This is a genomic window from Streptomyces sp. NPDC013455, from assembly GCF_040632975.1.
Lineage (GTDB): Bacteria > Actinomycetota > Actinomycetes > Streptomycetales > Streptomycetaceae > Streptomyces.
Genome location: NZ_JBEYCX010000020.1, coordinates 1 through 55,365, shown reverse-complemented (window position 1 = coordinate 55,365; position 55,365 = coordinate 1). Strand labels below are relative to the sequence as shown.

53 protein-coding genes, 1 rRNA gene, 3 pseudogenes and 1 riboswitch (1 of these 58 only partly in view) are annotated in these 55,365 nt (G+C 72.1%); of the genes and pseudogenes, 25 read left to right on the top strand and 32 right to left on the bottom strand.

The annotated features are described in order from the left end of the window. Positions 1-1,207, top strand: the 3' portion of a protein-coding gene (locus tag ABZ576_RS27400) for an MFS transporter (RefSeq protein WP_360746233.1). 95 nt of this gene lie to the left of the window's left edge; 1,207 of the gene's 1,302 nt are visible here — the last part of the coding sequence; the start codon falls outside the window, past its left edge; its stop codon occupies positions 1,205-1,207. Here the strand turns inward: ABZ576_RS27400 and ABZ576_RS27395 are convergent. Beyond that, positions 1,169-2,014, bottom strand: a complete 846-nt coding sequence (locus ABZ576_RS27395; protein WP_360746230.1) for a fused MFS/spermidine synthase — start codon at positions 2,012-2,014, stop codon at positions 1,169-1,171. The two genes, ABZ576_RS27400 and ABZ576_RS27395, sit on opposite strands and share 39 nt — an antisense overlap. A 100-nt stretch (positions 2,015-2,114) precedes the next feature. Next, complete coding sequence (tuf, locus tag ABZ576_RS27390; RefSeq protein WP_360746227.1) at positions 2,115-3,284, bottom strand: elongation factor Tu; 1,170 nt, start codon at positions 3,282-3,284, stop codon at positions 2,115-2,117. A gap of 361 nt (positions 3,285-3,645) precedes the next feature. On the opposite strand from tuf, the gene ABZ576_RS27385 reads away from it, so the two are divergent. Together ABZ576_RS27385 and ABZ576_RS27380 are read left to right on the top strand one after the other, a co-directional pair. Next, the gene (locus ABZ576_RS27385; RefSeq protein WP_360746224.1) at positions 3,646-4,425 is read left to right on the top strand and encodes a VTT domain-containing protein; all 780 of its coding nucleotides are present in this window, start codon (positions 3,646-3,648) and stop codon (positions 4,423-4,425) included. Positions 4,426-4,587: 162 nt separating this feature from the next. Next, positions 4,588-5,028: a protein kilB gene (locus ABZ576_RS27380; RefSeq protein ID WP_360746221.1), complete on the top strand. Its 441-nt coding sequence runs from the start codon at positions 4,588-4,590 to the stop codon at positions 5,026-5,028. A gap of 25 nt (positions 5,029-5,053) precedes the next feature. On the opposite strand, the gene ABZ576_RS27375 is transcribed toward ABZ576_RS27380, so the two are convergent. After that, positions 5,054-6,223, bottom strand: coding sequence for a thiolase family protein (locus tag ABZ576_RS27375; RefSeq protein ID WP_360746218.1), 1,170 nt, complete (start codon positions 6,221-6,223; stop codon positions 5,054-5,056). 108 nt (positions 6,224-6,331) lie between these two features. On the opposite strand from ABZ576_RS27375, the gene ABZ576_RS27370 reads away from it, so the two are divergent. The 3 genes from ABZ576_RS27370 to ABZ576_RS27360 all read left to right on the top strand — a co-directional run bounded on the left by ABZ576_RS27370 (position 6,332) and on the right by ABZ576_RS27360 (position 8,229). Continuing rightward, entirely contained in the window at positions 6,332-6,802 is a 471-nt protein-coding gene (locus ABZ576_RS27370) for a helix-turn-helix domain-containing protein (RefSeq protein ID WP_360746215.1), read from the top strand. A 175-nt stretch (positions 6,803-6,977) separates the two neighbouring features. Then, positions 6,978-7,853 carry an undecaprenyl-diphosphate phosphatase gene (locus ABZ576_RS27365; RefSeq protein WP_360746212.1) on the top strand — a complete coding sequence of 292 codons (876 nt, stop codon included), beginning with the start codon at positions 6,978-6,980 and terminating at the stop codon, positions 7,851-7,853. Positions 7,854-8,049: 196 nt separating this feature from the next. After that, positions 8,050-8,229 (top strand): hypothetical protein, encoded by a 180-nt coding sequence (locus ABZ576_RS27360; protein WP_360746209.1) that lies wholly within the window; start codon positions 8,050-8,052, stop codon positions 8,227-8,229. Here the strand turns inward: ABZ576_RS27360 and ABZ576_RS27355 are convergent. Further along, positions 8,213-8,737, bottom strand: a pseudogene (locus ABZ576_RS27355) (DUF4291 domain-containing protein); the annotation flags it as partial. The gene ABZ576_RS27360 and the pseudogene ABZ576_RS27355 sit on opposite strands and share 17 nt — an antisense overlap. Before the next feature lie 93 nt (positions 8,738-8,830). Here ABZ576_RS27355 and ABZ576_RS27350 point away from each other — a divergent pair. Both ABZ576_RS27350 and ABZ576_RS27345 read left to right on the top strand, forming a co-directional pair. Continuing rightward, entirely contained in the window at positions 8,831-9,064 is a 234-nt protein-coding gene (locus ABZ576_RS27350) for a hypothetical protein (protein WP_360746206.1), read from the top strand. Positions 9,065-10,046: 982 nt separating this feature from the next. After that, a complete protein-coding gene (locus tag ABZ576_RS27345) occupies positions 10,047-12,107 on the top strand; it encodes a restriction endonuclease (protein WP_360746203.1) in 2,061 nt (686 codons plus the stop codon). Positions 12,108-12,151: 44 nt separating this feature from the next. On the opposite strand, the pseudogene ABZ576_RS27340 reads toward ABZ576_RS27345, so the two are convergent. Beyond that, positions 12,152-12,346: pseudogene (locus ABZ576_RS27340) on the bottom strand (DUF4291 family protein); the annotation flags it as partial. A 95-nt stretch (positions 12,347-12,441) separates the two neighbouring features. On the opposite strand from ABZ576_RS27340, the gene ABZ576_RS27335 reads away from it, so the two are divergent. Further along, positions 12,442-12,924, top strand: a complete 483-nt coding sequence (locus ABZ576_RS27335) for a nuclear transport factor 2 family protein (protein WP_360746200.1) — start codon at positions 12,442-12,444, stop codon at positions 12,922-12,924. 72 nt (positions 12,925-12,996) lie between these two features. Beyond that, positions 12,997-14,571 (top strand): apolipoprotein N-acyltransferase, encoded by a 1,575-nt coding sequence (gene lnt, locus ABZ576_RS27330; protein WP_360746197.1) that lies wholly within the window; start codon positions 12,997-12,999, stop codon positions 14,569-14,571. On the opposite strand, the gene ABZ576_RS27325 is transcribed toward lnt, so the two are convergent. Beyond that, positions 14,489-15,400 (bottom strand): Gfo/Idh/MocA family oxidoreductase, encoded by a 912-nt coding sequence (locus ABZ576_RS27325; RefSeq protein ID WP_360746194.1) that lies wholly within the window; start codon positions 15,398-15,400, stop codon positions 14,489-14,491. The genes lnt and ABZ576_RS27325 overlap by 83 nt on opposite strands. 237 nt (positions 15,401-15,637) lie before the next feature. Between ABZ576_RS27325 and ABZ576_RS27320 the strand changes: the two genes are divergently transcribed. Beyond that, on the top strand, positions 15,638-16,105 hold the full coding sequence (locus ABZ576_RS27320; protein WP_360746191.1) for a hypothetical protein: 468 nt from the start codon (positions 15,638-15,640) through the stop codon (positions 16,103-16,105). A gap of 183 nt (positions 16,106-16,288) precedes the next feature. On the opposite strand, the gene ABZ576_RS27315 is transcribed toward ABZ576_RS27320, so the two are convergent. The 7 genes from ABZ576_RS27315 to ABZ576_RS27285 form a co-directional block, all read right to left on the bottom strand. Then, positions 16,289-16,801, bottom strand: coding sequence for a hypothetical protein (locus ABZ576_RS27315; RefSeq protein ID WP_360746188.1), 513 nt, complete (start codon positions 16,799-16,801; stop codon positions 16,289-16,291). Between the two features lie 198 nt (positions 16,802-16,999). Next, positions 17,000-17,683, bottom strand: coding sequence for a uracil-DNA glycosylase (locus tag ABZ576_RS27310; protein ID WP_360746185.1), 684 nt, complete (start codon positions 17,681-17,683; stop codon positions 17,000-17,002). Positions 17,684-17,781: 98 nt separating this feature from the next. Continuing rightward, complete coding sequence (locus tag ABZ576_RS27305; protein WP_360746183.1) at positions 17,782-19,359, bottom strand: ABC transporter substrate-binding protein; 1,578 nt, start codon at positions 19,357-19,359, stop codon at positions 17,782-17,784. 188 nt (positions 19,360-19,547) lie between these two features. Continuing rightward, a complete protein-coding gene (locus ABZ576_RS27300; protein ID WP_360746180.1) occupies positions 19,548-20,309 on the bottom strand; it encodes an SDR family oxidoreductase in 762 nt (253 codons plus the stop codon). Positions 20,310-20,339: 30 nt separating this feature from the next. Then, positions 20,340-21,101 carry a 3-oxoacyl-ACP reductase FabG gene (gene fabG, locus ABZ576_RS27295; protein ID WP_360746177.1) on the bottom strand — a complete coding sequence of 254 codons (762 nt, stop codon included), beginning with the start codon at positions 21,099-21,101 and terminating at the stop codon, positions 20,340-20,342. A gap of 145 nt (positions 21,102-21,246) precedes the next feature. Beyond that, the gene (locus ABZ576_RS27290; protein ID WP_360746174.1) at positions 21,247-21,696 is read right to left on the bottom strand and encodes a DUF3037 domain-containing protein; all 450 of its coding nucleotides are present in this window, start codon (positions 21,694-21,696) and stop codon (positions 21,247-21,249) included. Beyond that, positions 21,693-22,469, bottom strand: coding sequence for a HipA family kinase (locus ABZ576_RS27285; protein ID WP_360746171.1), 777 nt, complete (start codon positions 22,467-22,469; stop codon positions 21,693-21,695). Before ABZ576_RS27285 ends, ABZ576_RS27290 begins: the two co-directional genes overlap by 4 nt. A gap of 196 nt (positions 22,470-22,665) precedes the next feature. Here ABZ576_RS27285 and ABZ576_RS27280 point away from each other — a divergent pair. Then, positions 22,666-23,041: pseudogene (locus ABZ576_RS27280) on the top strand (Rieske (2Fe-2S) protein). Positions 23,042-23,285: 244 nt separating this feature from the next. Further along, positions 23,286-23,756, top strand: a complete 471-nt coding sequence (locus ABZ576_RS27275; protein WP_360746168.1) for a pyridoxamine 5'-phosphate oxidase family protein — start codon at positions 23,286-23,288, stop codon at positions 23,754-23,756. Between the two features lie 69 nt (positions 23,757-23,825). Here ABZ576_RS27275 and ABZ576_RS27270 read toward each other — a convergent pair whose 3' ends face one another. After that, complete coding sequence (locus ABZ576_RS27270) at positions 23,826-24,728, bottom strand: LysR family transcriptional regulator (RefSeq protein ID WP_360746165.1); 903 nt, start codon at positions 24,726-24,728, stop codon at positions 23,826-23,828. Positions 24,729-24,802: 74 nt separating this feature from the next. Between ABZ576_RS27270 and ABZ576_RS27265 the strand changes: the two genes are divergently transcribed. Then, complete coding sequence (locus ABZ576_RS27265; RefSeq protein WP_360746162.1) at positions 24,803-25,741, top strand: DMT family transporter; 939 nt, start codon at positions 24,803-24,805, stop codon at positions 25,739-25,741. 222 nt (positions 25,742-25,963) lie between these two features. Here the strand turns inward: ABZ576_RS27265 and ABZ576_RS27260 are convergent, their stop codons facing one another. After that, positions 25,964-27,295 (bottom strand): aminotransferase class I/II-fold pyridoxal phosphate-dependent enzyme, encoded by a 1,332-nt coding sequence (locus tag ABZ576_RS27260; RefSeq protein ID WP_360746159.1) that lies wholly within the window; start codon positions 27,293-27,295, stop codon positions 25,964-25,966. Positions 27,296-27,360: 65 nt separating this feature from the next. Between ABZ576_RS27260 and ABZ576_RS27255 the strand changes: the two genes are divergently transcribed. Further along, positions 27,361-28,041: a pyridoxamine 5'-phosphate oxidase family protein gene (locus ABZ576_RS27255; RefSeq protein WP_360746156.1), complete on the top strand. Its 681-nt coding sequence runs from the start codon at positions 27,361-27,363 to the stop codon at positions 28,039-28,041. 44 nt (positions 28,042-28,085) lie between these two features. Here the strand turns inward: ABZ576_RS27255 and ABZ576_RS27250 are convergent, their stop codons facing one another. The 3 genes from ABZ576_RS27250 to ABZ576_RS27240 all read right to left on the bottom strand — a co-directional run bounded on the left by ABZ576_RS27250 (position 28,086) and on the right by ABZ576_RS27240 (position 30,926). After that, positions 28,086-29,093: an EamA family transporter gene (locus ABZ576_RS27250; protein ID WP_360746153.1), complete on the bottom strand. Its 1,008-nt coding sequence runs from the start codon at positions 29,091-29,093 to the stop codon at positions 28,086-28,088. An 87-nt stretch (positions 29,094-29,180) separates the two neighbouring features. Beyond that, positions 29,181-29,954: a Clp protease N-terminal domain-containing protein gene (locus tag ABZ576_RS27245; RefSeq protein ID WP_360746150.1), complete on the bottom strand. Its 774-nt coding sequence runs from the start codon at positions 29,952-29,954 to the stop codon at positions 29,181-29,183. Between the two features lie 345 nt (positions 29,955-30,299). Next, positions 30,300-30,926 (bottom strand): PadR family transcriptional regulator, encoded by a 627-nt coding sequence (locus ABZ576_RS27240; RefSeq protein WP_360746147.1) that lies wholly within the window; start codon positions 30,924-30,926, stop codon positions 30,300-30,302. Between the two features lie 208 nt (positions 30,927-31,134). Between ABZ576_RS27240 and ABZ576_RS27235 the strand changes: the two genes are divergently transcribed. Next, positions 31,135-31,947, top strand: coding sequence for a PhzF family phenazine biosynthesis protein (locus ABZ576_RS27235; protein ID WP_360746144.1), 813 nt, complete (start codon positions 31,135-31,137; stop codon positions 31,945-31,947). A 7-nt stretch (positions 31,948-31,954) separates the two neighbouring features. Here the strand turns inward: ABZ576_RS27235 and ABZ576_RS27230 are convergent, their stop codons facing one another. Both ABZ576_RS27230 and ABZ576_RS27225 read right to left on the bottom strand, forming a co-directional pair. After that, complete coding sequence (locus tag ABZ576_RS27230; protein WP_360746141.1) at positions 31,955-32,755, bottom strand: type II CAAX endopeptidase family protein; 801 nt, start codon at positions 32,753-32,755, stop codon at positions 31,955-31,957. A gap of 225 nt (positions 32,756-32,980) precedes the next feature. Beyond that, on the bottom strand, positions 32,981-34,498 hold the full coding sequence (locus tag ABZ576_RS27225; RefSeq protein ID WP_360746138.1) for a glutamate--cysteine ligase: 1,518 nt from the start codon (positions 34,496-34,498) through the stop codon (positions 32,981-32,983). Between the two features lie 572 nt (positions 34,499-35,070). Here ABZ576_RS27225 and ABZ576_RS27220 point away from each other — a divergent pair. The 8 genes from ABZ576_RS27220 to ABZ576_RS27185 all read left to right on the top strand — a co-directional run bounded on the left by ABZ576_RS27220 (position 35,071) and on the right by ABZ576_RS27185 (position 41,109). Next, positions 35,071-35,655 carry a hypothetical protein gene (locus tag ABZ576_RS27220; protein ID WP_360746135.1) on the top strand — a complete coding sequence of 195 codons (585 nt, stop codon included), beginning with the start codon at positions 35,071-35,073 and terminating at the stop codon, positions 35,653-35,655. A 254-nt stretch (positions 35,656-35,909) separates the two neighbouring features. Further along, positions 35,910-36,116, top strand: a complete 207-nt coding sequence (locus ABZ576_RS27215) for a DUF5999 family protein (protein WP_360746132.1) — start codon at positions 35,910-35,912, stop codon at positions 36,114-36,116. Between the two features lie 211 nt (positions 36,117-36,327). Continuing rightward, positions 36,328-36,858 carry a universal stress protein gene (locus ABZ576_RS27210; RefSeq protein WP_360746130.1) on the top strand — a complete coding sequence of 177 codons (531 nt, stop codon included), beginning with the start codon at positions 36,328-36,330 and terminating at the stop codon, positions 36,856-36,858. 215 nt (positions 36,859-37,073) lie between these two features. Continuing rightward, positions 37,074-37,472 (top strand): helix-turn-helix transcriptional regulator, encoded by a 399-nt coding sequence (locus tag ABZ576_RS27205; protein ID WP_360746127.1) that lies wholly within the window; start codon positions 37,074-37,076, stop codon positions 37,470-37,472. Between the two features lie 401 nt (positions 37,473-37,873). After that, complete coding sequence (modA, locus tag ABZ576_RS27200; RefSeq protein ID WP_360746124.1) at positions 37,874-38,695, top strand: molybdate ABC transporter substrate-binding protein; 822 nt, start codon at positions 37,874-37,876, stop codon at positions 38,693-38,695. Beyond that, positions 38,692-39,549, top strand: coding sequence for a molybdate ABC transporter permease subunit (modB, locus tag ABZ576_RS27195; RefSeq protein WP_360746121.1), 858 nt, complete (start codon positions 38,692-38,694; stop codon positions 39,547-39,549). Before modA ends, modB begins: the two co-directional genes overlap by 4 nt. 2 nt (positions 39,550-39,551) lie before the next feature. Beyond that, positions 39,552-40,661 carry an ABC transporter ATP-binding protein gene (locus tag ABZ576_RS27190; RefSeq protein ID WP_360746119.1) on the top strand — a complete coding sequence of 370 codons (1,110 nt, stop codon included), beginning with the start codon at positions 39,552-39,554 and terminating at the stop codon, positions 40,659-40,661. Positions 40,662-40,689: 28 nt separating this feature from the next. Then, on the top strand, positions 40,690-41,109 hold the full coding sequence (locus ABZ576_RS27185) for a TOBE domain-containing protein (protein WP_360746116.1): 420 nt from the start codon (positions 40,690-40,692) through the stop codon (positions 41,107-41,109). 54 nt (positions 41,110-41,163) lie between these two features. On the opposite strand, the gene gcvP is transcribed toward ABZ576_RS27185, so the two are convergent. Beyond that, positions 41,164-44,049, bottom strand: a complete 2,886-nt coding sequence (gcvP, locus tag ABZ576_RS27180) for an aminomethyl-transferring glycine dehydrogenase (RefSeq protein ID WP_360746113.1) — start codon at positions 44,047-44,049, stop codon at positions 41,164-41,166. Between the two features lie 174 nt (positions 44,050-44,223). Further along, positions 44,224-44,318: riboswitch (glycine riboswitch) on the bottom strand. A gap of 119 nt (positions 44,319-44,437) precedes the next feature. Between gcvP and ABZ576_RS27175 the strand changes: the two genes are divergently transcribed. Beyond that, a complete protein-coding gene (locus ABZ576_RS27175) occupies positions 44,438-44,809 on the top strand; it encodes a PRC-barrel domain-containing protein (protein WP_360746110.1) in 372 nt (123 codons plus the stop codon). Here the strand turns inward: ABZ576_RS27175 and ABZ576_RS27170 are convergent. The 11 genes from ABZ576_RS27170 to rrf form a co-directional block, all read right to left on the bottom strand. Beyond that, on the bottom strand, positions 44,731-46,260 hold the full coding sequence (locus tag ABZ576_RS27170; protein ID WP_360746107.1) for a DNA polymerase IV: 1,530 nt from the start codon (positions 46,258-46,260) through the stop codon (positions 44,731-44,733). The two genes, ABZ576_RS27175 and ABZ576_RS27170, sit on opposite strands and share 79 nt — an antisense overlap. Before the next feature lie 68 nt (positions 46,261-46,328). Further along, the gene (locus ABZ576_RS27165; protein WP_360746104.1) at positions 46,329-47,012 is read right to left on the bottom strand and encodes a MerR family transcriptional regulator; all 684 of its coding nucleotides are present in this window, start codon (positions 47,010-47,012) and stop codon (positions 46,329-46,331) included. 260 nt (positions 47,013-47,272) lie between these two features. Further along, positions 47,273-47,746, bottom strand: coding sequence for a bifunctional nuclease family protein (locus ABZ576_RS27160; RefSeq protein WP_037684412.1), 474 nt, complete (start codon positions 47,744-47,746; stop codon positions 47,273-47,275). Between the two features lie 85 nt (positions 47,747-47,831). Then, on the bottom strand, positions 47,832-48,569 hold the full coding sequence (locus ABZ576_RS27155; RefSeq protein WP_360746101.1) for a MerR family transcriptional regulator: 738 nt from the start codon (positions 48,567-48,569) through the stop codon (positions 47,832-47,834). A gap of 45 nt (positions 48,570-48,614) precedes the next feature. Further along, positions 48,615-49,445: an FHA domain-containing protein gene (locus ABZ576_RS27150; protein WP_360746098.1), complete on the bottom strand. Its 831-nt coding sequence runs from the start codon at positions 49,443-49,445 to the stop codon at positions 48,615-48,617. Positions 49,446-49,635: 190 nt separating this feature from the next. Beyond that, positions 49,636-50,481: a DUF881 domain-containing protein gene (locus ABZ576_RS27145; RefSeq protein WP_360746095.1), complete on the bottom strand. Its 846-nt coding sequence runs from the start codon at positions 50,479-50,481 to the stop codon at positions 49,636-49,638. 5 nt (positions 50,482-50,486) lie between these two features. Then, positions 50,487-50,819: a small basic family protein gene (locus ABZ576_RS27140; protein WP_003988855.1), complete on the bottom strand. Its 333-nt coding sequence runs from the start codon at positions 50,817-50,819 to the stop codon at positions 50,487-50,489. Continuing rightward, positions 50,816-51,721 carry a DUF881 domain-containing protein gene (locus ABZ576_RS27135; RefSeq protein ID WP_360746092.1) on the bottom strand — a complete coding sequence of 302 codons (906 nt, stop codon included), beginning with the start codon at positions 51,719-51,721 and terminating at the stop codon, positions 50,816-50,818. Before ABZ576_RS27135 ends, ABZ576_RS27140 begins: the two co-directional genes overlap by 4 nt. 225 nt (positions 51,722-51,946) lie before the next feature. Further along, the gene (locus ABZ576_RS27130) at positions 51,947-54,442 is read right to left on the bottom strand and encodes a mannose-1-phosphate guanyltransferase (RefSeq protein WP_360746089.1); all 2,496 of its coding nucleotides are present in this window, start codon (positions 54,440-54,442) and stop codon (positions 51,947-51,949) included. 113 nt (positions 54,443-54,555) lie between these two features. Beyond that, on the bottom strand, positions 54,556-55,164 hold the full coding sequence (locus ABZ576_RS27125; protein WP_360746086.1) for a CDP-alcohol phosphatidyltransferase family protein: 609 nt from the start codon (positions 55,162-55,164) through the stop codon (positions 54,556-54,558). Between the two features lie 107 nt (positions 55,165-55,271). After that, a 5S ribosomal RNA gene (gene rrf, locus ABZ576_RS27120) occupies positions 55,272-55,365 on the bottom strand; the annotation flags it as partial.

The window sequence follows — 55,365 nt, the reverse complement described above, 5'->3', positions numbered from 1 at the left end:
CCTCGGCGCCAACGGCTCGCTGATCGCCGCCGCCTTCGCCGTCCTCCAGGCGGGCGGCGACGGCGGGGACGTGGGACTGGTGGCCGCCGCGCGGACCCTGCCGCTGGTGGTGTTCCTGCTCATCGGCGGCGCGGTGGCGGACCGGTTCCCCCGGCACCGGGTGATGGTCGCGGCCAACGCCCTCAACTGCCTCTCCCAGGCCGCCTTCGCGGCGCTGGTCCTCACCGGGGAGGCGCGGCTGTGGCAGATGATGGTGCTCACCGCGCTCGGCGGCACCGGCCAGGCGTTCTTCAGCCCGGCGGCCGAGGGCATGCTGCTGTCGTCGGTCCGGGGCGAGCACGCGAGCCGGGCGTTCGCCGTGTTCCGGATGGCGATGCAGGGAGCGGCGGTGGGCGGTGCCGCGTTCGGCGGTGCCATGGTGGCCGCGATCGGACCGGGCTGGGTGCTGGCGGCGGACGCGGCGGCCTTCGCGGTCGCCGGGGCCATGCGGGCGTTTCTGGACGTGAGCGACATCCCGCGACGCGCGCCGAGCGGCGGCATGCTCGCCGACCTGCGGGAGGGCTGGCGGGAGTTCGCCGGGCGGCCGTGGCTGTGGGGCATCGTCGTGCAGTTCTCCGTCGCGAACGCGGTCGTCGGTGCCGCCGACGCGGTCTACGGCCCCCTCGTCGCCCGGGACCACCTGGGCGGGGCGGGCCCGTGGGGCCTGGCGCTGGGCTTCTTCGGCGCCGGCACGGTCGCCGGCGCCCTGCTCATGACCCGCTGGAAGCCGCGCCGCCTCCTCCTCGCCGGCACCCTGTGCGTCTTCCCGCTCGCGCTCCCCTCCGCCGCGCTCGCCGTACCCGTGCCGGTCACCGTGCTCTGCGCGGTGATGTTCCTGACCGGTGTGACGCTGGAGGTGTTCGGCGTCTCCTGGATGACCGCGCTGCACCAGGAGATACCGGAGGACAAGCTGTCCCGGGTCTCGGCGTACGACTGGTTCGGCTCGGTCGCCCTGGTCCCGCTGGCGACGGCCCTGGCCGGACCCGCGGAGGCGGCCTTCGGGCGCACCCCCGCGCTGTGGGGCTGTGCCACGCTGGTGGTGGTCGTCACGGCGGCGGTCCTGTGCGTACCGGACGTGCGGAACCTCCGCCGCCGAACCAGGCAGGTGACGGCGGGCGGCAGGACCGATTCAGCCGATGCCGAAAGCCCCGTCGGGGGGCTCGGGTGACGGCACGGCGTCCTCGTCCCGCACCGGCCGCGCGCCCCCGATGAACTTCCGCAGGCCCGGGCCGTGCTCGACCCGGGCCGGGAAGGCGTCGGAGGCGGTGAGCCGGGTTAGGGCGGCCGTGTCGACGGGGTGGTGCGCGGCGACGAGCACCGCGTTGCCGAAGCGCCGCCCGCGCAGCACGCCCGGCTCGGCGATCAGCACGAGCTCCTCGAACAGCGTGGCGCAGGTGGCCAGTTGGGAGCGCAGGAAGGCGAACGGCGCCGCGTCGGCGAGGTTGGCCAGATAGACGCCGCCGCGCCGCAGCACCCGCTCGGCCTGACGCAGGTACCCGAGCGACGTCAGGTGCGCCGGCACCCGCGACCCGCCGAAGACGTCGGCGACGAGCACGTCGGCCGAGTCGTCGGGGGCCTCCTCAAGCCAGGCCCGGGCATCCCCGGCGTGCAGCCGGATGCCGTCCCCGTCGGGTATCGGCAGATGCTCGACGACCAGCTCCAGCAGCCCCCGGTCGGCCTCCACGACGTCCTGCCGGGAGCCGGGCCGGGTCGCCGCCAGGTACCGCGGCAGCGTGAGCGCCCCGCCGCCGAGATGCAGCACGTCCAGGGGCCGCCCCGCCGCCGCGACGGTGTCCAGCACATGGCCGAGCCGCCGTGCGTACTCGAACTCCAGATGCGTGGGTTCGTCCAGGTCGACGTACGACTGCGGGGCCCCGTCGACCGTGAGCAGCCAGGCGCGCTCGCGATCGACGTCGGGCAGCAGCTTGGCGGTGCCGTGGTCGACGGCACGGGTGACGGGTACGAGGTCGTTCACCTTCTCATTGTGCCTGGCGCAGGCGCCCCCGAAGGGGCCCCGGGGGACCGCGCGACCATGCACGCGATGGACCCGCGGTCCTCCCCGGACCCCACAGACCTCAGTCGATGGCCGTGACGGTTCCCGCCCCGACGGTCCGCCCACCCTCACGGACGGCGAACCCGAGCCCCGGCTCCAGCGGAACGTCCCGCCCCAGCTCGACGCTCATCGTGACCGTCTCCCCGGGCCGCGCGACACCCACCTCCCCGAGGTCGACGTCCCCCACCACGTCCGCCGTACGGATGTAGAACTGCGGCCGGTACCCGCTGGTGACCGCCGTCGTACGGCCGCCCTCACGCGCGGACAGCACGTACACCCGCGCGGTGAAGCGGCGGCTGGGCACCACGCTGCCCGGGGCGGCGACCACATGCCCGCGCCGGACGGCGTTCCGCGGCACCCCGCGCAGCAGCAGCGCCACGTTGTCCCCGGCCTGCGCCTCGTCCATCGGCTTGCCGAAGGTTTCGAGGCCGGTGACCACGGTCTCCAGTCCGGCCCCGAGCACGTCGACCCGGTCACCCACGCGGACGGTGCCCCGCTCGACCGCACCGGTCACCACGGTCCCCCGGCCGGTGATGGTGAGCACGTTCTCGACCGGCAGCAGGAACGGCGCGTCCACGTACCGCTCCGGCATCGGGACGTACGTGTCCACGGCGTCGAGCAGCGCCTCGATGGACGCCGTCCACTTCGGGTCCCCCTCCAGGGCCTTGAGGCCCGAGACACGTACGACGGGTACGGCGTCGCCCGGGTACCCCTGGGCGGTGAGCAGGTCGCGGACCTCCAGCTCGACCAGGTCCGTGAGCTCTTCGTCGCCCGCGTCGGCCTTGTTGAGCGCGACCACGATGTGGTCGACGCCCACTTGCCGGGCGAGCAGCACGTGTTCGGCGGTCTGCGGCATGATCCCGTCGAGCGCGGAGACGACGAGGATCGCCCCGTCCAGCTGCGCGGCCCCGGTGACCATGTTCTTGACGTAGTCGGCGTGGCCCGGCATGTCGACGTGGGCGTAGTGCCGGGTGTCGGTCTCGTACTCGACGTGCGCGATGTTGATGGTGATGCCGCGGGCGGCCTCCTCCGGGGCGCGGTCGATGCGGTCGAACGGCACGAAGGTGCCGGTGCCGCGCTCGGCGAGGACCTTGGTGATGGCGGCGGTCAGGGTCGTCTTGCCGTGGTCGACGTGACCCATCGTGCCGATGTTCAGATGCGGCTTGGTGCGCCGGTAGGCGGTTTTGGACATGGCTGTACCTCGAAGCCTCTCAGCCGTGCGGAAGGACGCGGGACCCCGGGGACCGGCCGACCCTCCCCCTGCGGGGTCCGCCGGACGATCCGGGGAGGGTCAGCTTCGGGCGCCGTCGACAGCGGCCACGAGGAGCGGGACGGCAGCCTTCGGCGCATCCGCGACGGCGGATGCTGCGAGGAGGAAGGCGTACCGGAACATGCCGTCGATCATGTCCGACGCCTCGTCCGGCGTCGAATGGTTTTCGGCGGTGGGCGCGTTGCGGCCCGGCGACTCGGGCGGCGCGGACCGGTGTCCTCCCCTTCGGGCCGTGGGGCGGACCATACGGCGATCACACACACTTGTCGGTTAGTGTCACCGGATGCTCGATGCCAACCGCTCTGGCACCGCCACGGCCCCGCCCCGGGCCGCCGCCACGGAGCCGGCCGTCCCCGCGGCCGTACCCGTCCCGCCGTCGTCCCGCGCAGGGTTCGCCGCGCGCTGCACGCGCACGCTGCTGTCGCCCTACGCGCGGCTGTCCGTACTGCTCGTGCTGCTCGCGGGTGCGGCGAGCTGTGTGCTGCTGTTCGAGCCGCAGCGGCTCCTGACCCACGGCTGGCCGCCCCAACTGGGCGGGGCCACCGCGGCCGTCGTGTTCGCGGCGGCGTACGGGCTGTGCACGGTGGCGTTCCTGCCGCGCCCCTTGCTGAACCTGGCCGCGGGCGCGCTGTTCGGCTCGCAGCTGGGGCTGGCCACGGCGCTCGCGGGCACGGTGCTCGGGGCCGGGGTGGCCTTCGGGCTGGGCCGGCTGCTCGGGCAGGACGCGCTGCGGCCCCTGCTGCGGGGCCGCTGGCTGAAGGCGGCCGACGGGCAGCTCAGCCGGCACGGGTTCCGTTCGATGCTGGCCGCCCGGCTCTTCCCGGGGGTGCCGTTCTGGGCGGCGAACTACTGCGCGGCCGTCTCCCGCATGGGCTGGCTGCCGTTCCTGCTGGCCACGGCTCTCGGCTCGATCCCGAACACGGCCGCCTACGCGGTCGCCGGCGCCCGCGCCTCCGCGCCGACGTCCCCCGCCTTCCTGATCGCGATGGCCTGCATCGCCGTACCGGCGCTCGTCGGGGCGACCGTGGCCTGGCGCAAGCGTCACCAGCTGCGCGGCCGGTGAGCCGCCGGGCCCGTCCGGCCGCCGCACGCTCCGTTCGTCGCCCGCTCCGGCCGCCGCACCGTCCAGCCGCCGCGCCGTCCAGCCGTGGCACCGTCCAGCCGTCGCATCGTCCAGCCGTCGCCCGGTCCAGCCGTGGCACCGTCCGCCGAGGAGGACGCACCGATGTGGGCCAGCGTCATCGCCGTGGCCGGCACCCTGCTCGGTGGGGCGCTCACCGGGCTGCTCCAGTTCGTGAACCGGCGGGCCGACCGCGCCGAACGGCGCGCGGAGGCCCTGCGCCTGGCGCTCGCCGATCTGGTCGCCGCCCTGGGTGACCACCGGCGGGCCATGTGGCACCGCGAGGACCTGGCGCTGAACGGCGCGGGCCGGGAGGCCGTCGAGGCGGCCCGGGCGGCGTCCCACGCGACCCGCTCCGCCGTGACCGCTCCGCTGGTCGCGGTCTCCGTTCTGGAACCGGCCCTCGCCGAGGTGGCCCGCGCGGCCGCCATGGCCGCGTTCGGCCTGCGCGGCGCCACCGACCACGCCGTCCTGGCCGCCCGTCGGGAGGCGGCCATCGCGGCGACCGACGAACTGGTCGCCGCGGCGGGCCGGGTCATGGCCTGACGGTCCCGCGGACGGGCTGCCGGCTCTAGAGCCCTTCCAGGATCATCGCGTTGGCGAGTCCGCCCGCCTCGCACATCGTCTGGAGGGCGTAGCGGGCGCCGCGTGCGCGCATCGCGTGGACCAGGGTCGTGGTCAGCCGGGTGCCGCTCGCGCCGAGCGGGTGGCCCAGGGCGATCGCGCCACCGTGCACGTTGACCTTGGCGAGGTCGGCGCCGGTCTCCTGCTGCCAGGCGAGCACCACGCTGGAAAACGCCTCGTTGACCTCGAACAGGTCGATGTCGGCCAGGTCCAGGCCCGCCCGGCGCAGCACCTTCTCGGTGGCCGGGATGACCCCGGTGAGCATCAGCACCGGGTCGGAGCCGGTGACGGCGAAGCTGTGCAGCCGGGCCAGGGGGCGCAGGCCGAGCCGGGCCGCGGTCTCGCTCGAGGTGATCAGGACGGCGGAGGCACCGTCGTTGACCGGGCTGGCGTTGCCCGCCGTGATGTTCCACTCGATCTGCGGGAACCGCTCGGCGAAAGCGGGGTCGTGGTAGGCGGACCTGAGGCCGGCGAGGACCTCCGGAGTGCTGTCGGGGCGGACGCACTCGTCCCGCGCGACCCCCTCCAGCGGGGCGACCTCGGCGTCGAACAGCCCGCTCCGCCACGCGGCGGCCGCCTTGCGGTGGGAGGAGACGGCGAACTCGTCCATCCGCGCGCGCGTGAGGGACCACTTGGCGGCGATGAGTTCGGCGCTGATGCCCTGCGGGATCAGGCCCTCGGGGTAGCGCTCGGCGATACCGGGCCCGAACGGGTCCTGGCCGTCGGAGACGTTGGACCACATCGGCACCCGGCTCATCGACTCCACACCGCAGGCGACGACGAGGTCGTAGGCGCCCGACATCACGCCCTGCGCGGCGAAGTGCACGGCCTGCTGGGAGGAGCCGCACTGGCGGTCCACGGTGGTCGCCGGGACGGACTCGGGGAAGCCGGCGGAGAGCACGGCGAACCGGGTGGTGTTCATGGCCTGCTCGCCGACCTGGTCGACGGTGCCGCCGATCACGTCGTCGATGAGCGCCGGGTCGACGCCGGTGCGCTCGACCAGGGTCCGCAGGGTGTGCGCGAGGAGCTGCACGGGGTGGACGTGCGCGAGGGAGCCGTTGGGCTTGCCCTTGCCGATGGGGGTGCGTACGGCTTCGACGATGACTGCGTCTCGCATGGGGCGGGCCTCCAGCGGTGGACGGAAGGGGCTACCAGTGAGTAGGAAATCTGGACTCACCATAGCCGAGTGAGTTGGAATTTCAAACCCTCCTTTAGACTGTGCCGCATGGCCGCCACGAAGGATCCGCGCCCCTGCTCCATCGCCGACGCGCTCACGCTGGTCGGCGAGAAGTACTCGCTGCTCGTGCTGCGGGAGGTGTGCCTGGGCAACGGACGGTTCGACCAGCTGGTGCGCAACATCGGCGCCCCGCGCGACATCCTGGCCGCACGGCTGCGCCGGCTCGTGGAGGCCGGCATCCTCACCAAGCGCGCCTACAGCGAGCGCCCCCAGCGCTTCGAGTACCGGCCCACGCCGGCGGGACTGGAGCTGGAGCCGGTGCTGATGACCCTCAAGGAGTGGGGCGACCGCCATCTACGCAAGGGCGTCGACCTGCCGATGGCCGTCGAGCACGTCTGCGGCAGCGAACTGGTGCCGGTGGTCACCTGCCGGGCCTGCGGCGAACCCGTGCGCCACGAGGACCTGACGGCCCACCCGCAGACCCCCGGCTGGACCGTCACCGGACCGACGGCGGCCTGAGCGGGCCGGCGGTCCTCCCCGGCCGGCAGCGGGCCGGCAGCGGGCCGGCAGCGGGCCGGCGGCCGGAGCGTGAGCGGACCGTACGGCCCCTGTTGCCCCGCTGTCACCCGGGCCCGCTACGCTGCCCTCGTCACATGATCACCATTTCTTCCCAGCGCTTGGACGCCCTACCTTCATGTCTTGGTTTGAATCCCTCGTCCTCGGACTCGTCCAGGGGCTGACCGAGTTCCTGCCCGTCTCCTCCAGCGCGCACCTGCGGCTGACGGCCGCGTTCTCCGGCTGGAAGGACCCGGGCGCGGCCTTCACGGCGATCACTCAGATCGGCACGGAGACGGCGGTCCTCATCTACTTCCGCAAGGACATCGGCCGCATCATCTCGTCCTGGTTCCGCTCGCTGTTCGACAAGACGATGCGCCGGAACCACGACGCCCAGATGGGCTGGCTGGTGATCGTCGGATCCATACCGATCGGCGTGCTGGGCGTGACGCTCAAGGACCAGATCGAGGGCCCGTTCCGCGATCTGCGGATCACCGCCACCATGCTCATCGTCGTCGGCCTGGTCATCGGCATCGCCGACCGGATGGCGGCCCTGGACGAGACCGGCCGCCGGCACCGGGCACCCAAGCAGCGCAAGACGCTGGAGAACCTCGGCGTCAAGGACGGCCTGATCTTCGGCCTGTGCCAGGCATGCGCCCTCATCCCCGGCGTCTCCCGGTCCGGCGCGACCATCAGCGGCGGCCTGTTCATGGGCTACAAGCGCGAGGCCGCCGCCCGCTACTCCTTCCTGCTCGCCATCCCGGCCGTGCTCGCCTCCGGCGCCTTCGAGGTGAAGGACTCGCTGAGCGAGGGCCATGTCGCCTGGGGGCCGACCCTGTTCGCGACGGTGATCGCCTTCGCTTCGGGATACGCGGTCATCGCGTGGTTCATGAAGTGGATCTCCAACAAGAGCTTCATGCCGTTCGTCTGGTACCGCGTCGCCCTCGGCATCGTGATCATCGCCCTGGTCGGTGCGGGTGTGCTGAGCCCGCACGCGGCGGAGTCGGCGGGCTGACCGCCCGCTCGCACCGCCCCCGTTTCGGACAACTTCCGCACGGCGGCGACGCGCCCCGACCTGGGCGGGCCCCCGGGAACGGCCAGGCACGTCGCCGCCACGATCGCCTTACCGTGCCGGGCCGGTGACCAACCGCATACCTTCTGCGTAGCGATGCGGTAGCGCACGGTCAGCTCCTGCCCCTAGGCTGTCGCGCATGTCCCCCGATTCCCCGCCCCCTGGTTCCGCGCGCTCCGCTGCCGAGGTGAACGAGCAGATAAGGGCGCTGTGGCTGCGTGCGGGCGGCATCCTGTCGGCCCAGGAACGCATGGAGTACGAGCTGTTGGTGATCGAATGGGCCGCGGCGATGCGCGGACAGGTCATCGAGGCGGCCTGACCCCACCGCCCGCGCCGGAAACCCGGCCGGCGGCGCCGAAGTGCCCCGCCTGGGCCCGCAGATGTGCCAGCACCCCGTCGGCCACCGGATACGGCCTCTCCACGGGCAGCAGTGCGGCGGCCCGCTCCTCCTCGCCCGCCCGCACCAGCGCGCGGATCCGCGTGGCGAGCGGCGTGACGTCCTCGATACCGACGATCCACTCGTCGGCGTACCGGGCGGCCGCCTCCCCGGCGAGACCGAGCTGCAAGGACCGGTGCGGCAGCGGGTTCAGGTGCAGGTCCCGCTCCGGGTCCCACTGGACGCGGGCCGGGCTGCGCGCCAGCTCCCGTTTCCAGGCGGCCTGGTCGGCGTGGAGGGCGGGCACGTAATGGGACAGGCAGGCGTGGCGGAGCGCCCACTCGAAGCCCTCACGGCTGATCTCGACGGCGAGGACGGTCTCCTGCCCCTCCTTGGTGCCCCAGCCGCAGCGGTACATCATCCACAGGAAGGACGGCTTGATCCAGGTCAAGCCTCGTTCACAGACCTTTGCTGGACGGAGCGGCGGCGTTCTGATCTCTCCGCGGACTCCCGCGTGGTTGTCCTGGCTGGCAGGATGGTCAACGTGGAGATCGTTCCAGGACAAGGCGTGGCCCTCGTCAGAATCGGCGATCCGCGCTCACAGGTCGAGGAGCGCGTCGGGTCTCCGTATCACGGCCCGGGCGGACAGCGCGCCGTCTACTCCGCCTCCCCCATGCTGGTGATCACCTACGCGGCTGACGAGACGGTCGAACTCGTGGAGATCGGCTACAGCGGCGAAGGCGGCGATACCGAAGGCACTACGAAGGGGTTCAGCTGACCTATCGCTTTCCGGATGACGTCGTCGCAGACCTCCACGCCCTGGGGCACTCGAGCACGCCCTCAGACATCGGCCACGACTTCCACGCCGGCTTCTCCGTGTGGTCCATGCACTCGTTGTGGGCGCGTGACCTCGAACTGGAGGCGGGCGAGGACGACGAACGTGCGGTCTCCGAAGGAGTATCGGTGGCGCCGTATACCTACTTCACCGAAGGATAGGGCGAGGCAGGGAAGTGGCGGGTATGCCCGGGGAGCGAACGCACTCCGATGCCACCCCTCCGCGGCTCAGCCGGTGTGCCGGTCCGTGGAGAGTAGCCACTGCCAACGTTGACGTTCCGTAACGAGGGGTGGCGGCCACGAGGAGAGACACGAGGATTGCCGCATAGATGGGCCATGCCAACCATGCGGCGATCGCGGCAGCAGCGAGCTGGAGCAGCACAAGCAGGATCGTGACCATACCCGAGACAGGGATGATCACCTGCGCCTTGTCTCCCGGAGTGGAGAAGACAGTCGGGAGGCCGATCAGCACCACCACCGCCAAGACGGCAAGCAGCCATGAATACCTGGACAGGACCTAGGGAGTGGCCACCCAGGCGACGAGTTCCGCAGCGAAGCGCAGGACGGATGCGATGCGGTCGTCCGGTCTCTCCAACTTCGCCCCCACAAGCCGTGTCGACCACCAGAAGAGGATCTTACGGCCACGGATGGAACTGTGAACGCGCCTTGGTGATCCCTGTCAAGCCGCGTTCACAGTCCTTTCTGCAACCGCCGCACACAGGGCGTCCAGCGATGGGTAAGCGACCGTTTAAGTCCTGCGGCCTGGCATCGTCCTGGTTACCCTCCAGTCACCTTGACCTGCGGAGATGGACCGACGGTGCTTCCTTTGGCAAGTGGATATGCGAGACGGTGATTGCTGGCTACAGTCGTCTAGTTACAACTGGTTGTGGGGACAACCAAAGCGCCTTGGGGAGGGCCTGCAGCACATGAGTCGTCGCTCTACTGGTTTTGTCGGTGTCTGGGCTGAAATGCAACGGCAGCAGCAGCGTCAACTGGAGGCCGAAGCCAGACGGCGGAGACAGCAAGAACAGCAAGCGCGGGCGTACCAGCGGCGAGCTGCCCAGAGCCACCGCGAGTACCGACAGGCAGAAGCTCTACGACGCACGGAGGAGCTGGACGCGCAGGTTGCGTCGTTGCAGGGTCTTCTTGCCTCGGGTTGCCAGGCTCCGCCCTTCAGGGCTGCCTCTCTCCTCCGACCCGAAGAGGTACAGCCCTTCGCTCCAGGACCGTTGGCGCAGCCGGTGCCCATGCCGGATTTCAGTCACTACCAAACGCAGAGCGGCTGGACTGCGAGTCGCCGAGCACAGGCGCAGGCGGAAGCACGAGCACGCTTCGAGCGGGACTGGCAGGCTGCCCAAGCCGCAGAGGCACACCGACAACAACAGCTGGCGGCCTATCAACGGGAGTACCAGCAGTGGGCCGATACTCAGCTGGCTGATGTACGGCGACACAACGCCGGCGTTGCGTCGATAACCGACGGCGTAAGGCGTCAAGATCCCGATTCCGTGGTCGAGTACTTCACAGCTGCTCTCTACGCCTCGACGGCATGGCCGGAGGGTTTCCCGCGCCAGGTGGCAGCAGCCTACGACCCGGCGGCCCGACAGTTGGTGCTGGATTGGGAACTGCCCCCTTACAGCATCGTGCCGGAGGTCAAGGCCGTTCGATACATGTCCGGGGTCGACCAGGATAAGGAGACCCCTCGCCCAGTAGGCCAGCGCCGTGCGCTGTACAGGGAGGTTCTCGCGCAGTGCATGCTCCTCGTTCTGCACGAACTGTTCGCCGCAGATGAGCTGGGTGCGCTTGAGTCAGTGACCCTGAACGGGTTCGTCGATGGGCATGACCCTACGACGGGCCGACCGGGCCATATCTTCCTTGCGACCGTCATGGCCTCGCGCTCTTCGTTCCGTGACTTACACCTGGCGCAGGTGGACGCAGGCAGTTGCCTGGCTGACGCACTGCGTGGTCAGCTCTCGGCTCGACCGGACCAACTCACACCAGTACGGCCGAGCAGGCGGCCGCAGGATGTCGGGAACCGCATCGTCGCCCATGGAAGCGACGAGGAACCGGACCTGTTCGCCATGGACCCGGTAGCCTTCGAGAATCTCGTTGCCGATCTCTTCCGGGCCATGGGGATGCAGGCGGTGACCACCCAGCGTTCCAACGATGGTGGTGTGGACGTCGACGCACTGGATCCCACGCCCATCCGAGGCGGCAAGATCGTCGTGCAGGTGAAGCGCTACCGCAGCACGGTGCCGCCCACCGCTGTGCGCGACTTGTACGGAACCGTGCAGGACGTCGGCGCCAACAAGGGCGTCCTCGTGACGACGTCAGGGTTCGGCCCCGGCTCACACACCTTCGCCAACGGCAAGCCGCTGGAACTCATCTCGGGCCCCGAACTCGTCGACCTGCTGCATCGTCACGGGCTGCGTGGGCGGCTTGGTGACGGCGGTCGGCAAATCCCGGCACAGCCGACGCCCTCGGTGCCGGGCACTCGGCTACCAGAGGATTACAACGTTCTGGGCATGTCGTGGACCGGAGGCGTCGCCTTGGACGTGTGCGCTCTCGTCTGCCGTGGCAACCGGGTCCTCAGTGACGATCACTTCGTCTTCTTCAACAACCCGCAGACGCCGGACGGCTCAGTGCGGGCTCTCCCCGCCACTGCACCTGACAAGGCCGCGATCTGCGTCTCCTTCGACGGGTTGCCCGATGAGGCCGACCGGTTCGTGCTCGTGGCGGCCATCGACCCAGAGGTCAACCCGGACGCCGACCTCTCCGGCTTCACAAACGCCTCCATCCGCCTGCTCGACCCGGGGCTGGCTGAGCTCGGACAGCTTGAAGTCTCCGACGGCCGGCCGCGCGAAACCGCCTTGGTACTCGGATCTTTCCGCCGAAGGTCGAACGGAGACTGGGACTTCGTCCTGGGCGGCAAGGGCTACACGGGCGGCCTGGAGGAGCTAGTTCAGGATTTCGGCATCGAGGTGGAGTAGCCCCCTTGGGGTCCCGCTGCTGCACTGGTTGAGGGCTGTGAACGCGGCTTGATGATCCAGGTCATCCGGTCCCGCTTCCGGGCGGCCGGGAAGCGTCCGGCCCGGGCGGCCGGGCGGCCGATCTCCGGGCGGTAGGCCTGGTAGACGGTGACCGTGGCGTCGGTGTGCCGGGCCCGGATGCGGAACTTCGGTTCGGTCGTGGTGTCTTGCGGTCCGGTGGTGGTGGCTTGCGCGTTCACGGCAACAGGTTCGGCTCCCCCGGGCGTCCCGCACCACCGAATATTCACCCCGCGCACCTCTTGGCCCAGCGGCCGCCGTGCCCAACACTGTGCCGATGACACAGCGCGCGGAGTTCGCGACCGTGAGGGACCGGCTGGCCGTGGACGACTTGGTCACCGCGTACGCGGTGGCGGTGGACGACGGTGACTGGGCGGCCTACCGGGGGCTGTTCACGGCGGACGGGCGGGCCGACTACCGCTCGGCGGGCGGCGTCGAGGGCGACGCGGGGCGCATCGCCGCCTGGCTCGCCGAGCACCTGGCCCCGGTCGCCGTGTGCCAGCACCTGATCGTCAACCGGCAGGTGTGGTTCGGCGTCCTGGAACACGACACCGGCGACACCGCCCGGGTCAGGGCCGACTACCTCAGCCCCCTGCGCTTCGCCGGCCCCGACGGATCCGCCGCCCCCGACCTGGTGTGCGGCGGCCGCTACGACTTCGCGCTGCTGCGCACACCGGAGGGCTGGCGCCTGCGCGAAGTGGTCGTGCGGGAGAAGTGGCGGCGTACGTCCGAGCACCCGGCGGCCGGGGCCGGCGACTGATCCGGCACTCCCGTGTCGTAGATCGCTTCCCACGCGCACACTGGAGGCAGAGCCTGGGTAGGGAGGGGCGGTATGAGGACGATCGACCGCTGGCTGACCTCCCCCTGGCGCCGCTCGGGCGCCGCCGCACTCGCGGGCGCCCTGCCCGTGCTCGCCTTCCCCGCCCCGTCCCTGTGGTGGTTCGCGTACGTCGCCCTGGTGCCGTGGATCCTGCTGGCCCGCTCGGCGCCGACCGGGCGGCGGGCCGCGTACGACGGCTGGTGCGGCGGTTTCGGCTTCCTGGTGGCCGTACACCACTGGCTGCTGCCGAGCCTGCACGTGTTCATCTTCCTGATAGGCGCGCTGCTGGGCCTGCTCTGGGCGCCCTGGGGGTGGCTGGTGCGCCGGTTCCTCGGCGGTGCGCCGTCGCCGGGCCGGGGTGCCCTCGCGCTGCTTCTGCTGCCGTCGGCCTGGCTGGCGGTGGAGCTGGTCCGGTCCTGGCAGGGCCTCGGCGGTCCGTGGGGCATGCTCGGCGCCAGCCAGTGGCAGGTGGAGCCCGCGCTGCAGCTGGCCTCGGCCGGCGGGGTGTGGCTGCTCAGCTTCCTGGTGGTGGCCGTCAACGTGGCGGCGGCCGTGCTGCTCGCCGTCCGCCGGGTCCGTGTGCCGGCCGTGGCCTCGCTGGCCGCGACGGCCGCCGCGACCTCGGCCGCGTGGGTGTGGGCACCGCGTCCGGACGTCGACGGCCGGGTCCGGGTCGCCGTCGTGCAGCCCGGTGTCGTGGCCGGGCAGGCCAGCGGTGACAAGCGGTTCGACCTGGAGGAGCGGCTGACCCGGCGGCTCGCCGGGCAGGACGTCGACCTCGTCGTGTGGGGCGAGTCCAGCGTGGGCTTCGACCTGGACGACCGTCCCGACCTGGCCCGCCGGATCGCCGCGCTGTCGCGTGAGACGGGCGCCGACGTGCTGGTGAACGTGGACGCCCGCCGCTCCGACCGGCCCGGCATCTACAAGAGCTCGGTGCTGATCGGTCCGGACGGCCTGACCGGCGACCGGTACGACAAGATGCGGCTGGTCCCGTTCGGCGAGTACATACCGGCCCGCTCACTGCTCGGCTGGGCCACCTCGGTGGGCCGGGCGGCCGGCGAGGACCGGCACCGCGGCACCGGCCAGACCGTGATGAACGTCGGTCATGGGCTGCGCGTCGGCCCGCTGATCTGCTTCGAGACCGCCTTCCCGGACATGAGCCGGCACCTCGCCGGGGACGGCGCGGACCTCCTCCTCGGCCAGAGCTCCACCTCCTCCTTCCAGAGCAGCTGGGCGCCGGAGCAGCACGCCTCGCTGGCCGCGCTGCGCGCCGCCGAGACCGGCCGGCCGATGGTGCACGCCACCCTCACGGGCGTGTCGGCGGTGTACGGCCCGGACGGCCGGCGCCTCGGCCCCTGGCTCGGCACCGATGCGAGCACTGCCCGCGTCTACGACGTACCGCTCGCGCACGGCGTCACCCCGTACGTCCGCCACGGCGACTGGCCGGTGCACGGCGCGCTGCTGGTGCTGGCCGCGCTGGGCGTGAGCGAGGGGGCGCGGGCGCTCAGGCTGCGCCGGAGCGGTCCTGAACCGCTCGCACCACGCGCTCGCACAGTTCATGGGTCGCCAGCGCGTCCCTGGCGCTGAGCACCTTCCCGGCCCGCACGGCGTCGAGGAACGTGAGGACCGCCTGTTCGATGCCGCGCTGCCGGGGCACCGGCACCCAGTCGCCGCGCCGGCGCACGGTCGGCTGTCCCTTGTGGTCGATCACCTCGGCGAGGTTGACCACCTGGCGCTTGGTGTCCTGCCCGGAGACCTCCAGGATCTCCTCGTTGGAGCCGCTGAGCCGGTTCATCACGCCGAGCGCGGTGAAGCCGTCCCCGGAGAGCTGGAGGACGACGTGGTGGAGCAGCCCCTCCTCGGCCCGGGCGCGGACGGTCACGTCGTCGACCGGTCCGGGCACCAGGAACCGCAGGGTGTCGACGACGTGGATGAAGTCGTCCAGGATCATCGAGCGCGGTTCCTCGGGCAGCCCGATGCGGTTCTTCTGCATGAGGATCAGCTCACGCGGGTGGTCCAGGCACTGCGTGTACCCGGGGGCGTACCGCCGGTTGAAGCCGACGGACAGCGAGACCCCGCGCCGCTCGGCGAGCTCGACCAGCCGCTCGGACTCGGCGAGTTCGTAGGCGAGCGGCTTGTCCACGTAGGTCGGGACGCCGGCCTCCAGCAGCCGGGTGACGATCTCGGGGTGGACGGCGGTGGGCGCGTGCACGAAGGCCGCGTCGAGGCCGGCGGCGAGCAGCGAGTCCAGCGTCGCGTGCCGCTGCTCCCGGGACAGGCGCAGGCTGTCACCGACCCGGTCGAGGGTGGCGGGGGTGCGGGTCTGGAGGTGCAGGTCGAGCCCCGGCTGCGTGCCCAGCACCGGCAGGTACGCCTTCTGCGCGATGTCCCCGAGTCCGATACAGCCGACCTTCACGTGCTCTCCCCTGCCGCTCGCCCGCGTGTTCCTGCCGGAAGCATACGGGGGCCGCCGGCCAGCGCCGCCGTCGTGTTCCGTGCGGTCCGCGCGAGCCGCTCACGGGCCCGCCGTGCGCCGGGAACGTCACCTCCGGTACACGGAAACCCTCCGCACGGGGCATGCAATCACCCGTTCGGGGCATCGGATCCGGCTCCCTGGTGCCGAGCCGACGGGTGACCCAGCAGAGTTGCGCGGGTGCATCGAACGACGACCGTCGCAGCGCTTGTGGTCACCGTGGCCGTCTCGGCCCTCTCCGGCTGTGTCACGGTGCGGCACCCGGTGACACCCGGGCCCCGGCCGGACACCGTGCCCTCACAGCCTTCGGCCCCGCACCCGGACGGCAGCGCGGAACCCCACGTGGTGCAGGCGCCGGTCCGTGAGGCGCTGGAGATGGTCGGGCCGTCCGGGCACCCGGCGGAGTCCGGGTCACCCGCCCGGCACCACGCACCGGCCACGCCCGGGACCACGCACCGGCCGCCCGACCGGCCCGAGCCCTCGCGGCACCGGCCCCGCCCGGCCCCCTCCGGCCGACCGCACGGCGACCCTTCCGGCCCGCCCCCGGTCCCGCCCGCCCCGGACGTGTGCGCCCTGGGCAAGGCGTACGGCGGCTGGCACGAGAACGGCCCCGAGGCGAGGATCTGCGAGCAGGCGTACGGCCACTGACCGCCCTCGAAGGGGCACTGTGTCATCGGTGTGCGGCCCCGCCCCGTGTGCGGGCCCCGCCGCGACGGCGGCCCACGGGCCGACGGCCTCCCATCGCACCGCGCACCGTCCGCGCACGTCCGCGCCGCCGGGATGGCGTGGCGCGGCCGGCCGACGCACCCTCACCGCACCGCGCACGCGGCGTCAGCGCTGCCGGGGCGGTCCCCAGCCGTCCCCGCTCGGGGTGCCGTCCTCGCGCAGCCGCAGTTCCAGTCGGCTGATCGCGGATCTGACCCCGTCGCCGTAGCCGTCGTCGGCCAGGGAACCCGCGGCGCCACGGGCCCGGCGCAGATGGCTGCGGGCGGCCTCGGCGCGGCCCAGTTTGACGTAGTCCGCGGCCAGGTTGAGGTGGAGCGAGGGGAAGAACCCGCGGACGCTCGCCGGGTCGCCGGCCGCGCGGCCCTCGGCGAGCTCCTCGGCCGCGGACAACGCCCGCAGGTCCCAGGCGAGTTCGTCCGCCGGGTCGTCCTGGGTGTCGGCCAGGTAGTGCGCGAGCGTGCAGCGGTGCAGCGGGTCGCCGTCCTCGCCGATCTCCGTCCACAGGTCCAGGAGGCGGCTGCGGGCCTCCTCGCGGTCGCCGCCGTGGTGCAGCATCACGACCTGCCCGATCCGCGTCAGCACGGCGTCCGGCGCCGTCTGCTCCTGTCGCTCCGCCACGGTGTCCCTCCGGGCCGTCGGCAATGGTCCGCCCCCGACGCTAACCGGCGCCGCGGGGATTCCCGGTCAGGCGGCGCCGTTGCGGTGTGGGCCGGTGGCAGGCCGCGGGCCCGTCGTGGCCGGTCGCACGGCGGGCGCACGGCCTCCTGGGGAGCCGCGGCCGCCGCTTCGCGGCGGCCGCCCCGCACCGGGCGGGCGTCAGCCCAGGTTCGGGATCCGCCAGTCGATCGGCTCGTGCCCCTGCGCGGCGATCGCCTCGTTGATCCGGGTGAACGGGCGGGAGCCGAAGAACTTCTTGGCGGACAGCGGCGAGGGGTGCGCCCCCTTGACCACCACGTGGCGGGTCTCGTCGATCAGCGGGAGCTTCTTCTGCGCGTAGTTGCCCCACAGGACGAAGACCGCCGGGTCGGGGCGGGAGGCCACCGCGCGGATCACGGCGTCGGTGAACTTCTCCCAGCCCTTGCCCTTGTGCGAGTTGGCCTCGCCCGCCCGGACGGTCAGCACCGCGTTCAGCAGCAGCACGCCCTGGCGGGCCCACGGCATCAGGTAGCCGTTGTCCGGGACCGGCAGGCCGAGCTCCTCCTGCATCTCCTTGTAGATGTTCCGCAGGGACGGCGGGGTCTTCACGCCCGGGCGGACCGAGAAGCACAGGCCGTGGCCCTGGCCCTCGCCGTGGTACGGGTCCTGGCCGAGGACGAGGACCTTCACCCGCTCGTACGGCGTGGCGTCGAGCGCGGCGAAGACCTCCTCGCGCGGCGGGTAGACGGGACCCTTCGCCCGCTCCTCCTCCACGAACTCCGTCAGCTCCTTGAAGTAGGGCTGCTGGAGCTCGTCGGCCAGAACCCCGCGCCAGGATTCGGGCAGCATGGCGATGTCGGTCACGTCAACGTCCTCACGGTGTCGGGCAACTGCGGCGTGCGGTCACTTGCAGGCTTCAGAACCTACAGGCGACCACTGACAACGCGGTCCGGACGGCCCGTTCACCAGCTCGTCTTGCGGTGCAGCGTCCACATCATCATGATCGTCGACGGGTCCAGGGCCTGCTCGCCGCCGGAGATGTCGACGTGGGCCGCCACGTACTGCCGGCCCTGCCAGAGCGGGAGCAGCCGGGCGTCGTCCACCATGATCTGCTGGGCTTCCTCCACGTCCTTGACGGTCTTGGCGCGGTTGCTCTCCGCGCGCGCGTGGGGCAGCAGCCTGCCGGTGATCTCCTTGACCGGGTAGGGGGTGCCGAGGGCGTTGCGCTCGCCGACGAACGGGGCGATGAAGTTGTCCGCGTCGGGGAAGTCCGGAAACCAGCCGCGGCCGAACACCGGGTACTCACCCTTCTGGTAGCCGACCACGTAGCTCTTCCAGGGGCGGCTTTCCAGGGTGATGCTGAAGAGGCCGGAGTCCTCCAGCTGCCGCTTCAGCTCCTTGAACATCAGGGCCGTCTCGGAGCCGTAGCGGTCGGTGGTGTACCAGAAGGTGAGCGGGACCGGCCGGGTGATGCCGGCGTCGGCAAGGATCTTGCGGGCCTTGGCGGTGCTCGGCTCGCCGAAGTCGTCGAAGAAGCCGGTGGCGTGGCCGGTCAGGCCCTTGGGGACCATCGAGTACAGCGGGTCCACGGTGTCCTTGTAGACCTTGTGCGCGATCGCGCTCCGGTCCACGAGCTGCGCGATGGCCTTGCGCACGGCGGGCTGCTTCGCCCAGGGGTCCTTGGGGTTGAAGACCAGGTAGCTGATGTCGGTGCCGGCGCCGTCGACCAGCTGGAGGTCCTCGTCGTCGTGCTCCTGCAGGGCCAGGATGTCGTCGGCGGCGAGACCTCGGTAGGTGACGTCGATCTGCTTGTCCCGCAGCGCCTCGACCATGCCGGCGGAGTCCTTGAAGTAGCGGATGGTCACCGCGTCGTTCTTCGGCTCGGCGAAGCCGTGGTAGGAGTCGTTGCGGACCAGGACGGCCTCGCCGCCCTCCTCGTAGGACTGGAGCTCGTACGGGCCGGAGCCGTGGACCGAGGTGTCCTTGCGCAGCGAGCCGGCGGGGTAGTCGTCCGGGTCCACGATCGACATGGCGGGGGTGGCCAGTACGAAGGGGAAGGTGGCGTCCGGCTGGTTGAGGTGGAAGACGATCTCGCGCTCACCGGACGTCTCGACGCGGTCCAGGCTGCCGAGCAGCCCGGCGGGGCCGCCCTGGGCGTTGATGGTGCGGATGCGGTCGATCGAGTGCCGGACCGCCTCGGCGGTCAGCGGGTCGCCGTCGGCGAACGTCAGGCCGGCGCGCAGTTTGCAGCGGTAGGTCCGGCTCGACGAGTCGGTGAAGGAGCAGCTCTGGGCGGCGTCGGGCTGGGGGGTGGTGGCGCCGTTCGGGTAGGCGAGGAGCGTCTGGAAGATGTTCCGGTACAGCTCCCAGGAGCCGTCCCAGGCACCGGCCGGATCGAGCGTGCTGGGGGCGCTGGTGGTGCCCACGACGATCGGCCCCTGGCTGTCGGGGTCGCCGTCGGACAGCAGACTGCACCCGGTCACCAGGGATATGGACGCGATTGCCGCGACTCTCCGCAGGAATCGGTTCCGGTTGAACACGCGCACGCTCCTCGATCCGCCATGCCAAGGGTCGGCAGACCATACCGCAGCGTCCGGCGCCCTGGACCGGCCCGGAGTACCGCCTTCCGGACCGTCCGGGCCGTGACGACGTTGTCAGTCCGGTGAGCGGACACCGGGTGGTCTTCCGGGCGCCGATCCGTCCGGATTTCGGCGCCCGGAAGAGATACTCAGCTCACACCGGCGTTGAGGAAGATGCCGCCGTCCACGACGAGCGTCTGACCGGTGACCCAGGCGGACTGCTCGGAGGTGAGGAACGCGGTGGCGCCGCCGATGTCGGAGGGCACGCCGAGCCGGCCGAGCGGGTAGGCCGCGGCCGCCTCCTCCTCCCGGCCCTCGTACAGGGCCTGGGCGAACTTGGTCTTGATCACGGCCGGGGCGATCGCGTTGACCCGCACCTTGGGCGCGAACTCGTGCGCGAGCTGCTGGGTCAGGTTGATCATCGCCGCCTTGCTGACGCCGTAGGCGCCGATGAAGGGCGAGGGCGCGAGGCCCGCGACCGAGGCGATGTTGACGATCGCCCCGCCGTTGTCCTTCTGCCAGGCGTGCCAGGTCTTCTGGGCGAAGCCGAGCGCGGAGATCACGTTGGTCTCGAAGACCTTGCGGGCGACGTTCAGGTCCAGGTCCGCGATGGGGCCGAAGACCGGGTTGGTGCCCGCGTTGTTGACCAGGAAGTCGACCCGGCCGAAGGCCTCCATGGTGCGCTCGACGGCCTCGGCCTGGTGGTCCAGGTCGTGGGCCTTGCCGGCGACGCCGATGACCCGCTCGGCACCGAGCGTCTCGACGGCCTCCTTGAGCGCGTCCTCGTTGCGCCCGGTGATGCACACACGGTCGCCGCGGGCGACCAGGGCCTCGGCGACGCCGTAGCCGATGCCGCGGCTCGCACCCGTGACGAGCGCGACCCGGCCCGACAGCTCGGGGAGTTCGGTCATGTCCGTGTACCTCTGAATCCCTCGAGTCCGTTAGTTGAGCGGTCCGCCGGCGACGTACAGCACCTGGCCGGAGACGAAGCCGGCCGCCTCGCCGGTGAAGAAGGCGATGGCGTTGGCGATGTCCTCGGGCTCGCCGACGCGCTGCACCGGGATCTGGGTGGCGGCGGCCTTCTTGAAGTCGTCGAAGCCCATGCCGACGCGGTCGGCGGTGGCCTTCGTCATCTCGGTGGCGATGAAGCCGGGGGCGACGGCGTTGGCGGTGATGCCGAACTTGCCCAGCTCGATGGCGAGGGTCTTGGTGAAGCCCTGGAGGCCGGCCTTGGCGGCGGAGTAGTTGACCTGGCCGCGGTTGCCGAGCGCCGAGGAGGAGGAGAGGTTGACGACCCGGCCGAAGCCCGCGTCCACCATGTGCTTCTGGACGGCCTTGGTCATCAGGAACGAACCGCGCAGGTGGACGTTCATGACGGTGTCCCAGTCGGAGACGCTCATCTTGAACAGCAGGTTGTCGCGCAGCACGCCCGCGTTGTTGACGAGGATCGTCGGCGCGCCCAGCTCCTCGACGATCCGGGCGACGGCCGCCTCGACCTGTGCCTCGTCGGAGACGTCCGCGCCGACCGCGATGGCCTTGCCGCCGGCCGCGGTGATCTTCTCGACGGTGTCCTTGCAGGCGGCCTCGTCCAGGTCGATCACGGCAACCGCCCGGCCCTCGGCGGCCAGCCGTACGGCGGTGGCGGCGCCGATGCCGCGCGCCGCGCCGGTGACTACCGCGACCCGCTGTTCAGTGGTGGACATTGCTTCTCCTCGCCCTTGAGAGAACTCGTCGGGGCCCTCGGAGAGGACCCCTCATGCGGTGAGCGACCGCTTAGTACCTTCAGCACCCGTGACGCTAGAGACCCTGGCACGCGGTGTCAACGGCACATCCGGCCGGTGTGATCCATTACCTCACCAGGAGGTCCAGCAACCGCTCCGCCTCGGCGGCCGGGTCGGTGGTCAGGCCGGTGTGCACGGGGCCGGGCTGGACCACGGTGGAGCGGGGCGCGATCAGCCAGCGGTAGCGCCGTCCGGCGTCGTCGCCGACGGCCTGGCCGGCCTCCTCGCCGCCCGCGCAGTGCCGCTCGACCGCCCGCAGCGCGGCGCGCACCCCGGCGACGTCGGCGGCCGGGTCCAGCGCGAGCAGCCGCGCCTCGTCCAGATGGGTGCGGGCGCCGACGTACGCGCGGGCGCGGCAGTAGACGACCACGCCCGCGTTGATGCACTCCCCGCGCTCCACCCGCGGCACGACCCGCAGCAGCGCGTACTCGAACACGTCCCGGTCACCGCCCTGCCCCGCCCGGGTGATGTGCCGTTCGGTCACATGGCCGGCCATGTGGATGTGGCGCTCGCTCACTTGCCCTCCTGGAGTCCGGAACCGGTGCCGGTGATGCGGTCGGCGATGACGGCAGCCCGTCGGAGCAGCGGCCGCGCGTAGGCCCGGCGCAGGTCGTCCGGGGTGTCGAAGCCGGGCTCGTCGGCGAGCCACTCCTCGGGGATCTCCGCGGTGACCTCGGCGAGCAGGTCCTCGGTGACCCGGGGCGCGAGTGCGGCGGCCGCGGCGGACACGTCCGGGGCGAAGCGGGCAAGGGCATGGTCGGAGGCGTCGTAGGGACGGGCCGCCGACGCCTCGGCGGCGGGCCAGTTGTGGTGCCAGATCATGGTGGCGCCGTGGTCGATGAGCCACAGTTCGCCCTGGTGGACCAGGAGGTTGGGGTTGCGCCAGGAGCGGTCGACGTTGTTGATCAGCGCGTCGAACCAGACGATCCGGCCGGCCTCCTCGGGGCTCACCTCGAGCGCGAGCGGATCGAAGCCGAGCGCGCCGGACAGGAAGTCCATCCCGAGGTTGGTGCCCCCGCTGCCCCGCAACAGGTCCTGCACCTGCTGCTCGGGCTCGCCGAGTCCGAGGACCGGGTCCAGCCGGACGGTGACCAGCCGGGGCATCCGGAATCCGAGGCGCCGGGCGAGTTCGCCGCAGACCACCTCGGCGACCAGCGTCTTGCGGCCCTGTCCGGCGGCGGTGAACTTCATGACGTAGGTCCCGAAGTCGTCGGCCTCGACGAGCCCCGGCAGCGAGCCCCCCTCACGCAGGGGCGTGATGTAGCGGGTCGCGGTGACTTCCTTGAGCATCGCCCCAGGTTACTGGCGAGACGGTCCGGCGCCCGGCCCGCGACCGGCGGAGGGTTCCGGTCCGCGGCGCGTTCACCGGTGGGACGGCAGGGATCCGGGTGGGACGGCAGGGATCCGGGTGCCCGTCTGAACGTCGGCCGCCGCACGGCCGTACCCCATGGCGGACCACGACGAGCTCCGCGGAAGGGAATCCCACATGACCAGCGCACCGCTCCAGCCCGCAGGTATGCCGGCCCGCCGTACCGTCGTGGCGGCGGTCGGAGCCGCGGGACTCGCCGCCGCGCTGACCGCCTGCGGTTCGGGCGACGACTCGTCGGCCGAGCGGCGGCAAGATCTTCAAGGACCAGGGGGTCGTGGTGACCCAGCCGGAGGCGGGCACCTTCAAGGCGTTCTCGTCGAAGTGCACCCACGCGGGATGTGCGGTGGGCAGCGTGGCGGACGGGGTGATCGTCTGCCCGTGTCACCAGAGCCACTTCTCGGTGGAGGACGGCAGCGTCAAGAAGGGGCCGGCGACCCAGCCGCTGCCCGCCGCGAAGATCACCGTCTCGGGCGACGAGATCACACTGGCCTGAGCCGGCCCGGCCGCGCCCGTGCCCCCGCTCGGGACAGCCGGGCACCTCGTCGGTGAGCGCGATCGCCGAGACCGGCGCGCGGGTGCTGCGGAGGACCGCGGGGGTGTTCGCCTGGGTGCGGGGCGGTGAGAGCGGCCGCATCCGGGTACGAGCGGAGGCAGGGCCGTTTCCTTGCCTGACTGCATGTCAGAGGACCGGCCGGGCAGAGGAGTTCTCGGGCACCACGGGGAGAAGAGGGGGCCGCATGACCGTCACGGAACAGCGCCGGGGCCGCAGGATCATGATGACGCCCGGCGAGCTGGACGAGTTCCTCACCACCCAGCGCACCTGCCGGGTCGCGAGCGTCTCGGCCGACGGCACACCGCATGTCAGCGCGCTCTGGTTCACCTGGGACGGCACCTCGCTGTGGCTGTACTCGGTGGTGCGCAGCCGCCGTTGGGCGCAACTGCGCCGTGATCCGCGGGTGGCCGTGGTGGTCGACTCGGGCGAGCAGTACGACGAACTGCGCGGGGCCGAGCTGTCCGGCCGGGTGGAGTTCGCGGGCGAGGTGCCGCGCAGGGGCGAGCTGTGCGCCGAACTGGACACGGCCGAGACGCTGTTCGCCCGCAAGTACTTCGGTCTGGACGAGATGCCGCACGACGGCCGGCACGCCTGGGCCCGGCTGACGCCGGAGAAGATCGTGTCGTGGGACTTCCGGAAGCTGGGCGCGGCATAGCGCCCGGCCCGGGCTCACGCTGTCCCGACCCCGGGGCCACCGCGCGCCCTCGCCTGGTTCACCCCGGGCTCACCCCACGTCCCGGGCCGTCGTGCGCAGGGCGTCCACCGCCGCGCGGATCGAGGGCCGGCGGTCCGCGTCCGCCCGCCAGACGACGTACACATGGCGGCGCACGCGCTGCTTGAGCGGCACCAGGACCACGCCGTCGGGCACCGGGTGGCGGCCCAGCAGCGGTGCGATGCACACGCCCAGACCGGCGGCCACGAGACCGAGCTGGGTGTGGGTTTCGCCCGCGCGGTGGCCGACGATCGGCTCGACGCCTTTGGACCGCAGGGTGAACATCAGCCACTCGTGGCAGAACTCGCCCTCGCCCCAGGTGATCCACTCGTCCTCGGCGAACTCGGTGAGGTCCACCTCGTCCCGGTCCGCGAGCCGGTGTCCGGCGGGCATGGCGACGTCGGCCGGATCGTCCAGCAGGGGCGCCTTGACCAGCCCGTCGGGCACGGGCATCGGCTTGTTGTACCAGTCGAGGACCACCGCGAGGTCGAGATCGCCGCGGACCACCCCGGCGACGCCCTGCTCCGGCTCGAGTTCGCTGGAGCGCACCCGCAGCCCCGGGTGCGCGGTGCGCAGGGCGCCGAGCGCGGCCGGGAACAGGCCGCGGGCGGCGGTCGGGAACGCGGACAGCCGCAGTTCGCCGACGACCTGGCCGCGGTGGGCCTCCAGGTCGGACTCGGCCAGCTCGACCTGGGACAGGATGCGCGCCGCGTGCTCCGAGAGCAGCCGGCCCGCGTCCGTGAGCCGGACCCCCCGGCCGTTCTTGGCGAGGAGCCGCTGGCCGATCTCCCGTTCCAGCTTGCCCAGCTGCTGGGAGACCGCCGAGGTGGTCACGTGCAGGGCGTCGGCGGCGGCACTGACGGAGCCGTGCCGGGCCAGGGCCTCCAGGGTGCGCAGGCGCTCCAGGTTCAACATGTAAGTGATTCTAAGAGGTACCAGGTGAGAATTGTCGATTGTCCTACGAGGTTGCCTCCAGCATCGTTGAGGTCATGAGCACCGTCACCCCGTCCCGCACCCTGTCCCCCGCCCCCGCCGGCCCTCGCGCCCGTGCCCGCCTCGACTGGCGGCTCCGCTTCGGCGCCCTGTCGCTGATCTGGGGCTTCAGCTTCCTGTTGATCAAGGTCGGGACGGAGGGCTACGCACCTTTCCAGGTGACCCTGGGGCGGCTGGTGTTCGGTACGGCGGTGCTGGTGGCGGCGATGGCCGTGAAGCGGGAGCGGCTGCCGCGCGGGGCCCGGCTGTGGGGGCACATGGCGGTCGCCGCCTTCCTGCTGAACGCCCTGCCGTTCTCTCTGTTCGCCTACGCGGAGCTGACCATCCCGTCCACGCTGGCCGGCATCTGCAACGCGACCTCGCCGCTGTGGGGCATGGCACTGGCCCTGGTCGCGCTGTCGGAGGACCGGCCCACCCGGGTCCGGGTCGCCGGCCTCGGGCTGGGGTTCCTGGGGGTGCTGACCGTGCTGGGCGCCTGGCAGGGATTCCACGGACTGGACGCCACGGGCACGGCGATGGCGCTGCTGGCCTCGCTGAGCTATGCGGTGGGATGGATCCACGTCCGGCGGACGCTCGCCGGCACGGGCAACTCCCACCTGGCCATGACGGGCGGACAGCTGCTGCTCGCGACGGTCCAGCTGGCGGTCGTCACGCCGGTGTTCACCAGCGTGCCCGAGCGGATCGCGCTCGTCCCGCTGCTGGCCGTCGCCGCGCTGGGCGCGCTGGGCACCGGGCTCGCTGTGCTCCTGCAGTACGGCCTGGTCGCCGAGGTCGGACCCACCACCGCCCAGATGGTCACGTACTTCATCCCCGTCATCGCCACGGCCGCCGGAGTGGCGATCCTCGGAGAGTCCCTGCGGTGGACCACGCCGGTGGGCGCGGTGATCGTGCTCGCGGGGGCCGCGCTCACCCAGTTGCGGCCCAAGAGCGGCTGAGCGGCGGCAGGGGGGGCGGCCTCCGCGCCCCCTGCCCGGAGACGGCCGCACCGCCGCCGGCCCGCGCCCCCACCCGTACACAGGCGCGTGAGACGGCCGCACCGCAGCCGGCCCGCGCCCCCACCCGCACACAGGCGCGTGAGACGGCCGCACCGCAGCCGGCCCGCGCCCCCACCCGCACGCGCGCGCATGAGACGGCCGCACCGCAGCCGGCCCGCGCCCCTACCCGTACACGCGTGCCGGAGAGGGCCGTACCGCCGCCGCCACCGCGTCCGCCACCGGGGCGATGTCCGCTTCCGCGAGCGCCGAGACCGTGATGCGGACGCCCTGTGGGGAGGCGAGGCGGAAGCGGGCGCCCGGGGCGACCGCCCACCCCCCTTGCAGCAGCCGGGCCACCGAGCCGGTCTCGTCGGGGACCGGCACCCAGACGTTCATGCCGCTGCGGCCGTGGGCGGTGACCCCGCGGTCCGCCAGAGCGCCCACCAGGGCGTCGCGGCGCACGCCGTAGGCGCGGGCCACCGCGGCCCGGTCCACCGCGCCGGCGGTCCACAGGTGCACCACGGCCCGCTGCAGGAGCAGGCTCACCCAGCCGGGGCCCAGGCGCTGGCGGCCCTGGACCCGGTCGACCGTGACGGGGTCCCCGGCGAGCACGGCGAGGCGCAGGTCGGGGCCGTACGCCTTGGCCGCCGAGCGGAGGAAGGCCCAGTGGCCGGTGACGCCCGCGAGCGGGTGCAGCGGCAGGTCGACGATGCCGTGGCCGTGGTCGTCCTCGATGAGCAGGGTCTGCGGGTGGTCCCGCAGCACCGCGCGCAGGGCCCGCGCGCGCGTCGCGGTCAGCGCGGCGCCGGTCGGGTTCTGCGCGCGGTCGGTGACGACCAGGGCGCGGGCTCCGGCCTCCAGGGCGCGGCGCAGGTCGTCGGGGCGTGGGCCGTCGTCGTCCACGCCGACCGGGGCCGTGTGCAGGCCCAGCGCGGGGACCAGGTCGAGGAGGCTCCCCCAGCCGGGGTCCTCGACGGCGACCGTGTCACCCGGTCTCAGGTGCGCGGTCAGGACGCGTTCGATCGCGTCGAGGGAGCCGGAGGTGACGGTCAGCGGACCGGCGGGGACACCGTCGGCGTCGAGTTCGGCGCGGGCGATGCGGGCGAGGTCCGCGTCGACGGGGTCGTCGCCGTAGCGGACGGGCCGGCCGTCGCCCTGCGCGGCCGCCGCGGCGAGGGCGGCGCCCAGGCGGGGCAGCAGGGCCGGGTCGGGATTGCCCGAGGCGAGGTCCCGGCCTCCCGGGGGCACCTCCACGCCCAGCTGCTCGCGGCTCGTGGTGGCCGGCTTGGGGCGGACGCGGCTGCCCCGGCGGCCGGCCGTCTCGATCACCCCGCGTTCGCGCAGGGTGCGGTACGCGGCGGCGACCGTGTTCGGATTGACCCCGAGCTGGGCCGCCAACTCCCGCATGGGAGGCAGGTGTTGGCCCGGCTCCAGCTGTCCCGCGCCCACCGCGCGCTCGATGCCGGCCGCGATTTCGGCTGCGCCGCGTCCGGTGATCCGATATTCTCCTAGCACAAAGAACAGTATGCACTAGTGCAAAGCGAGTCGCCAGTCGTGGGCGACCGTGGAAGGGGACCGACATGCCGGGCACCGCCGAGGACACGCAGGACAGCGCCTACACGCCGACCGACCGGACCGTGCCCACGCGCTCCGCGGACCGGGCGTCGTACGACAAGGAGCTCGTGCACGCGATATTGGACGAGGGGTACGTCTGTCACCTGGGCTTCGTCCGCGACGGCGTCCCGGTGGTGCTGCCGACGCTGTACGGCCGGGTCGGCGAGCGGCTGTACGTCCACGGGTCCACCGGTTCGCGCCCGCTGCGGATGACCGGCCAGGCCGATCCCGGCCTGCCGGTGTGCCTGACGGTCACCCACGTGGACGGCCTGGTGCTGGCCCGCTCCGCCTTCCACCACTCGATCAACTACCGCTCGGTCGTGGTGCACGGCGTCGCGCACGAGGTCACCGACCCCGAAGAGCGGCGGCTGGCCCTGGACGCGCTGGTCGACCACGTCGTACCGGGCCGCGCCGCCGACTCCCGGCCGGCGAACAAGAAGGAGCTGGCCGCCACCGCGGTCATCCGCCTGGACCTCGAGGAGGTCTCGGCCAAGCTCCGCACCGGCGGTGCCAACGACGAGCCGGAGGACCTGTCCCTGCCGCACTGGGCCGGCGTCGTCCCGCTCCGCAAGGGCTACGACGCCCCGGTCCCCAACGCCGACCTGGCACCGGGCGTCGAGCTGCCGGACTACCTGGCGGCCAGGTAGTCCGGGGCCGGCCGGGTGCGGGGCGCAATGGCGTGAGCCGCGCCTCAGGCGGCGGCGGTGCCGCGGGCGGACAGCTCCCGTTCGGCGCCGCCCGAGGCGACCGGCTCGGGCGAGGGCGCGGCGGGGGCCGAGGACTGGGCGATGAAGGCACCGACCAGGACGACCGCGCCGCCGATGACCTGCGGCGCGGACAGGTGCTCGCCGAGCAGCACCCAGGCCAGCACGGTCGCGATGACCGCCTCCAGGCAGGCGACCACGCCGGCGACCTGCGGCGACAGCCGGCGCACGGACAGCACGCCGGTGGTGTACGCGAGCACGGTGGCGACCAGCACGATCCAGGCCAGCAGCGCGAAAGCCGGTACGGCGGTGCCGTCCAGCCGAGCGGTGCCGGCCAACACCGACCAGTCCATGCTCCAGGGGCGGGCCAGGACCGTGAGCACGGCGGCGCCGACGAGCAGTCCGTAGGCGATCACGCCGAGCGGGTCCGGCGCGGCGTCACCCGCGTCGCCGCCCTGGTCGGACAGGACGAAGTAGCCGACCTGGCAGCAGGCGGCGCCCAGGGCGAGCAGCAGGCCCAGCGCGTCGAAGCTCAGCCCCGACCAGACCTCCACCACGCAGGCGAGACCGCCCGCCGCGAGCACCACGCCGAGCGCGGCGGCGCGGGTCACGGGCCGCCGCTGCACGAACCGCACCCAGCCCAGGACGAGGGCCGGGGCCAGGTACTCGACGAGCAGCGCCACGCCCACCGGGATCCGGGAGAGCGCGGCGAAGTAGCAGGCCTGGACACCGGCGACGGCGAGCAGTCCGAACCCGGCGAGCAGCGCGGGCCGGCGGCGCGGCAGGGACCGGTGCCGGACCGCGAGCGGCAGCATGACCAGGGCGGCGCCGGCCACCCGCAGCCACACCACGTGCAGCGGGTCGAGGCCCGCCTCGATCAGCGGCTTGGCGGCCACACCGGACCCGCCGAACGCCAGCGCCGAGGCGAGCGCGAGGCCGAGCCCGGCCGCCTTGCCGGGGCTGTCCTGACTGCTCACAGACGTATGCACCGGCACATGATGACAGGCGACGACATGAGCGTCACCCCTGATGACACCTGTCTCAGGTGATGGACGCCGAGCGACCCGGCGGCCGCCACCGCCTCAGCGGGCCGCGCCCCCGTCGGTGTACTTCCCCAGGGCGTACTCGCCGTCGGCGCGCCCCGCGTCGGCGTGGTCCCCGTCGGCGTACTCGCCGTCGGCGTACTCGCCGTCCGCGGCGTCGATCCGGACGCACAGGTCGCCGGCCGGTATGCCGGCGTGGCCGAGGACCTCGGCGGCCCGTGACCCCGGGTCGGCGGCGAGCGCCGCCAGCAGGTCGGTCCCGGCGACCCGGGGCGCTCCCCGGCGCCGGGCCCGCGCCCGGGCGGTCGCGAGCGCGGCGGACGCGGCGGGCGACCAGCGCGCGCCGTCCCGGGCCGCGCCCTCCCCGGCCCCGCCGTCCCGGACTGCGCCGTCCAGGACGGGAGCACCGGGTGCGGGCAGGACCACGGTCCCCTCGGCCTGCGCGGTCTCCCCGGGCCGCGCCGCCTCTCGGGTCGGCGCGTCCGGGCCGGCCGGCGCGGGGACGGCGGCGATCACGCCGGAGTCCTCCACACTGCTCTGCCAGCGCAGCCCGTATCCGATGCTGCGCTGCACCAGGTAGCCGAGGAGGCGGGCGAGCTCCGGCGGTCCGCCTACGGCGGCACGCGCCTCGGGGTCGTGTTCCAGCAGGGCGTGGAGCAGATGGGCGGTGTCGGTCTGCCGGTCCCTGTCCCGGACGGCCCTGCGGCGGGCAGCGGCGACCACCGCTGCCAGCCCGGCACCGAGCCCGGCAGCGCCGTCCGTGTGCGGAGCCGCCGTGTCGTGGGCGGTCCGGTGGGCTGTACGGGGTTGCACACCCCCACCTCACCAGCCTCAGCGAGAGGGGGCATCCACGAGGGGAACCATCTTCGCGTCCCACGCGGAGTGGACATCACCGGCCCGGATCTCATCCCTACGGAGGAGATCTGACCGGACCGGTACCGCGGAGAGCGCGCCCCCTTGCCCGGCGCGCCCGGAGCCGGCCATGCCGCCGCGCCGCACGTACCGGCTGCGGGACGGTCCTGACGGTTCATCAGTACGGGCTGTCACGCCCCGCAGGCACCGCCACTCCGGCCGGCACCCGGCCCCCGTCGACGCCCGGCACCGGCCGGCACCCGGCACCCGGCACCCGGCACCCGGCACCCGGCGCCCGGCGCCCGCTCAGTGCTCGTCGGCGAGGATCAGGTACAGCTTCTTGCGGGCGTCGTTGATGACCGTCAGCGCCTTCTCGCGCTGTTCCTTGCTGCCGGTCTTCCAGACCTGCCCGAAGGCTTCCATCAGACCGAAGCCGGCCTGGCGGATCTCGCTGAGGGCCTCCCAGTCGACACCGCGGGAGGCCTCCTCCCAGGGAGCCTCCGCACCCTCCTCGGCGGCGGCCCGCCCGCTCTCGGTCAGGGCGAACAGCTTCTTGCCGCCCTCGCTCTCACTGACGATCAGACCCTCGTCCTCCAGCAGCTGGAGGGTCGGGTAGACCGAACCCGGGCTGGGCTTCCAGGCACCGCCACTGCGCTCGGCGATCTCCTGGATCATCTCGTAGCCGTGCATGGACCGCTCCCCGAGCAGGGCCAGGATCGAGGCGCGCACGTCACCTCGCCGCGCCCGCCCCCGCGGGCCACCCCTGCCACGCGGCCCCCAGCCGCCGGGCCCGAAGCCCGGGCCGCCGGGACCGAACCCGGGGCCGCCCGGCCCGAAGGGCCCGAAAGCGGCCCGCCGGGCCTCGAAGCCGCCCATACCCCGGTGGCCGAAGCCCTCGTGCCGATGTCCACGCTCGAATCCGTGGGGACGCATCGTGATCACTCCATTCCATCTTCGATCAGTCACGTAGTCTCGCGTATCGTTCGCGATGCCTCAACGATATATCGGAAGAGAACGTCTGACAACCCCCTTCCGACCTGCGCGAACGGACGCCCTGACGGGGGCGGGCACCTGGGAATCAGTCCGTCACTGTCGAATTGGCCTTGGCCCGGCCGCTGTCGGAACCACTAGCGTCGGACCCATGCGCATTCGAATCGTCGACGCCTTCACCGACCGCCCCTTCGCCGGCAACCCGGCCGGAGTCCTGCTCCTGGACGACGTCTTCCCGGAGGACGACTGGCTCCAGAACATCGCCATGGAGGTCAACCACGCCGAGACGGCCTTCGCGCACCGGCTGCCCGGCGGCGGCGCCGCGGACTGGGCGCTGCGCTGGTTCACACCGGTCACCGAGGTCGCGATGTGCGGGCACGGCACCCTCGCCACAGCCCACGTCCTGCACACCACCGGCGCCCACGAGGGCCCGGTGCGGTTCGCCACCCGCAGCGGTGTGCTGGTCGCCGCGCCCGGCGCCGACGGCTCGATCACCCTCGACTTCCCGACCGCGCCGCTCACCCCGGTCGAGGTCCCCGCCGGGGTCGCCGAGGCCCTCGGCGCCGAGCCGGTGGCCACCTTCGACACCGGGGAGAACGTCGGCGACCTGCTGATGGAACTGGCCGACGAGAAGACGGTGCTCGGCCTCTCCCCCGACATGAAGTCCCTCGGCGCCTACTCCTCGCGGGGCATCATCGCCACCGCCCGCGCCGACGACCCCTCACGCGGCCACGACTTCGTCTCCCGGTGCTTCTTCCCGAACGTCGGCATCGACGAGGACCCGGTGACCGGCAGCGCCCACACCGCGCTCGCCCCGTACTGGGCCGCCCGGCTCGGCCGTGACGAGCTCACCGGGCTGCAGGCGTCCCGCCGCACCGGACACGTCCGTACCGCCCTTCGCGGCGAGCGCACCCTGCTCACCGGCCGCGCGGTCACGGTCATCGAGGGCGACCTGCGCCTCTGACGCGCGCTCAGCCCGTCGGCAGCCAGCCCACCTTGCCCGCGAGAAGGGCGTAGCCGACGAACGCGCCGATGTCGAGCAGCGCGTGCGCGACGACCAGGGGGCCGACCCGGCCCCACCGGCGGTACAGCCAGACGAACACCACGCCCATGACCATGTTGCCGACGAAGCCGCCGATGCCCTGGTAGAGGTGGTACGAGCCGCGCAGGACCGCCGAGGCCACCAGCGCGGTCCCCGGGGTCCACCCCAACTGGCCCAGCCGGCGCAGCAGGTAGCCGACGACGATGACCTCTTCGAGGATCGCGTTCTGGAGGGCGGAGAGGATCAGCACCGGGTACTTCCACCACACGTCCGGCAGCGCCTCGGGAACGACGGTGAGGTTGAAGCCGAGGCCCCGGGCGGCCAGGTAGAAGGCGATGCCGGTGCTGCCGATCACGGCCGCCACGCCGGCGCCCCGGCCGAGGTCCGGCCACGGGCGGGTGCGGTCGAAGCCGAGGACGCGCAGGCTCGTGCCCTCGCGCAGCAGCAGGTGGGCGACGAGGGCGACGGGGACCAGCGCGGTGGTGATACCGAAGAGCTGCCAGGCCAGGTCGAGCCAGGGGCGGCCCGGCGCGGCCGAGGCGTTCAGGGTGGCCGCCTGGTCCTTGAGGCCGCCCGGCTTGGTGACCGAGCCGATGAAGCTGATCAGCGCGGACACCCCGCTCGCGCCGAGCGAGAGAGCGAGCACGAGCAGCGTCTCGTCCCGCAGGACCCGTCGCGGATCGCGCTCCCGCGCCGAGGACTCGGTCACCGCGTCAGCCTCCACCTGCACCCCTGCCTCCCGCCGGCTCACGGGCCCCTGGCCCACCTTCGCCCGGCAAGGATCGCAGAAGCGCCTGTCAGCCCCGCGTACAGGTCACCGCCCGCGCCGCCTTCCGCCCAAGCCGCACCGCCCAGCGGCGCCGCCTCACCCGAGCGCACCGCCCGGCACCGCCCGCTCCGAGCCGCACCACCCGGCGCCGCCCCACCCGAGCGGCGCCTCCGCGACCCCGGATCCTCACCCGAGCGGCACGGCCTCCGGCAGCCCCACCGGCCACATGTGCACCGGCTCTCCCACATGCATCAGCTCGGCGTACCGCCGGGTCGTCGCGGCCAGCGCCGCGTCCCGGGACAGGCCCTGCTCCAGCGCCCGGTGGAAGGTGGCCGCCTGCCAGGACGCGCCGTTGACGCGGCGACGGCAGCGCTCCTCGATGACGCCCAGGTAGAGGTCCCGGTCGGCGGCCTCGACGCCCCACGCGTCCAGCCCGGCCGCGGCGAGCGGCAGCAGCTCGTCGCGGACCAGCGTGACAGCGTCGACCTCGCCCGTGCCGCCGTACCGTCCCCGCCGGGGCCAGACGAAGCGCGCGTCGATGCCGTACCGGCACGCGGCGTCGAAGTTCGCCTCGGCCGCGGCGAACGGCAGCCGCGTCCACACCGGGCGGGAGTCCTCCGCGAGGGCGCGGACGAGGCCGTAGTAGAAGGCCGCGTTGGCGATCACGTCGGTGATGGTCGGCCCGGCTGGCAGCACCCGGTTCTCCACCCTGAGGTGCGGGACGCCGTCCGCGATGCCGTACACCGGCCGGTTCCAGCGGTAGATCGTGCCGTTGTGCAGGACGAGCTCGGCGAGTTTCGGCACGCCGCCGGCCTCGATGACCTCCAGCGGCTCCTCGTCGTCGCACAGCGGGAGCAGGGCCGGGAAGTAGCGCAGGTTCTCCTCGAACAGGTCGTGGGCGGAGGAGATCCACCGCTCGCCGAACCAGGTGCGCGGCCGTACGCCCTGGGCCTGCAGCTCCGGCGGCCTCGTGTCGGTGGACTGCAGGAACAGCGGGGGCCGGGACTCGCGCCACAGTTCGTGCCCGAAGAGGAACGGCGAGTTGGCACCGACGGCGATCTGCGCGGCGGAGGCCGCCTGGGCCGCGTTCCACACGTCGGCGAACCGCGCCGGGGTGACCTGGAGGTGCAGTTGTACGGAGGTGCAGGCGGCCTCCGGCACGATGGACTTGGACGTGCACACCAGGTGTTCGACACCCTCGATGTCGAGCCGGAAGTCCTCTCCGCGCGCGGCGACGATCTGGTCGTTGAGCAGTGTGTAGCGGTCGACCTCGGAGAGGTTCGAGGAGACCAGGTCGTCCCGGTCCAGGGTGGGCAGGATCCCGATCATCACGATGCCGGCGTCCACCTCCCCGGCCTTCCGGTCCGCATAGGCGAGCGACGTGCGCAGTTCCTCGGCGAGCCGGTCGAATACCCGGCCGCCCAATCGGTGTGGGGCGATGTTGACTTCCAGATTGAACATGGCGAGTTCTGTTTGGAAATCACGGCTCGCGATGCGCTCCAGTACCTGCCCGTTCAACATTTTCGGCATACCGTCGTGCCCCGCGAGATTCAGCTCGATCTCGACACCCATGAGGTTCTTGGGGCGATCGAATCGCTTCTCGCTCAGCAACCGCTCCAGCCCCGTCAGGCACTTTTGAAGCTTTTCGCGGTAACGCTGGCGATCGGACAGGTCGAACTGCCCTGCCACGACCTTCTCCCCCATCGAAGTGTCCCTCCTCGGATGGGCGGGCCGACGATCCGGCCGCCTGGCTCCCGGGTCAGGTGGGATGATGCCCAGCCGAGGCGATCGATAACGTCCCGCACGGGCCCGCCGCCCGCTACTCTGTCGGTATGTTCCCGGCGGCACATTCACGGGGCATGCCGCAACTTGCACCTCCGGGTGCCCCGAACGCCTCGTGAAAAACGCCGACGACATTCGGCCGACCGCTACCGGTGCGTATGGCGAGGTCAGCGGCGAGGGCCCGGCCGGGAAATCGGGATGAGTTCCGCAAATCGGCGGCCTAATTCGGCCTTGCCGCGCCAACCGGAATCGGATAGCCGAAACACCGGCCGAACACGCGTCGTATAAACTTCGTCCACAAGGCAGAAGGTTGGCGCCCTCGGTCCTGGTTCCCGCCGTGTTCCCGCCGTCCCGGTTGACGGACGGCAAACCGAGCCGCACCCTCTTTCACACCCGACCCGGGCCCCCACCTCTCCGGCCTTCCGTGAGCAGACAGCGCCGTCCGCCCCACCCTCCCTCGCGCCGCCGCGCCTGTCGAATGAGAGGCGACCCACATGCCGCTGCACGTACCCCCTGCCCCCGCGCCTGCCCTGCGCTCGGTCCTCACCGCCCTCGGTTCCCCCACCGCGGTCCGTGAGGCCCGTACCCCTTCCCTGCGTGCCGCGCAGGGACCCGCGACACCGGAACTCCCGCTTCCCGTCCATGTGCTCGACCGCATCACCGCCCCCGGCCTGTCCGCGACGAGGCTGGCCGGCTGGCGCTTCCTGATCCGGTGCGGCGACCGGGCGGTCGCCGCCGCCGACACCATGCTCACCCCCGACGGCTGGGCCTTCTCGCACTTCTTCGAGGGCCCCTACGTCGCCTCGACCGAGCGCGCCCTGCAGCAGGCCGAGGCGCTCCAGCAGCCGTACCAGGCGCGGCTGCTCTCCGTACCCGGCCTCTACATGCTCACCCTGTGGCTGCACGGCGACTGCACCGGAGACGGCACCGAGGGCCATCCGGCGGCCACCGACCTGCTCGTCCCGCTGGCCCCGGCACCGCCCGGCATCCCGGCCCACCGCCCCTTCCGGGTGGCCGAGTTGCTCCCGGTGCTGACCCATCGGGCGACTCCTCTCCCGCTGCTCGGCTCGCCTGCCTGATCCGACACCCGCGTACCCCGTCACCCGCGAGGGAAGCGGGGTACGCCCGGACTAGTCCCATCCGGCCAGTACGAACCACCCGAATTGACAGTGCAGTTGGGCTGAACCGCCCGGGCGGGTGACGCGTCATGAACCTGTGAGAAGCGGTGCTGTGAAATCCCTGCGGAACGACGCGCGGAGGACAACACTGGACTGAGACCGACTCTTCATCACGGGGGACGGACATGATCACACCACAGCGAAAGATCCAACCCATGTGCCAGCACCAGCCGCCGTGCCCGACAGCCGAATCCGCCGACCGGGAGTCCGCCCGCCTCGTGGCGCACCACCCGGAGCAGGGCTGGAGCCTGCTGTGCAACGGCGTCCTGCTCTTCGAGGACACCGGTGAGCTGCTGCCCGACGGCCGCATCATCGCCCCGCACCGCCCACTCGGTACGGACCAGGTGGTGACCGCGGCCTGACCACGGCACAGTGACCTGAGGGGCCGGCCGCACGCACCCCGTGCGTACCGGCCCCGATGTGTGCCCCCCGCCCCGCACGCGCAGGGCCGCTCCTCCGGCTGGTCGGATCGCCGGTTCGGAGGTGGGATGGAAGCAAGCGAGGTCCTTGCAGGCGGGCACGTCCGCGGGTGTCTCCCCGCCCGTGCCCGTGCCCGTGCGGAACGGTGGAGCCATGTCCGGTTACGACGCCTCGGCGGTCGCGCGAGTGGTGGTCGGAGTGAGCGGTTCCCTGGGCAGCGTCACGGCCCTGCGGCGGGCCACCGCGCTGGCCCGCCGGCTGGGGGCCGAGCTGTGGCCGGTGCTGGCCTGGGAGCCCCCGGGCGGTGACCCGGCCGCGCGGCGCTCACCCGCCGGCGACCTGCCGGTCGAGGAGTGGCGGCGGCTGGCCCGGCAGCGGCTGGCCGCGGTGCTCGACGAGGTCTTCGGTGCGGAGAGTCCCGGAGTGCCCATGCACGCCCTCGTCGTCCGGGGCGCCCCGGGCCGCGCTCTGGTGGCGGCCGCGAACCGCGAGGACGACGTCCTGGTCGTGGGCGCCGGCCGGCGCGGCCTCCAGCGGGCTTTCTCGGGCCGGGTCTCCCGGCACTGTCTGGCCCACGCGGTCTGCCCCGTCCTGGCGGTGCCGCCTTCCCCGCTGGAGGCCGACCTGCTCTCCGTCCACCGGCGCAACATCTGGCATCTGCGCATGGACACCAAGGGGCTGTGAGCGGCGCGGGCCCCAGAGGGTGTCCCGTCGACCAGGCCGGATCGGCGAGCGGCGTCCGGTGCCGCGCATCGCACGGCGGAGGAGGGAGTCCACGCGGAGCATCGGCGACCGACGACAACGCGGCGAGGCGCGGTGCCAGGCGCCGGCAACCCGGGATGATCGGCGAGACACCCCGAGGTCCGCGCCGCACGGAGGATGGCCCTATCGTGACCGGCATGCAGTCCTACACGATCGGCCAGGCCGCGCGGCTGCTCGGCGTCAGCCCGGACACCGCCCGCCGCTGGGCCGACGCCGGCCGGGTGGCCACCCACCGCGACGAATCCGGGCGGCGCCTCATCGACGGCCGTGACCTCGCCGCTTTCTCGGTCGAGCTGGCCAAGGGGGCCGGCGGCGAGGAGGACACCTCCCCCCACACCTCCGTCCGCAACGCCTTCCCCGGCATCGTCACCGCGATCAAGCTCGGTGACGTCGCCGCCCAGGTCGAGATCCAGGCCGGCCCGCACCGACTCGTCTCCCTGCTGACCCGGGAAGCCGTGGAGGAACTGGGCCTGGAGGTCGGCATGGAGGCCACCGCGCGCGTGAAGTCCACCAACGTGCACATCGACCGCGCCTGACGGCCACCCGGCCGCGCCATGTGAACGCGACGGGTTCCGTCGGCCCCGCGCCCATGCGTCCCGCCGGCACCGTCGCCCGCGCCGCGCCGCCCTCCAGGCGCAGCACCGGTCGCCCGGCAAGGCCACCACCGCGATGCTGCACTGCCGGGAGCCGTCGCACACCCCTCGTCCGGCCGGGCACGCGCACCGGTGCCCGCACCGCCGTCCCCGGCACGCCGGCAGCTGCCCGCCCGAGGACGCCGTACGAACGCACATGCAAGCCGCCAGTCACAAGTCCTGCGCTCATGCGATGCGACAGGAGACTTCCACCTCGCAGATGCGGCAGTATCATCGCCGCACGGCCGATCCACGGTCGTACCGGGCGCGACGCTTGTCCCACAGAACTCGAGGTGCAGATCGTGATGACCCGTTCCGTGCGCCGGACACGCCGGACAGCGCAGCTGGCCGGTGCGGGGGCCGCCGCCCTGATGGCCCTGAGCGGCTGCTCGTCCTCGTCCGGCTCCTCCGGCTCCTCCGGTGCGAAGGGCTCCGCCGGCGCGCCGAGGCTCTCCGGCACGGTCACCGTCTTCGCCGCCGCCTCCCTGAAGGAGAGCTTCACGACCCTGGGGAAGGAGTTCGAGAAGCGGCACCCGGGCACCCGGGTCGGCTTCAACTTCGGGGGCAGCGACGCCCTCGCCGCGAGCATCACCAGCGGCGCCCCGGCGGACGTCTTCGCCGCCGCCAGCCCCAAGACCATGGCGATCGTGACGGACGCGAAGGAGGCGGCCGGCACCCCCGCCACCTTCGTCCGCAACCAGCTGGAGATCGCCACCGCGCCGGGCAACCCGCACGAGGTGGCCTCCCTGAAGGACCTGACCGAGCCGGGGCTGAAGGTCGTCCTCTGCGACAAGACCGTGCCCTGCGGCGCCGCCGCCCAGAAGGCCCTGGACGCCGGCGGACTGAAGCTCACCCCGGTCTCCTACGAGCAGGACGTCAAGGGCGCGCTGAACAAGGTGGAGCTGAAGGAGGCCGACGCGGCCGTGGTCTACAAGACCGATGTGCGGGCCGCCGGTGACAAGGTCGAGGGCGTGGAGTTCCCCGAGGCGGCCGGGGCCGTCAACGACTACCCGATCGCGCTGCTGAAGAACGGGGAGAACACCGAGGCCGCCGAGGCGTTCATCGCCCTCGTACGGTCCGCCGAGGGCCAGAAGGTGCTGACGCGGGCCGGGTTCCTCAAGCCGTGACCGCGGCGCACGAGACCGAGACCGCGGCCGGCCCCCGCCCGGGCCGACCGCGGCGCCGGCTCCCCGCGGGGGGCCGGCGCGGGGCGCCGTTGCCGCTGCTGCTGCCGGGGGCGCTGGCGATGGCGTTCCTGCTGCTGCCGCTGCTCGCACTGCTGCTCCGCACGCCCTGGCGCACTCTGCCGGACCGGCTGACCAGCGCCGAGGTGTGGCAGGCACTCCAGCTCTCCCTGGTCACCGCCACCGCGGCGACCGCCGTCAGCCTCGTCCTCGGGGTGCCGCTCGCCTGGCTGCTGGCCCGCACGGACTTTCCCGGCCGGGGCCTGGTACGCGCCCTGGTGACGCTGCCGCTCGTGCTGCCGCCGGTGGTCGGCGGTGTGGCGCTGCTGCTCGCGCTGGGCCGCAACGGCGTCATCGGCAAGTGGCTCGACACCTGGTTCGGGATCACCCTGCCGTTCACCACCGCCGGGGTGGTGATCGCGGAGGCGTTCGTGGCGATGCCGTTCCTGGTCATCAGCGTGGAGGGCACCCTGCGCGCCGCCGATCCGGCGTACGAGGAGGCGGCGACCACGCTCGGCGCGTCCCGCTTCACCGCGTTCCGGCGGGTCACGCTGCCGCTGATCGCGCCCGGCATCGCGGCCGGCGCCGTGCTGGCCTGGGCCCGGGCGCTCGGCGAGTTCGGCGCGACGATCACCTTCGCGGGCAACTTCCCCGGCCGTACCCAGACCATGCCCCTCGCGGTGTACCTCGCGCTCCAGAACGACCCCGAGGCCGCCATCGCCCTCAGCCTGGTGCTGCTGGCCGTGTCGATCGCGGTGCTCGCGGGGCTCAGGAACCGTTGGACGAGGCAGGTGTGAGGATGCCGGGAAGAACCGGACGCGCACCCGGTGCCGGCGCCCACCGGAACACGGCTCCCGAGACCGGCCGCGACGCGGGCCTCGACGCCCGTCTCGTCGTCGACCGGGGCGCCTTCCGGCTGGACGTGACCCTGACCGCCGCGCCGGGAGACGTCGTCGCACTGCTCGGACCCAACGGCGCCGGCAAGACCACCGCCCTGCGCGCGCTCGCCGGGCTGACCCCGCTCACCGACGGCCACCTGCGCCTGGACGGCACCCCGCTGGAGCACACGCCCCCGGAGTCCCGGCCGGTCGGCGTGGTCTTCCAGGACTACCTGCTCTTCCCGCACCTGTCCGCCCTGGACAACGTGGCCTTCGGACCGCGCTGCCGGGGAGCGGGCAAGGCGGAGGCCCGCGCCCAGGCCGCGGCCTGGCTGGAGCGGCTGGGCCTGGCCGGCCACGCGGGCGTCAAACCGCGCCGCCTGTCGGGCGGCCAGGCCCAGCGCGTCGCCCTCGCCCGCGCCCTCGCCACCCGGCCCCGGCTGCTGCTCCTGGACGAGCCGCTGGCGGCCCTGGACGCGCGTACCCGGCTGGAGGTCCGCGCAGGGCTGCGCCGCCACCTGGCCGAGTTCGAGGCGGTCTCGGTGCTGGTCACCCACGACCCGCTGGACGCCATGGTGCTCGCGGACCGGCTGGTGGTGGTGGAGAGCGGCCGGGTCGTGCAGGAGGGCACGCCCGCCGACATCGCCCGCCACCCGCGCACGGACTACATCGCCCGGCTCGTCGGTCTCAACCTCTACCGGGGACAGGCCGCCGGGCACACCGTACGGCTCGACACGGGTCCCGCGATCACCACCACGGAGGAGCTGTCGGGGCCGGCTTTCGTGGCGTTCCCGCCGTCCGCCGTCACCCTCTTCCGGGACCGGCCCTCGGGGGCCAGCGCCCGGAACCTGTGGCGCTGCGAGGTCGCCGGCCTGGAGACGCACGGCGACCAGATCCGCGCCGACCTCACCGGTGAGCTGCCGCTCGCGGCGGACCTGACGACGGTCGCCGCCGCCGAGCTGGACCTGCGCCCGGGTGCACCAGTCTGGGCGACGGTCAAGGCGGCGCAGACCCACGCATACCCGGCCTGAGCGCACCGGCGCTCTACGGTGGGTGCCCATGACGCTGAGCATCCGCAACCAGCTCCCCGGAACCGTCACCGAGGTGCACCCCGGCGAGGTCATGGCCACGGTCAAGGTCCGGCTGGACGACGGCCCGCACCTCACCGCCGCCATCACCCGCGAGGCCGCCGAGCAGCTCGCCCTCTCCCCCGGCACACCCGTCCGCGCGCTGGTGAAGTCGACGGAGGTCTCCCTGGCCACCAGGCGCGTCGAGGGCCTGTCGATCCGCAACCAGCTCCCGGGCACCATCGCCCAGCTGACCACCGGTGAGGCCATGGCCTCCGTGAAGATCGCCGTGGCCGGCGGCCGGATCACCGCCGTGATCACCATGGAGGCGGTCGGCGACCTCGGGCTCTTCGTGGGCTCCGACGTCATCGCCCTGATCAAGGCGACCGAGGTCTCCCTGGCGACGGCGTAGGAACGGGTGAGGGCCCCGTCCGTGCCACGGACGGGGCCCTCACCCTTCGCTCACTCAGTCCTCGTACGCGTCCAGCGGCGGGCAGGAGCACACCAGGTTGCGGTCGCCGAAGGCCTGGTCGATGCGGCGCACCGGCGGCCAGTACTTGTCGGCGGCCGAGACGCCGGCCGGGAAGACGGCCTCGTCGCGGCTGTAGGCGTGCGTCCACTCGCCGCCGAGCGCGGCGGCGGTGTGCGGGGCGCCCCGCAGCGGGTTGTCCTCCGCGGGCCACTCGCCGGAGCCGACCTTCTCGATCTCCGCGCGGATGGCGATCATCGCATCGCAGAAACGGTCCAGCTCGCTGATGTCCTCGGACTCGGTCGGCTCGATCATCAGCGTGCCGGCCACCGGGAAGGACATCGTCGGCGCGTGGAAGCCGTAGTCGATCAGGCGCTTGGCGACGTCGTCCACGCTGACGCCGGTCGCCTTGGTCAGCGGGCGCAGGTCGATGATGCACTCGTGCGCCACCAGGCCGCCGGGGCCGGTGTACAGCACCGGGTAGTGCGGCTCCAGGCGCTTGGCGATGTAGTTCGCCGACAGCACCGCCACCTGGGTGGCCCGCTTCAGGCCCTCGCCGCCCATGAGGCGGACGTAGGCCCAGGAGATCGGCAGGATGCCGGCGCTGCCCCAGGGGGCCGCCGAGATCGGCCCGACGCCCGTCTCCGGGCCCGCCTCCGGCTGGAGCGGGTGGTTCGGCAGGTACGGCGCCAGGTGCTCGCGGACCGCGACCGGGCCGACGCCCGGACCGCCGCCGCCGTGCGGGATGCAGAACGTCTTGTGCAGGTTCAGGTGGGAGACGTCACCGCCGAAGTGGCCCGGCTTGGCCAGGCCGACCAGCGCGTTGAGGTTGGCGCCGTCGACGTACACCTGGCCGCCGGCGTCGTGCACCCGGGCGCAGATGTCGGCGACGTGCTCCTCGAACACACCGTGCGTCGACGGGTAGGTGATCATCAGCACCGCGAGCTCGTCCCGGTACTGCTCGATCTTGGCGCGCAGGTCCTCGACGTCGATCTCGCCGTCCTCGGCGGTCTTGACGACGACGACCTTCATGCCGGCCATCACGGCGCTGGCCGCGTTGGTGCCGTGCGCGGAGGACGGGATCAGACAGACCGTGCGCTGCTCGTCGCCACGGGCACGGTGGTAGCCGCGGACGGCGAGCAGACCGGCCAGCTCGCCCTGGGAGCCCGCGTTCGGCTGGAGGGAGACCTTGTCGTAGCCGGTGACCTCGGCGAGACGGTCCTCCAGCTCGTGGATGAGCGTGAGGTAGCCCTGGGCCTGCTCGGCGGGCGCGAAGGGGTGCAGCTGGCCGAACTCGGGCCAGGTGACCGGCTCCATCTCCGTGGTCGCGTTGAGCTTCATGGTGCAGGAGCCCAGCGGGATCATGCCGCGGTCGAGCGCGTAGTCGCGGTCGGCCAGCTTGCGCAGGTAGCGCAGCATGGCGGTCTCGGAGCGGTGCTGGTGGAAGACCGGGTGGGTGAGGTAGGCGTCGGTGCGCAGCAGCGCCTCGGGCAGGGTGTCCTCGGCGGTCGCGTCCAGCGCCTCGACGTCGGCCTCGGCACCGAAGGCGGCCCAGACGGCGCCCAGCTGCGCCCGGGTGGTCGTCTCGTCACAGGCCATGGAGACGTGGTCGGCGTCGACCAGGCGCAGGTTGACGCCGTTGTCCCGGGCGGCGGCGACGACCTCGGCGGCCTTGCCGGGCACGCGGGCGGTGACGGTGTCGAAGAACGCGCCGTGGACGATCTCGACACCGGCGGCCCTCAGGCCCTCGGCGAGGACCGTGGCGTACCGGTGGGTGCGCCGCGCGATGGTCCGGAGCCCGTCGGGCCCGTGGTAGACGGCGTACATACCGGCCATCACGGCGAGCAGCACCTGCGCGGTGCAGATGTTGCTGGTCGCCTTCTCGCGGCGGATGTGCTGCTCGCGGGTCTGCAGCGCGAGCCGGTAGGCGCGGTTGCCGTCGGCATCGAGGGAGACACCGACCAGACGGCCGGGCAGGCTGCGCGCGAACTTCTCGTGCACCGCCATGTAGCCGGCGTGCGGCCCGCCGAAGCCCATCGGCACACCGAAGCGCTGGGTGGTGCCGATGGCGATGTCGGCGCCCAGCTCCCCCGGGGAGGTGAGCAGGGTGAGCGCGAGCAGGTCGGCGGCGACGGTGACCAGGGCGCCCAGCTCGTGCGCCTGGTCGATGACCGGCTTGATGTCCCGTACGGCACCGGAGGCGCCGGGGTACTGGATCAGCACGCCGTTGATCTCGCGCTCGGCGACGCCGGCCGGGATGCCCTCGCTCAGGTCGGCGACGACGACCTCGACACCGGTCGGCTCGGCACGGGTCTCGATCACGGCGATGGTCTGCGGCAGCGCGTCCGCGTCGACCAGGAACAGGCCCTTCTTGTTCTTGCCCATGCGCCGCGACAGGGCCATCGCCTCGGCGGCGGCCGTGCCCTCGTCCAGGAGCGAGGCGCCGGAGGTGGGCAGACCGGTGAGGTCGGCGACCACGGTCTGGAAGTTCAGCAGCGCCTCGAGCCGGCCCTGCGAGATCTCCGGCTGGTACGGCGTGTAGGCCGTGTACCAGGCCGGGTTCTCCATGACGTTGCGCAGGATGACCGGCGGCGTGAAGGTCCCGTAGTAGCCCAGGCCGATCATGGAGCCGAGGACCTGGTTGCGGTCGGCGAGCGAGCGCAGCTCGGCGAGCACCTCCGCCTCGGTGCGGGCGCCCGGCAGGTCCAGGGCATCGGCGTTCTTGATCACGTCCGGGACCGCGGCGGCGGTCAGCTCGTCGAGCGAGCCGTACCCGACCTGCGCGAGCATCTTGGCCCGCGCCTCGTGGTCGGGACCGATGTGGCGCTGCTCGAAGGGAATGCCCGCTTCGAGCTCCGAGAGCGGCGTGCGGTGGGCGGTCATTGCGGAGGCCTCCTGGTCTGACGCGACCTTCGAGGGGCACCACGGCGCGGGTACCCCGACGGCCTCCCCCTCTGTCATCTCAACCTGAGAGCTTCACCGGGCACCCGTGGGGGCCGGCTTTCACCGTCGGTGAGAGCGGAAGCCGTCGACACCCGCTCTGCTTTCCAGAGTGACCTCGTCCGTGCGGTACGTGGGCCTGAGAGATTCCGGGGAGGATTTGCTCCTTCGGCGCCTCCGAGGTGGTCGGAGGACTCTCCCGCACGGGGTCAGCAGCCGCTGTCAGCCTACCAGCGAGGTCAACGCCCGGGCCTTCGAGTGGCCGCCTCCTTGATTGTGCTCTTTTGTAGTGCTTACGGATGAGTTGCGACCACGTGGAGGGAGAGGGACCGTGCAGACCGACATCGATCCGCGCAACCTGATCGGCCGCAAGGCGTTCGACCGCAATGGCACCAAGATCGGCACCATCGACGAGGTGTACCTGGACGACGCGACCGGCGTACCCGAATGGGCGGCCATACGCACCGGCCTGTTCTCCCGGGACGCCTTCGTCCCCCTGGAGCCCAGCGAACTGGTCGACGGCGCCCTCCGCGTCCCCTTCGACCGCGCCCTGATCAGGGACGCCCCCGACTTCGGCGTGGGCCGCCACCTCTCCCCCGAGCAGGAACTCCAGCTCTACCACCACTACGGCCTCGACGTGACCTCACCTCCCCCCTTCCCGGACCACGACTTCGGCAAGCTGGCGGGCTCGGAGGAAACCTGACCGGCGGCCTCACCGTGCGGGGTCCGGGGCGAAGCCCCGTGTCGGCCACTGATCGGCGCACCGGGACGGACGGGCGGGCGGGAAAGAACCGGAACCAACGGCAACGGGTCGGCCGGCTCCAGCGCGGGATCACCGACGAAGAACGTCCGCACCCGCCCCGGAGACGACTGCGGCGTCTCGAACCGCACCGTCACCCTCCCCAGACCGCTGCCCTGCACCCACCCGTGCCCGTACTCCGCGTGCCGCACGTCCTGCCCGGCCCGCCACTGCCGCTCGGCCGGCTCCGGCCGCTCCACGGCAGCCTCGCCCCCGCTCCCCGGGCTCCCCACGCCCCGCGGGCCCCCCGCACCCGCCTCCGGCTCCTCCACCGAACGCACCGGCATGGCCTGCGCGAACAGGTCCTCCTGGGTGTAGTCGGCGAGCCCGGACACCCCCACGCCGAGCAACCGGACCCCGCCGGTGGTGTCCACCGAGTCCAGCAGCCGCGCGGCCGCCTCACGGATGACCGCCGGGTCGTCCGTGGGCCCCCTGAGCGTCTCGGAGCGGGTCAGGGTGGAGAAGTCGTACCTCCGCACCTTCAGCACGATCGTCCGCCCCGACAGCCCGGCCCCCCGCAGCCGCCGCACGCACCGGTCGGCCAGCCGCTGCACCTCCATGCCGACCCGCAGCCGGTCGTGGATGTCCACGTCGTACGTGTCCTCCACCGACACCGACTTCGCCTCCCGCTCGGCCACCACGGGCCGCTCGTCGCGCGCCAGGGCCATCGCGTACAGCGCGTGTCCGTGCGCCTTGCCGAGCAGCCGGACCAGCTCGTCCTCGCCGGCCTCCGCCAGCTCCCCCACCGTGGTGATCCCGGCCCTGCGCAGGTGGTCGCCGGTGGCAGGTCCGACGCCGGGCAGGGTCCGCACCGGCATCGGCCCCAGCAGCGCCCGCTCGGTCCCCGGCTCGATGAGCACCAGGCCGTCCGGTTTGGCCTGCTCGGAGGCGATCTTCGCGAGCATCTTGGAGGCGGCGAGTCCCACGGAGCCGGTGAGCCCGGTGACCGCCCGGATGTCCGCGCGCAGCTTCGCCCCGGCCAGCCGGGCCGACTCCTCGTCCCAGGCCGCTCCCCCGGCCTCCAGGTCCACGAAGGCCTCGTCCAGGCTCAGCGGCTCCACCAGCGGCGACAGCTCCCGCAGGAGCGCCATCACCTGCTCGCTGACCGTCCGGTACAGGGTGAAGCGCGGAACCAGATACGCGGCGTTGGGCGCCAGCCGGCGCGCCTGGGCCATGGGCATCGCCGAGTGGACCCCGAAGACCCGCGCCTCGTAGGACGCGGTGGCCACCACACCGCGTGGTCCGAGCCCGCCCACGACGACCGCCTTCCCGCGCAGGCTCGGCTTGGACGCCTGCTCCACCGAGGCGAAGAAGGCATCCATGTCGAGATGCAGGATCGTGGGCGCGTTTCTCACATCTCCGATGCTGCACCACGGCACTGACAATGCGGTGGGTGCCGGAGCGCCCGGCGATGGTCCCGCGGTCAGACCGCCCGGTTGCGGCGCCGGGCCAGCTCGTCCGCGGGGTTGTGCCCGACGAGGGTCTCGCCGGTGTCGATGCGCTCGCCGTGCAGCTGGGAGAGGGCGCTTTCCACGTCCCGCCACACGACACCGACGGCGATCCCGAAGATGCCCTGACCGCCCTGCAGCAGGGCGTGGACCTCGTCCGGCGACGTGCACTCGTACACGGTGGCACCGTCGCTCATCAGCGTCATCCGCTCCAGGTCGCGGAAACCGCGTTCTCTGAGGTGCTGGACGGCCGTGCGGATGTTCTGCAGCGACACCCCGGTGTCCAGGAACCGCTTCACGATCTTCAGGACGACGACGTCCCGGAAGCTGTAGAGCCGCTGGGTGCCCGACCCGTAGGCGGGCCGCACACTGGGCTCGACCAGACCGGTGCGCGCCCAGTAGTCGAGCTGCCGGTAGGTGATGCCGGCAGCCGCACAGGCCGTGGGCCCGCGGTAGCCGATCTCCTCGGTCGTCATCGCCGCCACCCCTCCGCCGTTCGACACCGCCGTCGGAAGCTGCGGAGCGTGATCGACCGCGCTGCCGGGATGGGGGAATCCCCCGTTCGAGCGCAGCCGAGAGCTCGGGGGCGGGTACGGACCGCTCTCCCCGAAACCGCGTCCGGGGGCACCCCCAGCCGTACCGTCGCCGCTGGTTCTCACGCCGACCTCCGTCCTTGACCTGCCTTCTCGACGGTAGGCAGTCACCAGGGGTGCGTCAACGATCGCCACACTCGGCACGCCGAGTGATAATCACCCAAGGAGTGGTTTCCCGTGTCCCACCGCGGGGAAAGGCTAGCCGAATGCGCTTCCGGGCAACCGGAGGACGCTCTCACTGGCCGGAGGCAATTGCCGGGGCGCCGGCCGCGCGGAGCCGCCGGTCACCCTCGGGAACACCGGGCCGACGGGGCCGCGGCCCCGCCTCATTGGCTGCTGGTGCCGAAGTCCTCGGGCGAGATCTGGTCGAGGAACTCGCGGAACTTCTCCACCTCGTCCTCCTGCTCGTCCGGAATGGCGATGCCCGCGTCGTCCAGCACCGTGTCACTGCCGAAGATCGGCGTACCGGTGCGCAGAGCCAGCGCTATGGCATCGGAGGGGCGGGCGCTGACCTCGACCCCGCTGGCGAACACCAGTTCCGCGTAGAAGACGCCTTCCCGCAGATCGGTGATGCGCACTTCGGTCAGCTCCTGGCCGACGGCCTCCAGCACGTCCTTGAACAGGTCGTGGGTCAGCGGTCGGGCGGGCGCCATGCCCTGCTGGGCGAAGGCGATCGCCGTCGCCTCCCCCGGCCCGATCCAGATGGGGAGGTAACGGTCGCCCCCCACTTCGCGCAGGAGCACGATCGGTTGGTTGGAGGGCATTTCGACCCGGACACCTACGACATCGAGCTCGTTCACACAGCAACCCTAGGCCGTGCTCGGGATGTTTGGGTAGTCGGGCCGGGAACAGGTGCCCGATCCGGCCCTTCCGGAGGCGGCCGGATCAGGGCAGCCGTACGCCGAGGGCGGTCTGGACCAAGGCCGCGTGCAGCCTGACCGTGAGGGCCGCCAGCTCCTTCGTACGGGCCTCGGCATGGGCTCTGGTCTGCGGATTGCGGTGCCGCCTCAGCGGGGCCACCACCTGGTCGACCAGCCCCGCCTCACGGTCGGCGGCGGCCTTCATCACCCGGAGGTGGCGCGGCTCGATGCCGAACCGGCCCAGTTCGGAGACGAGTGCGGCCACGGTCACGGCCTCGGCGTCGTAGACCCCGTCCTCCAGGGGAGCGATGAGCCCGTAGGCCTCCCACTCCGCCAGCTCGCCCTCGCCGATGTCGGCCGCGGCCAGCAGCTCGGCCCTGCCGACCCGGGCCACCGTGGGCCCCGGCGCGGCCTCCGGCACGTCGTCGGGGGTGCGCTGGCGCCCGACCACGGGCAGCGGGACGGCCTCACCCCGCTCCATGGCCTCCAGGTGCTCGCGGATCACCTTGAGCGGCAGGTAGTGGTCCCGCTGCATCCGCAGGACGTGACCGAGGCGCTCGACGTCCTCGGGGCTGAACTTCCGGTACCCCGAGGGGGTCCGCTGCGGCTCGATGAGCCCCTCCGACTCCAGGAAACGGATCTTGGAGATGGTGACTTCGGGAAACTCGTCGCGCAGCACGTTCAGCACCGTGCCGATGCTCATCAGCCCACTGTCCCTGGCGGCGGTACCGCTTCCGGCACCGCCGCTCGGTGTTTGAAGCATGGACCTTCCCTGGGGATACCCCCGGACCGTCGGTCCGGGGGCGGGTCAGATGCCCTGCCGGCTCGCGTAGAACACCAGCCGGTACTTGCCGATCTGCACCTCGTCACCGTTCGACAGGGCGACCTGGTCGATGCGCTCGCGGTTGACGTAGGTGCCGTTCAGGCTGCCCACGTCGGCCACCGTGAAGCTGCCGTCCGCAGAGCGCCGGAACTCCACGTGCCGCCGGGAGACGGTCACGTCGTCCAGGAAGATGTCGCTCTGCGGATGACGTCCGGCCGTGGTCAGGTCGCTGTCCAGCAGGAAGCGGCTGCCCGAGTTCGGACCCCGGCGCACGACCAGCAGCGCCGAGCCCAGCGGCAGCGCGTCCACCGCGGCCTGCGCCTCCGGGGAGAGCATGGGCAGCGGCGTCTGGCCGGTCGCCTCGGAGTCGTAGGCCTCCAGGCCGGAGATGGAGATCGTCGAGGTCGTCTCGGACGCCCGCTCGGGGGCCACACCAGGACGCAGCGGCGCCCCGCAGTGGGAGCAGAACCGGGCGTTCTCCGCATTCCGGTTACCGCACCTCGTACACACCAGGACCGACATCGACGGATCCTCCTGCCGCGGCTGCCCCGCCGGGGCGTTGGACGCGTACGGACCGGAGGCGAACCCTCCACCCGTACCTGAGGTTGACGGTTGCCCGAAACCTATGCCGCCGGACTGGGCAGGGTCAACTGACGCCGCGCCCTGACCACCGGAAATGTCACCGCCCGGACCAGCGACCTGGTCCCGGAACAGCGGGCGCTGGCCCTCCGCGTCGGGCTGTGCGCGATGACGAGCGGTCGCGTTGTCGCGGCCCTCTCGCGCGCTCTTGCCGAACAACTTCGCAAACAACTTCACGGGCGATTCCCCTTGACCGAAACAGACCCGCCCGTGGGGCAGGACGAACCCTGATTGCCTACACCGGCCGAGCCGGACATTCTCACAACGTCCGTATCCACCAGACAGTTTCCACCACGCACCACCCCTTCGGTGCGCCGACCCCCCGCAACCTCATGCCCCTGCCGGCCGGCCCCCATGCACCGCCGGTTCACTGGGAGGACGACCGAGCGTAGTCAGGCCGCTTCGCCTGCCGCAAGGCGTCCACGACGATCTTGTCCGACCGCTCGACAGTCACCGTGGCCTGCTCCTTCTCCAGAGTCTGCACCACGCCTCCAGGGATGTTCAGCGCCGGCTCGAGGTCCTGCGGCTTGCCGATGACCTTGAAACGATAGGGAGCATTGATCTTGTTCCCGTCGACGCTCACCGTCTTGTCCGCGTCGGTGAAATAGGTGCCGGTGACCACCCGCACCCCATTGACCTGGATCGCCTCCGCGCCGGCCGCGCGCAACTCCTGGATCGCGTCGAGCAGCATGTCCGCCTGGACCGTCCCCTTCGTGTCCTCGATCGTCATGGTGATGCCGGGACCCTCCGCCGCCACGGTGCCCGCCATGATGCCGAGTTGTCTCTCCTTCTCGGCGGTCTGCCGGCGCGCCTCCGCGGCCTGGTCGGAGCTGCTCTGCAGCTCCTGACGCTGCTTTTCGAGTCCCTGCTTCTCGTCCTCAAGACGCTGAGTACGCGAATCCAGTTCATCGAGGATGCGTACGAGATCTTCCTGACGCGCCCCGCGCAGCGCGCTGTCGGTGTCGCTGTTCGACGCCACCTGCACGGCCAGGCCGAAACCGAGGCCGAACAGCAGCAGCGCCACGATGAGTTGGGCGCGGGTGAAGCGCGGCGGCCACAGTCCCTTGACCAGCCGCTGGCGGCCCGTCAGCGGCTGCTGAGGCCGCTCGCCGGCCTGCCGTCCGGCCTCGGGCGCGGGCGCGGGCACCTCGGCCGGCAGTTCCCTGCGCAGCCGGTTCTCGGGCTCTTCGTTCCGGTCGTTCTGCTCGCTCATGAGTGTCACGCCCGGAACACGTGCCGTCGGATCGCCGCGGCGTTGGAGAAGATGCGGATACCCAGGACCACGACGACGCCGGTGGACAGCTGCGCGCCCACGCCCAACTTGTCGCCGAGGAACACGATCAGGGCGGCGACGACCACGTTCGACAGGAACGACACCACGAAGACCTTGTCGTCGAAGATGCCGTCCAGCATGGCTCGCAGGCCGCCGAAGACGGCGTCCAGGGCCGCGACGACGGCGATCGGCAGGTAAGGCTCGACGACCGCCGGAACCTCGGGCCGGACCAAGAGGCCGGCCACGACTCCCACGACGAGGCCCAGTACGGCGATCACGATGTGCCCTTCTCGGTTTTCTCGGACTTCGGGTGTGCTGTACGTACGATCACACTGGGTGCGGCGGGCAACCGCAGATCGCCCTCCGTGGAGATGGCGGTGCGGATGCCGTAGCTCTCCGCCAGGGCATGCAGGTACAGGCCGTCGGCACTGTTCTGGAACCTGGTGCTCAGCTTCGGCCCGTCCCCCACCGCCAGCACCGTGTACGGCGGCACCAGCGGCCTGTTGTCGACCAGTATCGCGTCCCCCGCGGCCCTGATCGCGGACAGGGCGGTGAGCCGCTGCCCGTTGATGGAGATCGCCTCGGCCCCGGAGGCCCACAGGCCGTTGACCACGCGCTGCATGTCCCGGTCCCGCACCCGGCCGGTGTCGGAGAAGCCCGAGGTCTCCCGGGGACCGGCGCCTTCACCGCCGCCGGCGTCCTTGGCGTCGTTCACCACGAGCTTGATCCCGGGACCGTGCACCGCCGTGGCACCGGACAGCAGTCCCACCAGATCGGCGTCGGCGCTGCCGCCGCTCGACTTGAGGGCCGCGCGCTGGCGCGCGCCGACGTCGTCGCGCAGCTTGTCCACCGTGCTCTCCAGCTCGTCCGCGTCCGCGGTCTCGCTGTCGATGCGGTCGATCAGCTCCTGGCGCTCCTTGGCCACCACGGGCGCCGTCACACGTGCCTGCGCCGCTCCCACGGTCACCACCAGTGCCGCGAGCACCAGACCGGAGGCCAGGCCCAGCTTGGCCCGGAGCGTCTTCGGCAGACCGCCCTCACCCCGGGACTGCTTCCGGGCGGCGGCCTCGGCGTACCCGTCGTCGAGGCTGTGGTCCATGACGTTGGTGATCAACGACATGGAGGCGTCCGGGCGCTGCGGCCGCGTGGGGCTGCTCCGAACGGGGGGTTGCTGCGGCATGCCGCACATCGTCGCATGTCGCGAGCAGTACCTCCGAACGGCCCCACCGGCGTGCCGGACAGGCCCCCTTGGGGACACTTGTCCGGCACGCACGCGTGCAGCGGTTTTTGCCGTTCTCACCCGCCGGGACTCACCGGCGGGCCCGCCCGGGCCGGCGGCCGCCCGACGCCGCCCGCCTCATGGGCGGACGCGGCCCGGCCGGCGGCCGGGCCGCTGCCACCAAGATCACCGGCCGGCGCTGTCCACCACGGCCGACCACTCGTCCAGCAGCGCCTGCGCGGAGGCGTCGTCGGGGCCCTCCGCCCACAGGTGGGTGACCGCTTCCGCCGGGTCGGGCAGGACCATCACCCAGCGCCCGTCGGTCTCCACGACCCGCACACCGTCGGTCGTGTCGACGAAGCGGTCTCCTGCCGCCTCGACCACCCGACGCATCACCAGTCCCTTGACGGCCCACGGCGTCGCGAGGTCCCGCTTGAGGACGTGCGCCCGCGGGATGCGGGCATCGATCTGGCTCAGCGTGAGCTGCGTCCGCGCCACCAGCCCGATGAGCCGTACGAAGGCCGCCGTGCCGTCGTAGACGCCGCTGAACTCGGGGACGATGAACCCGCCCTTGCCGTCGCCGCCGAAGATGGTGCCCTCCTCGCGCCCCACGCGCGTGAGGTCGTCCGGGGAGGTGGTGGTCCACTCGACCTGGGTGCCGTGATACGCGGCCACCTGCTCGGCGATCCGGGTGGTGGTGACCGGCAGCGCCACCCGCCCGCTGCGCCGCTCGGCGGCGACCAGGTCCAGCATCACCAGCAGCGCCCGGTCGTCCTCGATGATCCGGCCCTTCTCGTCCACGAGCGACAGCCGCTCGCCGACGGGGTCGAACCGCACACCGAACGCGGCACCCGAGGACGCCACGATCTCTCCGAGCCGCACCAGCCCCTTGCGCCGCATCTCCTCGGTCTCGGTGGGCCGCGACTCGTCCAGACCGGGGTTGATGGTCAGCGAGTCCACACCGAGCTTGCCGAGCAGGCTGGGCAGCACCAGCCCGGCACTGCCGTTCGAGGCGTCCACGACGACCTTGAGACCCGACTCCGCTATCCCGGTCGTGTCGACGTTGCGCAGCAGCGATCCGGTGTACGAGTCGAAGACGCTCGCCGGGAAGTACAGGTCGCCGATCTCACCGGGGAAGGCCCGCCGGTACTCCTGGCGCGCGAAGACCCGGTCGAGCTTGCGCTGACTGCCCTGGGAGAGGTCCGCGCCCTGCCCGTCGAAGAACATGATGTCGACCGAGTCGGGCACACCGGGCGAGGTCCGGATCATGATGCCGCCGGCGCTTCCCCGCGCGGTCTGCTGCCGGGCGACGGGCAGCGGCACGTTCTCCAGGTCGCGTACGTCGATGGCGCTGGCCTGCAGCGCGGAGATCACCGCGCGCTTGAGCGCCCGGGCGCCCCGGGAGTGGTCGCGCGCGGTGGTGACGGTGGCGCCCTTCTTCAGGGTCGTCGCGTAGGCGCCGGCGAGCCGCACCGCCAGCTCCGGTGTGATCTCCACGTTCAGGATGCCGGAGACACCACGGGCGCCGAAGAGGTGCGCCTGCCCGCGGGACTCCCAGATCACCGAGGTGTTGACGAAGGCGCCGGCCTCGATGGTCTTGAACGGGTAGACGCGGACGTTGCCCTGAACGATCGATTCTTCACCGATCAGGCACTCGTCACCGATGACGGCGCCGTCCTCGATCCGGGCGGCCCGCATGATGTCGGTGTTCTTGCCGACGACACAGCCGCGCAGATTGCTGTGCTGTCCGACGTACACGTTGTCGTGCACGACGGCCTTGTGCAGGAAGGCACCGCTCTTGACGACGACGTTGGATCCGACGACGGTGTGCTCGCGGATCTCCGCGCCGGCCTCCACCTTGGCGTAGTCGCCGATGTACAGCGGCCCGCGCAGTACGGCGTCGGGGTGCACCTCGGCCCCTTCGGCCACCCACACCCCGGGGGAGATCTCGAAGCCGTCGATGTCGACGTTGACCTTGCCTTCGAGGACGTCCGCCTGGGCCTTCACATAGCTCTCGTGGGTGCCGACGTCCTCCCAGTAGCCCTCGGCGACATAGCCGTAGATCGGCTTGCCTTCCTTCATCAGCTGCGGGAAGACGTCACCGGACCAGTCGACGGGCACATCGGCTTCGACGTAGTCGAAGACCTCGGGCTCCATGACGTAGATGCCCGTGTTGACCGTGTCGGAGAAGACCTGTCCCCAGGTCGGCTTCTCGAGGAAGCGCTCGACCTTGCCTTCCTCGTCGACGATGGTGATGCCGAACTCCAGCGGATTGGGCACACGGGTCAGGCAGACCGTGACCAGCGCACCCTTCTCCTTGTGGAAATTGATCAGCTCGGTGAGGTCGAAGTCGGTCAGGGCGTCGCCGGAGATGACGAGGAAGGCATCGTCCTTCAACGCCTCTTCGGCGTTCTTGACGCTTCCGGCGGTGCCGAGCGGCTTCTCCTCGTTGGCATACGTGAGCTCCATGCCGAGCTCTTCGCCGTCACCGAAGTAGTTCTTCACGAGGGACGCCAGGAACTGCACGGTGACCACAGTCTCGTTGAGCCCGTGCTTTTTGAGCAGTCGCAGCACATGCTCCATGATCGGGCGATTCGCCACGGGCAGGAGCGGCTTGGGCATGCTGGAGGTCATTGGGCGAAGGCGTGTGCCCTCGCCACCGGCCATCACGACGGCCTTCATGTCGGAAGCGTCCTCCTAAAGAGATGACTGTCTAGCCGACTTCACCCGTTCAAAGTGTCCCGCATTTCTCGGCAGCGGGCCATCGGACGACTTTGTCCAGACAAGAGACGGGCTCAATCGGCCACGGCGTCCGCACGCACCAGACGGCGGACTTGTACCACGTAGAGCACTCCTGCCCACCAATAGAGGGTTGTACCCCAACCGGCGAAGGCCCACCCGAAAACTGCGGCGAGTGACGCGATCCACCCGTCTCCGTCACTGAGCAGCAGGAGCGGGAAGGCGTACATGAGGTTGAAGGTGGCGGCCTTCCCGAGGAAGTTCACCTGCGGCGGCGGATAGCCGTGCCGGCGGAGGATGCCCACCATGACCAGGAGGACCAGCTCTCGCGCCAGCAGCAGGGCGGTGAGCCAGAGCGGGAGGATTTCCCGCCAGGTCAGGCCGAGCAGCGTGGACAGGACGTAGAGCCGGTCTGCCGCGGGGTCCAGCAGCCGGCCGAGGCTGCTGATCTGGTTCCAGCGCCGGGCGAGCTTGCCGTCCAGGTAGTCGCTGACCCCGCTGAACGCGAGCACGAGGAGGGCCCAGCCATCGCTCTTGGGGCCGCCGAATTCCGGCCTGAGGATCAACCACAGGAAGACGGGTACGCCGACGAGCCGCGCCATGCTGAGGATGTTGGGGATGGTGAGGACCCGGTCCGTCTGGACACGGGTCTCCTGGACCTCCACCCGGGGGCCTCCTGTGGGAAACGAGCCAACGATGCCCCCCGACCCTACCTCAACGCAAAAAAGCTCCGGCTCTCGGGCAGTGCCCAAGAGCCGGAGCTGTAAAAGAAGTTCGGCGGCGTCCTACTCTCCCACAGGGTCCCCCCTGCAGTACCATCGGCGCTGTGAGGCTTAGCTTCCGGGTTCGGTATGTAACCGGGCGTT

Excerpts from the sequence above, each read along its gene's own strand:
- tuf (WP_360746227.1), bottom strand. The coding sequence starts at position 3,284 with ATGTCCAAAACCGCCTACCGGCGCACCAAGCCGCATCTGAACATCGGC.
- ABZ576_RS27385 (WP_360746224.1), top strand. The coding sequence starts at position 3,646 with ATGCTCGATGCCAACCGCTCTGGCACCGCCACGGCCCCGCCCCGGGCC.
- ABZ576_RS27380 (WP_360746221.1), top strand. The coding sequence starts at position 4,588 with ATGTGGGCCAGCGTCATCGCCGTGGCCGGCACCCTGCTCGGTGGGGCG.
- ABZ576_RS27375 (WP_360746218.1), bottom strand. The coding sequence starts at position 6,223 with ATGCGAGACGCAGTCATCGTCGAAGCCGTACGCACCCCCATCGGCAAG.
- ABZ576_RS27370 (WP_360746215.1), top strand. The coding sequence starts at position 6,332 with ATGGCCGCCACGAAGGATCCGCGCCCCTGCTCCATCGCCGACGCGCTC.
- ABZ576_RS27365 (WP_360746212.1), top strand. The coding sequence starts at position 6,978 with ATGTCTTGGTTTGAATCCCTCGTCCTCGGACTCGTCCAGGGGCTGACC.
- ABZ576_RS27360 (WP_360746209.1), top strand. The coding sequence starts at position 8,050 with ATGTCCCCCGATTCCCCGCCCCCTGGTTCCGCGCGCTCCGCTGCCGAG.
- ABZ576_RS27345 (WP_360746203.1), top strand. The coding sequence starts at position 10,047 with ATGAGTCGTCGCTCTACTGGTTTTGTCGGTGTCTGGGCTGAAATGCAA.
- ABZ576_RS27335 (WP_360746200.1), top strand. The coding sequence starts at position 12,442 with ATGACACAGCGCGCGGAGTTCGCGACCGTGAGGGACCGGCTGGCCGTG.
- lnt (WP_360746197.1), top strand. The coding sequence starts at position 12,997 with ATGAGGACGATCGACCGCTGGCTGACCTCCCCCTGGCGCCGCTCGGGC.
- ABZ576_RS27300 (WP_360746180.1), bottom strand. The coding sequence starts at position 20,309 with ATGACCGAACTCCCCGAGCTGTCGGGCCGGGTCGCGCTCGTCACGGGT.
- fabG (WP_360746177.1), bottom strand. The coding sequence starts at position 21,101 with ATGTCCACCACTGAACAGCGGGTCGCGGTAGTCACCGGCGCGGCGCGC.
- ABZ576_RS27285 (WP_360746171.1), bottom strand. The coding sequence starts at position 22,469 with ATGCTCAAGGAAGTCACCGCGACCCGCTACATCACGCCCCTGCGTGAG.
- ABZ576_RS27275 (WP_360746168.1), top strand. The coding sequence starts at position 23,286 with ATGACCGTCACGGAACAGCGCCGGGGCCGCAGGATCATGATGACGCCC.
- ABZ576_RS27270 (WP_360746165.1), bottom strand. The coding sequence starts at position 24,728 with ATGTTGAACCTGGAGCGCCTGCGCACCCTGGAGGCCCTGGCCCGGCAC.
- ABZ576_RS27265 (WP_360746162.1), top strand. The coding sequence starts at position 24,803 with ATGAGCACCGTCACCCCGTCCCGCACCCTGTCCCCCGCCCCCGCCGGC.
- ABZ576_RS27255 (WP_360746156.1), top strand. The coding sequence starts at position 27,361 with ATGCCGGGCACCGCCGAGGACACGCAGGACAGCGCCTACACGCCGACC.
- ABZ576_RS27240 (WP_360746147.1), bottom strand. The coding sequence starts at position 30,926 with ATGCGTCCCCACGGATTCGAGCGTGGACATCGGCACGAGGGCTTCGGC.
- ABZ576_RS27235 (WP_360746144.1), top strand. The coding sequence starts at position 31,135 with ATGCGCATTCGAATCGTCGACGCCTTCACCGACCGCCCCTTCGCCGGC.
- ABZ576_RS27225 (WP_360746138.1), bottom strand. The coding sequence starts at position 34,498 with ATGGGGGAGAAGGTCGTGGCAGGGCAGTTCGACCTGTCCGATCGCCAG.
- ABZ576_RS27220 (WP_360746135.1), top strand. The coding sequence starts at position 35,071 with ATGCCGCTGCACGTACCCCCTGCCCCCGCGCCTGCCCTGCGCTCGGTC.
- ABZ576_RS27215 (WP_360746132.1), top strand. The coding sequence starts at position 35,910 with ATGTGCCAGCACCAGCCGCCGTGCCCGACAGCCGAATCCGCCGACCGG.
- ABZ576_RS27210 (WP_360746130.1), top strand. The coding sequence starts at position 36,328 with ATGTCCGGTTACGACGCCTCGGCGGTCGCGCGAGTGGTGGTCGGAGTG.
- ABZ576_RS27205 (WP_360746127.1), top strand. The coding sequence starts at position 37,074 with ATGCAGTCCTACACGATCGGCCAGGCCGCGCGGCTGCTCGGCGTCAGC.
- modA (WP_360746124.1), top strand. The coding sequence starts at position 37,874 with ATGACCCGTTCCGTGCGCCGGACACGCCGGACAGCGCAGCTGGCCGGT.
- ABZ576_RS27190 (WP_360746119.1), top strand. The coding sequence starts at position 39,552 with ATGCCGGGAAGAACCGGACGCGCACCCGGTGCCGGCGCCCACCGGAAC.
- ABZ576_RS27185 (WP_360746116.1), top strand. The coding sequence starts at position 40,690 with ATGACGCTGAGCATCCGCAACCAGCTCCCCGGAACCGTCACCGAGGTG.
- gcvP (WP_360746113.1), bottom strand. The coding sequence starts at position 44,049 with ATGACCGCCCACCGCACGCCGCTCTCGGAGCTCGAAGCGGGCATTCCC.
- ABZ576_RS27155 (WP_360746101.1), bottom strand. The coding sequence starts at position 48,569 with ATGCTTCAAACACCGAGCGGCGGTGCCGGAAGCGGTACCGCCGCCAGG.
- ABZ576_RS27145 (WP_360746095.1), bottom strand. The coding sequence starts at position 50,481 with ATGAGCGAGCAGAACGACCGGAACGAAGAGCCCGAGAACCGGCTGCGC.
- ABZ576_RS27135 (WP_360746092.1), bottom strand. The coding sequence starts at position 51,721 with ATGCCGCAGCAACCCCCCGTTCGGAGCAGCCCCACGCGGCCGCAGCGC.
- ABZ576_RS27130 (WP_360746089.1), bottom strand. The coding sequence starts at position 54,442 with ATGAAGGCCGTCGTGATGGCCGGTGGCGAGGGCACACGCCTTCGCCCA.